At 35.8% G+C, this 57,671-nt stretch carries 52 protein-coding genes (1 of these 52 cut by a window edge); 26 read left to right on the top strand and 26 right to left on the bottom strand.

Annotated elements, in window-relative coordinates; genetic code table 11:
• From BUR19_RS07935 to BUR19_RS07920, 4 genes are all read right to left on the bottom strand, one after another.
• Nucleotides 1-1,342 carry the 5' portion of a glycosyltransferase family 39 protein gene (locus BUR19_RS07935; RefSeq protein ID WP_074234577.1) on the bottom strand. The gene continues 173 nt to the left of window position 1, outside the view, so the window shows 1,342 of its 1,515 coding nt (coding positions 1-1,342); its start codon is at nt 1,340-1,342; its stop codon lies beyond the left edge, outside the window.
• A 205-nt stretch (nt 1,343-1,547) separates the two neighbouring features.
• Nucleotides 1,548-2,660 (bottom strand): linear amide C-N hydrolase, encoded by a 1,113-nt coding sequence (locus BUR19_RS07930; protein WP_074234575.1) that lies wholly within the window; start codon nt 2,658-2,660, stop codon nt 1,548-1,550.
• 223 nt (nt 2,661-2,883) lie between these two features.
• The gene (locus tag BUR19_RS07925) at nt 2,884-3,525 is read right to left on the bottom strand and encodes a DUF2306 domain-containing protein (RefSeq protein ID WP_074234573.1); all 642 of its coding nucleotides are present in this window, start codon (nt 3,523-3,525) and stop codon (nt 2,884-2,886) included.
• A gap of 123 nt (nt 3,526-3,648) precedes the next feature.
• On the bottom strand, nt 3,649-4,812 hold the full coding sequence (locus tag BUR19_RS07920) for a helix-turn-helix domain-containing protein (RefSeq protein ID WP_245799041.1): 1,164 nt from the start codon (nt 4,810-4,812) through the stop codon (nt 3,649-3,651).
• A 355-nt stretch (nt 4,813-5,167) separates the two neighbouring features.
• Between BUR19_RS07920 and BUR19_RS07915 the strand changes: the two genes are divergently transcribed.
• Entirely contained in the window at nt 5,168-5,644 is a 477-nt protein-coding gene (locus tag BUR19_RS07915; protein ID WP_221407772.1) for a hypothetical protein, read from the top strand.
• Between the two features lie 71 nt (nt 5,645-5,715).
• On the opposite strand, the gene BUR19_RS07910 is transcribed toward BUR19_RS07915, so the two are convergent.
• The 4 genes from BUR19_RS07910 to BUR19_RS07895 all read right to left on the bottom strand — a co-directional run bounded on the left by BUR19_RS07910 (nt 5,716) and on the right by BUR19_RS07895 (nt 10,608).
• The gene (locus BUR19_RS07910) at nt 5,716-8,886 is read right to left on the bottom strand and encodes a M1 family aminopeptidase (RefSeq protein WP_074234570.1); all 3,171 of its coding nucleotides are present in this window, start codon (nt 8,884-8,886) and stop codon (nt 5,716-5,718) included.
• A 2-nt stretch (nt 8,887-8,888) separates the two neighbouring features.
• On the bottom strand, nt 8,889-9,761 hold the full coding sequence (locus tag BUR19_RS07905; RefSeq protein ID WP_074234568.1) for an ABC transporter ATP-binding protein: 873 nt from the start codon (nt 9,759-9,761) through the stop codon (nt 8,889-8,891).
• A 122-nt stretch (nt 9,762-9,883) separates the two neighbouring features.
• Nucleotides 9,884-10,090, bottom strand: coding sequence for a helix-turn-helix domain-containing protein (locus BUR19_RS07900; RefSeq protein WP_074234565.1), 207 nt, complete (start codon nt 10,088-10,090; stop codon nt 9,884-9,886).
• A gap of 2 nt (nt 10,091-10,092) precedes the next feature.
• Nucleotides 10,093-10,608, bottom strand: coding sequence for a DUF2975 domain-containing protein (locus BUR19_RS07895; protein WP_074234563.1), 516 nt, complete (start codon nt 10,606-10,608; stop codon nt 10,093-10,095).
• Nucleotides 10,609-10,944: 336 nt separating this feature from the next.
• On the opposite strand from BUR19_RS07895, the gene BUR19_RS19135 reads away from it, so the two are divergent.
• On the top strand, nt 10,945-11,127 hold the full coding sequence (locus tag BUR19_RS19135) for a dihydrofolate reductase family protein (RefSeq protein ID WP_245799040.1): 183 nt from the start codon (nt 10,945-10,947) through the stop codon (nt 11,125-11,127).
• A 46-nt stretch (nt 11,128-11,173) separates the two neighbouring features.
• Nucleotides 11,174-12,247 carry a serine hydrolase domain-containing protein gene (locus BUR19_RS07885; RefSeq protein ID WP_074234561.1) on the top strand — a complete coding sequence of 358 codons (1,074 nt, stop codon included), beginning with the start codon at nt 11,174-11,176 and terminating at the stop codon, nt 12,245-12,247.
• Nucleotides 12,248-12,331: 84 nt separating this feature from the next.
• Here BUR19_RS07885 and BUR19_RS07880 read toward each other — a convergent pair whose 3' ends face one another.
• Nucleotides 12,332-12,844 (bottom strand): AAA family ATPase, encoded by a 513-nt coding sequence (locus BUR19_RS07880; RefSeq protein WP_074234559.1) that lies wholly within the window; start codon nt 12,842-12,844, stop codon nt 12,332-12,334.
• Between the two features lie 437 nt (nt 12,845-13,281).
• On the opposite strand from BUR19_RS07880, the gene BUR19_RS07875 reads away from it, so the two are divergent.
• A complete protein-coding gene (locus BUR19_RS07875; RefSeq protein WP_074234557.1) occupies nt 13,282-13,962 on the top strand; it encodes a GNAT family N-acetyltransferase in 681 nt (226 codons plus the stop codon).
• Between the two features lie 578 nt (nt 13,963-14,540).
• On the top strand, nt 14,541-15,305 hold the full coding sequence (locus BUR19_RS07870; protein ID WP_221407771.1) for a transporter: 765 nt from the start codon (nt 14,541-14,543) through the stop codon (nt 15,303-15,305).
• Here the strand turns inward: BUR19_RS07870 and BUR19_RS18790 are convergent.
• From BUR19_RS18790 to BUR19_RS07860, 3 genes are all read right to left on the bottom strand, one after another.
• The gene (locus BUR19_RS18790) at nt 15,280-15,459 is read right to left on the bottom strand and encodes a hypothetical protein (RefSeq protein WP_139297287.1); all 180 of its coding nucleotides are present in this window, start codon (nt 15,457-15,459) and stop codon (nt 15,280-15,282) included. The genes BUR19_RS07870 and BUR19_RS18790 overlap by 26 nt on opposite strands.
• Before the next feature lie 62 nt (nt 15,460-15,521).
• Entirely contained in the window at nt 15,522-16,109 is a 588-nt protein-coding gene (locus BUR19_RS07865; protein ID WP_074234555.1) for a Crp/Fnr family transcriptional regulator, read from the bottom strand.
• A 114-nt stretch (nt 16,110-16,223) separates the two neighbouring features.
• Entirely contained in the window at nt 16,224-17,177 is a 954-nt protein-coding gene (locus tag BUR19_RS07860; RefSeq protein WP_074234553.1) for a beta-1,6-N-acetylglucosaminyltransferase, read from the bottom strand.
• 381 nt (nt 17,178-17,558) lie between these two features.
• On the opposite strand from BUR19_RS07860, the gene BUR19_RS07855 reads away from it, so the two are divergent.
• The 3 genes from BUR19_RS07855 (at nt 17,559) to BUR19_RS07845 (ending at nt 19,581) form a co-directional block, all read left to right on the top strand.
• Nucleotides 17,559-18,674 (top strand): DEAD/DEAH box helicase, encoded by a 1,116-nt coding sequence (locus BUR19_RS07855; RefSeq protein WP_083600703.1) that lies wholly within the window; start codon nt 17,559-17,561, stop codon nt 18,672-18,674.
• Between the two features lie 53 nt (nt 18,675-18,727).
• The gene (locus BUR19_RS07850) at nt 18,728-18,922 is read left to right on the top strand and encodes a cold-shock protein (protein WP_074234550.1); all 195 of its coding nucleotides are present in this window, start codon (nt 18,728-18,730) and stop codon (nt 18,920-18,922) included.
• A 203-nt stretch (nt 18,923-19,125) separates the two neighbouring features.
• Entirely contained in the window at nt 19,126-19,581 is a 456-nt protein-coding gene (locus BUR19_RS07845; RefSeq protein ID WP_074234547.1) for a MaoC family dehydratase, read from the top strand.
• Nucleotides 19,582-19,629: 48 nt separating this feature from the next.
• On the opposite strand, the gene arsB is transcribed toward BUR19_RS07845, so the two are convergent.
• The 8 genes from arsB to BUR19_RS19200 form a co-directional block, all read right to left on the bottom strand.
• A complete protein-coding gene (arsB, locus tag BUR19_RS07840; protein WP_074234545.1) occupies nt 19,630-20,658 on the bottom strand; it encodes an ACR3 family arsenite efflux transporter in 1,029 nt (342 codons plus the stop codon).
• Nucleotides 20,659-20,663: 5 nt separating this feature from the next.
• The gene (locus BUR19_RS07835) at nt 20,664-21,275 is read right to left on the bottom strand and encodes a low molecular weight phosphatase family protein (protein ID WP_074234543.1); all 612 of its coding nucleotides are present in this window, start codon (nt 21,273-21,275) and stop codon (nt 20,664-20,666) included.
• Nucleotides 21,276-21,305: 30 nt separating this feature from the next.
• On the bottom strand, nt 21,306-21,791 hold the full coding sequence (locus BUR19_RS07830; RefSeq protein WP_074234541.1) for a GNAT family N-acetyltransferase: 486 nt from the start codon (nt 21,789-21,791) through the stop codon (nt 21,306-21,308).
• Between the two features lie 13 nt (nt 21,792-21,804).
• Nucleotides 21,805-22,269 carry a DUF6428 family protein gene (locus BUR19_RS07825; protein WP_074234539.1) on the bottom strand — a complete coding sequence of 155 codons (465 nt, stop codon included), beginning with the start codon at nt 22,267-22,269 and terminating at the stop codon, nt 21,805-21,807.
• 71 nt (nt 22,270-22,340) lie between these two features.
• A complete protein-coding gene (locus BUR19_RS07820) occupies nt 22,341-22,670 on the bottom strand; it encodes an ArsR/SmtB family transcription factor (RefSeq protein WP_074234537.1) in 330 nt (109 codons plus the stop codon).
• 180 nt (nt 22,671-22,850) lie between these two features.
• Nucleotides 22,851-25,118 carry a glycosyltransferase gene (locus tag BUR19_RS07815; RefSeq protein WP_083600702.1) on the bottom strand — a complete coding sequence of 756 codons (2,268 nt, stop codon included), beginning with the start codon at nt 25,116-25,118 and terminating at the stop codon, nt 22,851-22,853.
• A 39-nt stretch (nt 25,119-25,157) separates the two neighbouring features.
• Nucleotides 25,158-26,186, bottom strand: coding sequence for a glycoside hydrolase family 130 protein (locus tag BUR19_RS07810; protein ID WP_074234535.1), 1,029 nt, complete (start codon nt 26,184-26,186; stop codon nt 25,158-25,160).
• Nucleotides 26,187-26,318 carry a hypothetical protein gene (locus BUR19_RS19200; RefSeq protein WP_262494428.1) on the bottom strand — a complete coding sequence of 44 codons (132 nt, stop codon included), beginning with the start codon at nt 26,316-26,318 and terminating at the stop codon, nt 26,187-26,189.
• A 166-nt stretch (nt 26,319-26,484) separates the two neighbouring features.
• On the opposite strand from BUR19_RS19200, the gene BUR19_RS07805 reads away from it, so the two are divergent.
• The 3 genes from BUR19_RS07805 (at nt 26,485) to BUR19_RS07795 (ending at nt 28,955) form a co-directional block, all read left to right on the top strand.
• Entirely contained in the window at nt 26,485-27,045 is a 561-nt protein-coding gene (locus BUR19_RS07805) for a helix-turn-helix domain-containing protein (protein ID WP_074234533.1), read from the top strand.
• Nucleotides 27,046-27,317: 272 nt separating this feature from the next.
• Nucleotides 27,318-27,809 (top strand): hypothetical protein, encoded by a 492-nt coding sequence (locus BUR19_RS19130; RefSeq protein ID WP_245799039.1) that lies wholly within the window; start codon nt 27,318-27,320, stop codon nt 27,807-27,809.
• A gap of 42 nt (nt 27,810-27,851) precedes the next feature.
• Nucleotides 27,852-28,955: a calcium:proton antiporter gene (locus BUR19_RS07795; RefSeq protein WP_074234531.1), complete on the top strand. Its 1,104-nt coding sequence runs from the start codon at nt 27,852-27,854 to the stop codon at nt 28,953-28,955.
• Nucleotides 28,956-29,375: 420 nt separating this feature from the next.
• Here BUR19_RS07795 and BUR19_RS07790 read toward each other — a convergent pair whose 3' ends face one another.
• Entirely contained in the window at nt 29,376-30,632 is a 1,257-nt protein-coding gene (locus BUR19_RS07790) for a DUF4960 domain-containing protein (RefSeq protein ID WP_083600700.1), read from the bottom strand.
• A 365-nt stretch (nt 30,633-30,997) separates the two neighbouring features.
• On the opposite strand from BUR19_RS07790, the gene BUR19_RS07785 reads away from it, so the two are divergent.
• The 8 genes from BUR19_RS07785 to BUR19_RS07750 all read left to right on the top strand — a co-directional run bounded on the left by BUR19_RS07785 (nt 30,998) and on the right by BUR19_RS07750 (nt 45,817).
• Nucleotides 30,998-33,763, top strand: a complete 2,766-nt coding sequence (locus BUR19_RS07785) for a substrate-binding domain-containing protein (protein WP_083600699.1) — start codon at nt 30,998-31,000, stop codon at nt 33,761-33,763.
• Nucleotides 33,764-34,143: 380 nt separating this feature from the next.
• A complete protein-coding gene (locus BUR19_RS07780; protein WP_074234527.1) occupies nt 34,144-35,454 on the top strand; it encodes a sugar porter family MFS transporter in 1,311 nt (436 codons plus the stop codon).
• A 93-nt stretch (nt 35,455-35,547) separates the two neighbouring features.
• Nucleotides 35,548-37,110 carry a glycoside hydrolase family 32 protein gene (locus BUR19_RS07775; RefSeq protein ID WP_074234525.1) on the top strand — a complete coding sequence of 521 codons (1,563 nt, stop codon included), beginning with the start codon at nt 35,548-35,550 and terminating at the stop codon, nt 37,108-37,110.
• A 15-nt stretch (nt 37,111-37,125) separates the two neighbouring features.
• The gene (locus BUR19_RS07770; protein WP_083600698.1) at nt 37,126-40,227 is read left to right on the top strand and encodes a SusC/RagA family TonB-linked outer membrane protein; all 3,102 of its coding nucleotides are present in this window, start codon (nt 37,126-37,128) and stop codon (nt 40,225-40,227) included.
• Between the two features lie 17 nt (nt 40,228-40,244).
• The gene (locus tag BUR19_RS07765; RefSeq protein ID WP_074234520.1) at nt 40,245-41,942 is read left to right on the top strand and encodes a RagB/SusD family nutrient uptake outer membrane protein; all 1,698 of its coding nucleotides are present in this window, start codon (nt 40,245-40,247) and stop codon (nt 41,940-41,942) included.
• 12 nt (nt 41,943-41,954) lie between these two features.
• A complete protein-coding gene (locus BUR19_RS07760; protein ID WP_074234518.1) occupies nt 41,955-43,349 on the top strand; it encodes a DUF4960 domain-containing protein in 1,395 nt (464 codons plus the stop codon).
• 11 nt (nt 43,350-43,360) lie between these two features.
• Nucleotides 43,361-44,902 carry a glycoside hydrolase family 32 protein gene (locus BUR19_RS07755; protein ID WP_074234516.1) on the top strand — a complete coding sequence of 514 codons (1,542 nt, stop codon included), beginning with the start codon at nt 43,361-43,363 and terminating at the stop codon, nt 44,900-44,902.
• Between the two features lie 3 nt (nt 44,903-44,905).
• A complete protein-coding gene (locus BUR19_RS07750; RefSeq protein ID WP_074234514.1) occupies nt 44,906-45,817 on the top strand; it encodes a carbohydrate kinase family protein in 912 nt (303 codons plus the stop codon).
• Between the two features lie 211 nt (nt 45,818-46,028).
• Here the strand turns inward: BUR19_RS07750 and BUR19_RS07745 are convergent, their stop codons facing one another.
• From BUR19_RS07745 to BUR19_RS07735, 3 genes are all read right to left on the bottom strand, one after another.
• The gene (locus tag BUR19_RS07745; protein ID WP_074234512.1) at nt 46,029-46,988 is read right to left on the bottom strand and encodes a nitrilase family protein; all 960 of its coding nucleotides are present in this window, start codon (nt 46,986-46,988) and stop codon (nt 46,029-46,031) included.
• Nucleotides 46,989-47,027: 39 nt separating this feature from the next.
• Nucleotides 47,028-47,873: an AraC family transcriptional regulator gene (locus BUR19_RS07740; protein WP_074234509.1), complete on the bottom strand. Its 846-nt coding sequence runs from the start codon at nt 47,871-47,873 to the stop codon at nt 47,028-47,030.
• Nucleotides 47,874-48,090: 217 nt separating this feature from the next.
• Nucleotides 48,091-49,218 (bottom strand): hypothetical protein, encoded by a 1,128-nt coding sequence (locus tag BUR19_RS07735; RefSeq protein ID WP_139297286.1) that lies wholly within the window; start codon nt 49,216-49,218, stop codon nt 48,091-48,093.
• A gap of 672 nt (nt 49,219-49,890) precedes the next feature.
• Between BUR19_RS07735 and BUR19_RS07730 the strand changes: the two genes are divergently transcribed.
• From BUR19_RS07730 to BUR19_RS07700, 7 genes are all read left to right on the top strand, one after another.
• Nucleotides 49,891-50,829, top strand: coding sequence for an SDR family oxidoreductase (locus tag BUR19_RS07730; protein ID WP_074234504.1), 939 nt, complete (start codon nt 49,891-49,893; stop codon nt 50,827-50,829).
• Nucleotides 50,830-50,876: 47 nt separating this feature from the next.
• A complete protein-coding gene (locus BUR19_RS07725) occupies nt 50,877-51,269 on the top strand; it encodes a hypothetical protein (protein WP_074234502.1) in 393 nt (130 codons plus the stop codon).
• Complete coding sequence (locus BUR19_RS07720) at nt 51,248-52,150, top strand: helix-turn-helix domain-containing protein (RefSeq protein ID WP_074234500.1); 903 nt, start codon at nt 51,248-51,250, stop codon at nt 52,148-52,150. The genes BUR19_RS07725 and BUR19_RS07720 overlap by 22 nt, the downstream gene beginning before the upstream one ends.
• Before the next feature lie 123 nt (nt 52,151-52,273).
• Nucleotides 52,274-53,032 (top strand): SDR family oxidoreductase, encoded by a 759-nt coding sequence (locus BUR19_RS07715; protein WP_074234498.1) that lies wholly within the window; start codon nt 52,274-52,276, stop codon nt 53,030-53,032.
• A 20-nt stretch (nt 53,033-53,052) separates the two neighbouring features.
• Nucleotides 53,053-53,970 (top strand): helix-turn-helix domain-containing protein, encoded by a 918-nt coding sequence (locus BUR19_RS07710; RefSeq protein WP_074234496.1) that lies wholly within the window; start codon nt 53,053-53,055, stop codon nt 53,968-53,970.
• A 120-nt stretch (nt 53,971-54,090) separates the two neighbouring features.
• Nucleotides 54,091-54,660, top strand: coding sequence for a Crp/Fnr family transcriptional regulator (locus BUR19_RS07705; protein WP_074234494.1), 570 nt, complete (start codon nt 54,091-54,093; stop codon nt 54,658-54,660).
• Between the two features lie 80 nt (nt 54,661-54,740).
• On the top strand, nt 54,741-55,604 hold the full coding sequence (locus tag BUR19_RS07700) for an SDR family oxidoreductase (protein WP_074234492.1): 864 nt from the start codon (nt 54,741-54,743) through the stop codon (nt 55,602-55,604).
• A gap of 586 nt (nt 55,605-56,190) precedes the next feature.
• On the opposite strand, the gene BUR19_RS07695 is transcribed toward BUR19_RS07700, so the two are convergent.
• Both BUR19_RS07695 and BUR19_RS07690 read right to left on the bottom strand, forming a co-directional pair.
• Complete coding sequence (locus BUR19_RS07695) at nt 56,191-57,366, bottom strand: DUF3570 domain-containing protein (RefSeq protein ID WP_074234490.1); 1,176 nt, start codon at nt 57,364-57,366, stop codon at nt 56,191-56,193.
• A gap of 33 nt (nt 57,367-57,399) precedes the next feature.
• A complete protein-coding gene (locus BUR19_RS07690) occupies nt 57,400-57,606 on the bottom strand; it encodes a DUF4266 domain-containing protein (RefSeq protein ID WP_245799038.1) in 207 nt (68 codons plus the stop codon).
• Nucleotides 57,607-57,671 lie beyond the last annotated feature (65 nt).

The following is a 57,671-nucleotide window of genomic DNA, read 5'->3' as shown; positions in this document are numbered from 1 at the left end:
ATTCCTTGATGCGGATCAGATTGGTATATTTTTCACTCAGATCAAACCAGTAAAGGTAGTCGGCATTAAACGAAACGGCCTTAATGTTCTGCTTTGAATAATAATTGATAGCACCTGCCTGTCCATAATTATCGCAAAGGACCAACGTCTTCCCATATTTTGAGACTTTGATATATTCCTGATCAGTTTTCTGAGTCAATTCCTTCCAGCCCTGCATATCAGCGAAGTCCTGTGGCAGGGAATGATCCTTCCCATCCTCCCAGCGCAATAATCCCCAACGCTTGTAATGATCAGGATGCTCTACTATATACTTTGGGTTTTTGTTTGGAAAAGCAAAATTGTACAATGGTAAAAACAGCAGTACAGGAATACTCAAGCTTGTAATCTTCAGAATCCACTTTATCCGGCTCTTCTCAAACAAAATACCAAGATATGCTGCACCAATAGCAATAAAAGTAGGGTAAAGACCAATCGCATAATAATCCTTCGCCCTAAAAATTACAAACAGAACTATCGTAAAAACATAAGCCCAGAACAAAAATCTAATCTCCTTGAAAGGTTTATAAAATAACAGGGCATAGCAACCGGGCAGCCAAACAAACAGTACTCCAACGAAGAAAAGCAGTTGTGACTTCAAAAAATTAAGGCGGCTTACGTGAACCAATTGCCTTTCTGCTAACTCACCCATATGGTCAACTACAGGGAAATTATGATTAAACTGCCAGATCAGATTAGGCAACATTATCATCAAGGCTAATAATGCAGAAAAATACAGATGTTTATTAAGGAAAATCTTCCAATGTTGGGTTATTAAAAGAGCAGGTATCAAGCCCAAGACTGAAAATACAATATTATACTTATTCAAAAAGCCTATTCCAAAAATAACCGCTGCCACATATAGCCATTTAGCCTGTTCAGATCTAAAATATCGAATCAAAACAAAGTACAGCAATGTCCACAGCAATACTTCCAGGGAAGTTGGTTGGAATAGCATGTTCAAACGTAGTAGAATGGAAAGCAATACGCCTGTTGCTGCCAATATTTTTGCAAAGAGATCCCCATTCAAAGTTTCCACTATTTTCCATACAACCACTATGGTAAGTGCGCCGAATAATGCCGGAAAGAATTTTACCCAGAACACAGAAGCTCCAAGCGTTTGAACTACCCAGGCAAGCCAGGAATTAACAGGCGGTACAGATAAAAAGCCCCAAGCCAGATGGTTGCCCTGATCAAGATGCAAATATTCATCCCTATGCAATTCATATTCAGTGTTTATTAATGAATACTGAAGAAAAAATTTAATCAGTACCAACAGTAATAGAATCAGGTGGTCTTTTTTCATACGGTTTGACATATTTCAAAAGTAAGACATTTGACAGACGGTTTTTATTACCTTCGGAACGGATTTATCTCGCTTCGTCAATATCTGAAGGAAAGCAAGGAAGTATTAGAACAGTTTTTTTAGCTATCTAAACTAACCTTTTTTTTTCTATTATTTCAATGTTTTGAACCTGAAAAGTCTTAATAGAATCCCTAGCTTAAAACGTCTACTTCTTATCAGTAGAAGGTAGGACAGTCTTGAAAAAATTTTTAATATTTTCTTTTAATTGGGAAAAGGTATTAGATGTTGCAAATTCTTTATTGTCATAGCCAATGGGAAAACCTTTCTCAACATATTCACTGTTTTTTTCAATGCTCAGCACTTCGAAGGAATTATTTACCTGTCCCACCTTCTTTGTATGAATGTCTAAAAATTTAACCGATGAATTTTTCGAAAAATCTAAATCATTCAATGCAATTGATTTGATTTCCTTCTGCAAATCCGAACGAAAGTATAGGGTCATTAACTTGGTATCGATTACAGTTTGCCATTCTCCGGGATGGATAGAATTTAAAATGTTCCACGCATAATCCACAGGTTTACCATCATATGTGTAGTTTTTCATCATAAAGTAAGCCTTACTGAAACGATCATCCCAGGAATTTATCTGGTTAAGGTCAAACCTTTCTTTTCCGCCCATAAAATCATATTTTTTAGCTTTGTCTATATCTGTGTGATATTGATTATTGCACAGTAGTGGCATTGGCATTTCCTTATTGCTTAGAACAGTGTACTTGTTATTTAAGAGGGCAATCGTTGCAGAATTACCAGCTGCATCAGTCAGAAAGAAGTGTGAACCAGCTGCATTAGGCCACCAATCAATATTAGGACCGTCATTAAGATGTTTGATTACCTCCTTAACCGATTTGTAATTGTCCAACTGATACTGAATCCACTGTGCCCAAAACATATCTGCCTGTTTAGGATTTCGGAATCTGTTGGTTTCTTGAAGATAAAGTTCAACCAGGAATAATCCTTTTTCATTAACGCCATAGCAAGGGAATTCATATCCTAAAAGATTGAATGTCACTGATCCATATTTAGATGTCCAGCTTGCTGAGGCTTGTGTGTCATTGGTCGTAAGATTCTGCCAGCTTATATTTCGTTTAACAACATCCCGTTTATTGACAACGATCATTCCAGGCATTGTTTTCCAGTTTTCATTAAAACCAACTACATTATAATTTTTTCCTGTAAGCAAAAAGGCAGAACAAGCCTGGTTCTGATGGAAAATCAGTATGGCAACTAGGATTGTCAATTTAAGAATGAGGGTTTTCATAATTTTTCAAAATCTATTAGATGAACAAAAGTATATGGTTAAACAATATCTGTCAATACTGAATTATAACCATTTTTTATTGGCTAACATAAATATTTGTCTAAGGATTGTAATTGCTACTATTTCATTTGATACATTTATCTCACTTTTCCCCTTTCAATTTCCCCTGAAGTTATAATTCAATTTAGGACAAGCTGAAGAGCCATTTTAGCAATTTAAAAAACTAATGGTCTTGTCTTGTGAACTTAATAAGAGATTCATCTGCAATTTTATTCTTTTTATTAATAAAATAGGCCACAAAAATATTCGGAATCCAACAGAGCCAGGCAACAGTAATGTATGAAAAGGAATTGTCATCGGTTATTTTTACTAAAAGTGGATACCATAACCTCAGCGTAACTGCAGCAAAAGTACAGGCATAACTATATATCATAAGCTGTTGGTGGGCTATTATATTTCTTTTTCTTATTGCCAAAAAGGCATTAAACGTGAATATAAACCAGACCAATCCTAGAGATATGAATCCCAATGCTGCGGCAGCACCTTCATTGGCATAAAATCCCAGATAGATTCCTGAAAGAGAACCTATCAATGCAGAGATAATGTAGATTTTTCCCAACATTCTATGTAGCTTCAAATGTTTATTTCGGAATTTGCTGCCGAATTGCGTCCATCCAATCAGTAATGATAGACCAGCAAAAATAATATGCAGGAAAAATGTAGCTTTCCAAACTAAATTAGCAAGAAGCTCTGGCGCTTTGGTGTGCAAGAAAGTGTTTTTATGATCTACAAAAGCATAGGTCAAAGGATAGGCGCCAATCATAAGCGCAAGAATACAAATCAGGACAAACAGTAGTTTTTTCATAAGGATTTCTAAATTTTCTGTAAAAGTCAGAATTACAGGTGATAAAAGTGTTCCAAAATGAAAGATGATACCTATTTTTGATAATTTAAATATAAAATAATTGGTATTTTGTAGGAAATAGTCTCAGGAAATAAGCTTCTGATCTTTTAAAAATTCTCGAGGTGAACAGCCCGTATATTTCTTAAAATTTCTATTGAATGAGGTTTTGGAATTAAATCCGCATTCGAATGCCAATGTCAGAATTGTAAATTTTTGATTTTCTGGTAATACAACGATTCTTTTAAATTCTTCGATACGGTAGCGGTTGATGTAATCGTAGAAGTTTTTATTTTCGACAGAGTTGATGGTTTGAGACAATACATTGGGATGGACATCGAGTAGTTTTGCAATATGATTCAGATTAAGTTCCGGATCTTTATACAGCTTCTGGTCATTCATCAGAGAAACTAATTTTTTATAAACGCGTTGTATCGTTTCGTCACCGGCAAAATTTTTCTGGTATTTTGGATACTCAATCTCATTGTCAGTATTTAAATTTTCTTCGTCCTTCTTGTCGAGTAGAGCCGGATTTAAAATACCAACTTTACTGATTCCAAAATAAGCGGCCAATACTACAAATAATACAACGAGGGAAAAAATAAGGATCTCACTTTTTATCATAACAGCTATCCAGATCGTCGATATACCAATGATGAGGTAAAATCCCCAGTTCAGGTTGATTTTTTCAGTATTTGAGTAGATATTTGATATCTGTCTCTGATATTTTTTTATCATTAATGTACTTAAAATCACATAAAAAATACCTGAAAAAGCAATTATTAAGCTTATAATGGTGCGCAATACTTTATAGGAACCTCCATTATGTTGGTAGATCTCAATCTTATCGTGGGATGACATCAGAAAAAAGTCAAGCAAGGAAAAGTAAACAATCACCACAGGCGCCAGATGAAGCAACCATATTTTTCTTTTGGGATAATTTCCTGTAAGACAACTGAGATACAAATATAACATTGGACCGTGAACCAATGGCAAAGGTATTTCCAATCCAAGAAGATAAGGAAATCTAATGTACGAGTTCGAAAATATAAATAAAAAACAGATCAGATGGATCCCGATTAATAGAAACCATACCGAAAGAAGATAATCTGCCAATCCTTTCTGAGACTTCCCCAATATTAGAAAACAGGCAAAAAAAGCAATTAAAATTCCAGCTAAATAAAATAGTTGGGAAGAAAAAGATTCTACATCGAAACCCATTAAATTTAAAATGAACTGAAATATATTCATTTTAAATTTAATTAGAAAATGAAAACATAGTTTCCCTATTTTATATCACTCTCTCAATAGTGTTTTTAGGATATAATTTCAAATTAGGGACTGATATATTTGAATGGAAACCTTATTTCTTTTATTTTAGAGGGATCAAAGATTTAAAATCCTCTTCCATATGACTAAAAAGCTGTTATTTATTTTGGTGTTAAGCTTAATGTTTAGTTTACAGTCCAAAGCGCAAAACAAAGCAATAACTCCATATGATGTACTACCGTTTCAGGTAACTGCCAAGAAAACGGTCTATAAAGGTAAAGACGCTTTAGCCTTAGAAATTCCTGGTCAAGCTATTGGAGACAACACATTGGCGATTTTGAAGGACATAGATTTTCATAACGGTATTATTGAAGCTACAATTTCTGGGCAGCCGCTTGCTAATGCGGGAGAAACGGCTCGTGGGTTTGTTGGAATTGCATTCAGGGCAGCTTTGGATGCTTCTAAAATGGAAGTTTTTTATTTGCGACCGACCAATGGAAGGGCAGATGATCAGATTCGCAGAAACCACTCCAGCCAATATATTTCCATTCCAGGATTCCCTTGGGAAAAATTAAGAAAAGAGACGCCGGAAAAGTATGAATCATACGTCGATATATTGCCTGCAGAATGGATCAAAATAAAAATTGTAGTAAAGGATGATACTGCAACGTTGTATGTTAATGGTGCTTCTCAGCCTACCTTGATCGTCAACGACCTGAAACAGGGTAAAGATGTTCGTGGAAGTATTGGATTATGGATAGGTCCCGGAACTTTAGGACACTTTACAGATGTTAAAGTGACCAAGGAAGACTGATCTATATGTCTCGAAAAAATCCCCGCACTGATAAAAGTACGGGGATTTTTTCATTTATTAAAGTTTTAAAATTATTCAGAACTGAATAAATTATAGACTTTCTTCCTGACTTCATCATTAGGACTTACCTTATAAAACTCTTTAAGCAAATCCAAAGTAGTCGGTTTTTTAGGATATTGATTGTGTAAGAGAAAACTTTTAAGCGCTTGGTTTACCTTATCTTCACCAATCAGTTCGCTCAATTTCACCATAATGACAGCACCTTTTGAATACGAAATATGCGTATTTTCACCGCTCACTTTGTAAAGCGGCTGATTTTCAGATAAGCCTTTTTCATTATCAAAAATCTGTTGATGAACTTTTATTCTTTCCAACATTTTTTCTTTTCCGTACATCTTTTTGTAAATCATCATTTCGGTGTACATTGCTAAGGTTTCAGTCAGCATCACAGCGCCTTCTCTGTCATCGGGATCGATCTGGCTGTTTCCCCACCAGAGATGCGAAAGTTCGTGCCCTGCAAGTTCATTGATGACATCCTGGTTTTGATCAGCTTTAATATTGGCGTGGAAAAGCATATCTTCTGTCATAAAAATAGATGATGGATAAGCGGTAGCCGCAAAACCCTTCGTGAAAGAAGAAACTTCAGCAAAGCTGATGGTTTTGAACGGATATTTTCCAAAATTCTGTGTACAATAATCCAACGTAATTTTTGCATTTTTAAGTAAATGATCTACATTTTCCGAATGTTTTTTATTATAAAAAATATTGATCGTTATTCCTTTATAAATCAAGCTTTTCATCTGATATTTTGCGGAGGAAACAGCAAATCGAAATGGAATCCCAGTCGATTTATATTGAAAATAATTTCTGTTATCTTTATTATAATGTTGAATCAGATCTCCGGTTCCTACAGCGGTCTGGTCTTTTTCTGTTGAAACGGTCATATTCAGATTAATGAAATCTTTTTTGAATACTTCTGGAGCTTCTAATTTTTTTAATTCCGATTGCTTTTCGAGTTTAAATTCGGCCCGTTTTTCTTCATCTTCAATTTCATTATCAGCTTTATATCCGAAAGTTGGAAAATATCGGCTGATTCTCATAAAAGAACCATTTTCTATGATTGAATTGAAAGAATCGTGACCATTAACTGCCGACCATTGATAGGAAATTTTAAAATCCAAAGTGGCTTTTTCTCCGGGCTTTAAAGATTGTTTTAAGTCAATTTCAGTTACTTTCTGATCAATTTTTTTTGATTCAGAATCTGTTTTGAAATTGGCTGATTCTATTTGGAGATCAGAATCGAAATTAATCAAAATCTTGTCAATAGGTTGATCGGTTTGATTTAACAACCTATATGTTCCATTGATCTGATAAGAATTTTCAGATGGATAAAGCTGTATTTCGGTAGTCACATCAGTAATGGTCGGTTGTGCAAGATCTTTATAATGTTTGAATTTCTTTTCGTATTGAGCCGATTGTGCCATCTTTTCATCTTCATTTTGAGGAATATAACCTTTCATAAAAAGATTTCCGGCAAAAACTCCAACAGATAATATAAAAACTGTGAGAATGAGTTGTTTTACATTCCATTTTTTTGTTTTGAAGCTTTTATTAATCAGCCAAAAACAAGCAATTAAACTTAGTCCGAACAGCAATCGTTCTGCAAAAGCTGACGCATAAGGTCCGTATCCGTTAAAATCGCTGTAAACGCCTTTGTAATCTGAAAATATTCTCAATAACGGATTGGATATGATTTTTTTCGAGACAGGTCCTGCGAATGTAAAACCCACAAGCACAGAAATTCCCAGCGCTACAAATCGATTTTTAATATTGTCATTGATCAGCAAAATAAAAGTTGAAAAAAGAATTAATGGAAAAGTGTTAAAAAGAACGGTTCCCAGATACGCATTCCAATCGATGTGAAAATAGCTGTAAATGAACTGAAATATCAATCCTTCAAAAATCAAAATAGCCGTAAGAAAGAAAAATAAGACACTGATGGAAAGAAAATGTCCGCTGAGTTTGTTTTTAGAAAAATAAGTGCTTTTCTCAATCAGTGAAAACCCCGATGAATGGCTTCTCCAGTACAAATCATTAATAAAATAAATGGCGATCAGCATTCCAAATAGATGGAAATTTTCCGAAATGGTAGTCGACATCAATCCTGAACTCGCATATTTTTGAGGAAGACGGATTCCCTTTTCTATTTCAGCGTACATTTCCATTCCAACAAAAAATAAGAGTAATATTGAAATGGCTACAATGGTGATGCTTTTAATAAGGTAAATGAGATCGATTTTTGCAAATGATAAGACGGATTTTATATCAGAAATAAATCCAAAAGAAGTTCTCGCGGTTGTAAATGGTTTTAAATTTTTAGTAAAAGAAATACTTGCGACCTTGTTTTTGCTTTTATTTTTGTTTTGGGAAGGTGGAGAGAATGAAAACAGCCTGTAAGTCAATACCAAAAGTAACATTGAAATAATCACAAAAACGATTCTGTTGATCAATAAAAATCCGGTAAATGGTACAATCAATTCATTCTTTTGTTGAGCCGATAACGTTCTTGCTTCAAAAAAATAAGATGAAATCCCGAAAGGGTCTATCAATGCTGATAATTGCTGTGTTTGTAATGATTGCGGTAAACTTCCTGCCATAAACGGTGAATTGGAAAAAACGAGGATCACCATATAAAGAACGTAAAGAAACAGTCCGCCGACAACAACCAGTAGTTTTTTCTTGGTGGTAAATGAAATGAAAAATAAAAAGCTGCAGACTACGATACAATTGATTCCGCCGAAAATCAGAAGAGGGTAGAAGTAATGCCAGAACTGAAAATGTTGCTGAATTTCACTTCCCGTTCTTAGATTTTGTCCGATTATAAATCCAATCATTAAAAATATAAAACTGAAGAAAGTCTGCAGAAAAAAAGTAAGAAATTTCCCCTGCAGATATGTTCGTTTTGAAAATGGATACGAGAAAATGAGAATATCAAATTTCGAATCCCAATCTTTAAAAAGCACCTGAATGGCAAAAATTATGGCAAAAAAGATGATAACCAGACTTAATAATCCTGTCATAAAACCAATTGTGTACGGAGAATTTAAATAAATTCCTTCTCCAACGGTAAGATTGAACTGATTTCCACAGAAAATGCCGATTAACAGGAGAATTAAGGCAACGAAATATTCAGGCCAACGCTTGATTGTACGTTTGGCCTCAAATAAAAATAAAACATTCATAACTATGGTTTTTGAGTAAGCGTATGGAAATAAACGTGTTCCAACGATGGATGGACTGCCGTAAAATCTGAAAGCGGTTGTTCCGAAAACGCAGTGATATACAATTCTCTTTCAATCAATTGTTGACTGATGATCTTATAATTTGATTGATAATTTTCCAACTGTTCTTTTTCAATTGGTTTTGACCAGATCTTATTTTCCAGCTCGGAGATCAGTTCGGTTGGATTTCCCTTTGTGAGAAGGTTTCCTTTGTTGATAATGGCTACTTCTGAACACAGATTCCGGACATCCTCAACCAAATGTGTGGAAAGAATCACGATCACATCATTGCTGATTTCGTTAAGTAATGAGTTGAAACGGTTTCGTTCCTCGGGATCCAGACCAGCGGTGGGTTCGTCAACTATAATGATCTTAGGATTTCCCAGCAAAGCTTGTGCAACCCCGAAACGCTGTCGCATTCCGCCGGAAAAGGTATGGACTTCCTTATTTTTAAAATCAGAAAGATTGACTTTTTCTAACAGATTTAAAATCTGGTTTTTTCGTTCGGAACTGTTTGCAATTCCTTTCAATATGGCGATATGTTGTAACAAATCATAAGCTGATACTTTGGGATAAACGCCAAAATCCTGAGGAAGAAATCCGAGATTTTGTTTGATATGATCAGGATTTTCAGAAACATCGATTTCCTTAAAAATGATTGTACCCGAAGTTGGTTTCTGCAATCCAACGATGGTTTTCATTAGTGATGATTTTCCGGCTCCGTTGGGTCCCAATAAGCCGAACATTCCATTTTCTATATTCAAAGAAAAATCTTTAATAGCTTGAAAACCATTTTTGTAGGTGAGGTTTAGGTTGTTAATTGTTAAAGTATTCATAGGCTTGATTTTAGGTCATAGAATTCCTGGCAACGTTTCCATTGCTTTTAATTGTGCGTAAAAATGTTGGTGGTAAAGCTTCAATTGACAAAAAGGTCACGAAAGCTTTTTGATTTATCTAATTATTCTTCTTTATACTCCAGGATATCTCCTGGCTGACATTCCAAAGCTTTACAGATGGCTTCCAGCGTATCGAAACGCACACCTTTAGCTTTTCCCGTTTTTAAAACAGAGAGGTTGACATTGCTAATTCCTATTTTCTCTGCCAATTCTTTACTCTGCATTTTTCTCTTGGCAAGCATAACGTCTAAGTTGATGATAATCGGCATTTTTATATAAATAGATCTTGTTCGTTTTGTAAATGTAAACCCTGTTTAAAAATATTGGCAAGGAAATAACAGAAAATTCCCAACATAAAATGGATAAAAACCAATCCCCAAATAATACTTTCCACTTCTACAAAAAAGCTTGCTGTAATAACGATGGGTAAAGGAAAGAAAATATTGTAGATGTAAAATCTTTTGAGGTGTACTATATTTCCTTCGGTAAATAATTTTGACTGAAAAAACACTTTAAACACTTTCGCTGACAGCCAGAAAAAGATTCCGTAAGTCAAAAGAACCAGCAAAAAAGACAGGATAATATAGGGATAGTTGTTTTCGATATTCAGAAAAGGCTCTTTTGTAAATGGATAATTAATATGCAGATATAGATCTTCTTTATAAGGCGTTACGGCAAAACCAGTCAACAGGCAAAACACCGAATATACGAATGTGATAAGATAGCCTGCAGATAATACAATACATAGGTAATACAGGATCTTTGAAATATTTTTACTTTGATTCATAGGATAATCAATTAATTTGTTAATGCAAATATATAATTAATTATCGTAAAACATTAATTAATTAAAAATTTATAAGTTATGCATTGGAATGATTGATCTACTATCGTATTGGAAAACTGGTTCAGATCGCCCTGTGACTTATTGGTAACCAGAAAAATTCATGCTTTTTGGTTGGAATAAAGCTCAGTGCATGAGGCAACGAGATGTTTACGTTATCACAAGAACCGAAAAGCCAAAAGTTGGCAGAACCACATTCTATACAGGAAACATAACAGAATTAGTTAAAAGTTTAAAATCCGAGAAAGGAAAAATATTTATTGTGACGGTGGTGCGGAAGTGATCAATGAACTTTTAAAACATAATTTGATAGACGAGTTTATAATTTCGGTTATCCCGGTTTTGTTAGGAAATGGGACAAGACTATTTAAAGAGGGAAGATCTGAACAAGAGCTTGAGTTTGTTGAAGTCAAAACATTTGAAACAGGGTTGACCCAACTGCATTACCGGCAGAAAAAATAAACAACTAATCACCGAAGATTATTATATTAGCTTTAAAATCAACGACGTGAAAAATATTCTTATCGGTGTATTCATCCTAACCTTTACTTTAAGCTATTCTCAAATAAAAAAAGTGGAAGAGGTTATTGATTCTTCTGTAAAGAAAGATAATTTTAACGGCGCTGTATTACTGGCTCAGAACGGAAAAACCGAATTGCTTTCATACGAAGGTCTTGCTGACAGACATTATAATATTAATTTTTCCGATGATACCAGATTTCATATTTTTTCTCTTACAAAAACTTTTACGGCTGTTCTCATTATGCAGTTGTATGAAGCAGGAAAAATAGATTTAGATGCTACAATTTCAACTTATTATCCTGAATATAAAAGAGAAGCGGCACAAAAAGCAACTATCAAAAATTTGTTAACCTACAGTAGTGGTAGAGAAAATAAAGACATTAGTACAACAGAATTTATTCATCAGGCATACGACAACACGATCTGGGATCTGGATGATTTTATAAACACTTATTTATCTGAAAAATTGATTGATAAACCCGGAACAAAGTTTAACTACAACAATGGTGACTATATTTTGTTAGGAAAAATTATTGAAAAAATTTATAAAAAATCTTTTGAAGAAGTTTTGAAAGAACAAATTTTGATCCCGTTAAAAATGCAAAATACGGGGATGCTTCATCATAATGATATTGTTAAAAACATTGATGATGGCTATTCTGCGGACGAAGCTGATCCTTTTCTACTTCACACTCCTACAAATACTTATATTGATAATTTTTATTCTGCCGGAGCTATGTATTCTACACCGAAAGATATGCTGATTTTTGATCAGGCTATTTTTAATAATATTCTATTAAAAAAACCAACTTTAGATTTAATGTTAACTCCATTCAGAAATCTTGAAGATACTGCTTTGGGGTTTTGGGTTTATTCTAAAAGCTTTGGGAAAATGAGTACTTTATTTGTAGAGCGACAGGGTGAAGGATATGGACACAGTGCCAATTGGGTACATTTGCCTGAAAAAAAACTCACGCTTATTATTCTATCCAATACAAAAGATATCAAATACCTCAATAAAATGAGAGAAAGATTAATCTCAGCATATTATGGGCAGTAAGAAATTTAAAAAGGTTATATTTTTAAGACAATGTTATATACTTCTTTGAGTTGTATTTTATTCCTTACAAAATTAACTTTGATGTTAAGATGAAATTTTAGCAAATACCTGATCTCTACGATTCGATAATGTACCACTTACTTTAATTACTTTGATTCCAAAATCATCAATCCAATCATACAGTAAATTATTGACTTGTTCCCTAAGTTTGGGTAGATTTGTCTGATAATACGGTATCAGATCTGGCTCTTCGATAGAAACAAATACAAAAAGATCAATTTCATCAACTATTTCTTGAGCTTTCTGAAAAAGATTTTGAATATTTCTGGCTGGATCAATAATATGAAGATAGGCAAGAATATCAATCACACATCGGTCAAATATAACATCGTCACCACTCTGAGAAATCAGATTTACGGAATAATTAAACTGTTCAACAAAATCTTCTGCGTTAGGTGTATCTGAAAATTCATATCCTGAAAATTCCAGTTGATAGTAAGGTTCTATTTCAAGAGTGTATCCGGGAAGATGCTCTAAAAGTTCTTCTGCTAAAGTGGTTTTACCAACATTATGAGCACCGAATATCGCAATTCTCATATTTCTATTTATTATGTGATTAAAAACTGAAAAAGAATGTGTTCAAGCAACAAATAAATTCAAATTCAGCTTTGTTTTTATCTTATAAAATTACAAATAATTGTGTACATTCAACTCGTAAGCTTCAATTCAATCTCTCAGGCATCAAAATTTTAGTATATTTACGATGATAGATCATCCGCGTCCTTTTTATCGAAGAGGAGCATAGAGGGAATTCCTATGATGAGCACCTGATCAATCAGGCTAAAAGCGATACCCGAAAAAGCGGATTCAAATATCTGAATCTCTGTACAGATCACATCGGAATTTACAAAAATATGGCTTCAAGTACATCGGGCAAGATTATTATCCGTGGGAATAGGAATTCAGGATTTATCAGATAGAGGTATCGATTAGACGCAATAAATTTTTTAACAAGAAGAACTATTATTTTTAATATGCAAATTTTTAAACTGGACAATCCAGCTTGGCACTCTTTAAATGAAGCTCATAAAGACTTTGGAATCGATTATAATGGAATAAAGTTTTATAACCCTGATTATTGTTCTTTCGGCGGTGCTTTGAATAATGAAAATGCCGAGTCGGGAATCGCAACATACGCATCTATTACAAATCAATTTTTTGTAATAGGGGATCGACCTCCAATCAATCACAAAGTCCGTCTAGAAGGTGAATTGGTGTGTGATCAGATGATTCTTAATCAAAGGATTAACGTTGATATTAAGGAAAAAATAATTGAACTTCATACAGAAGCGCAAAGAGATCAGCTGTTTAAGCTTGTTAACCTTGTTCAACCGGGCTATTTTAAAGAAAAAACCGCTTATTTAGGAAATTATTATGGTATCTATAAAAATGATCAACTGGTTGCAGCGACCGGCGAAAGAATGAAAATGGATGGATACACTGAGTTAAGTGCAATTGTGACCCATCCTGACCATACAGGCAAAGGATATGCAAAGCAGTTAATCGCCTATGCCAGCAAGCAAATATTCAACGAGTCAAAAATTCCCTATCTGCATGTCGCTGACAATAATGCTAATGCCATCAGACTTTATGAGAAATTGGGATTTTTGTTGAGAAGAAAAATGAGTTTTTGGAAATTGAGTTCCAATGAATAGTAATATTATTAATGATTATGCTTACATTAAATAGCATCTTTAGCAAAAATTATATTCTTTTATTAACTAATTAGGCTGATCATAATTGATTAATACCAAAATCCTTTTAGCAAATGGCTAAAAGGATTTTAGTATTTATGTTCTTTAATTTAACAAAGCCAATATAAATACTGATTCAAATTATTTTGGCCTCCTAATCAATCTCGGAATGCTTTTTTATAAAAATTTATAGCTGATATTTAAGTTCTCAGCAAAAGCAGAACAGATCAAAACGATGATTCAAATAATGTTATTACTGTAGATGAATGTATAGGAAATTCCTGACCAGTAGTCTATAGCAGAGAGGTTTATTTTAAGAGCACATTAATTAATAAGGAGGCGCGTGAATTGTTCTTAAATTAAGTGTTACTAATAGAAAAAATAAAATAGAGGATGAAATAAGCCAATTTTCGGCACAACTTTTAATCTCCTACTATTTAAGATTGATTAATAAAAATATCGATATGAATAGGAATTATATACTAATTATAGGGATTATAGGGCTTCTTTTTCCGTTAAAAGGATCAGGACAGCAAATAGTGCAAAAAAAATATTCATTATTTAATCCGGTTCCAAAAGAACAGATGCGAGAAATGGAGACCGACCGTCCTGATGTAACTGAATCGCCATATACTGTGGATGCAGGGCATTTTCAGCTGGAAACCGATTTAGTCAGAACAATCAGTGAAAAAAGTGAATCCATAAAAACAAAAACCTTACTCATTAATCAGATGAACCTTAAAGTGGGACTGACAGGTTCTACTGCAGTCCAAATTGGATTTCAAACATATGGCTGGCAACGTGAGACCGAATTAGATTCGGGTAATAAAACAGTAAATGACGGTCACGGCGATCTCACATTCAGAATTAAACAAAATTTAATTGGAAACGACAAAGGCAACTTTGTAATGGCTTTGTTACCTTATGTGAAGATTCCAACGTCAAAATATGAAGAGAGTCGATTTGAAGGCGGTTTGATCGTTCCGATGCAGTACAAATTTTCCGGAGAATGGAATTTAGGATTTCAGGTGGAATTGGATAGACTTAAAGATCAGGATGATAACGCAATGCATACTGAGTTTCTGCAGACCTTAACTGTTAGTCATCCGATTACTAAGGGCTTGGATGGTATCGCCGAAACTTATTATACCTATGATTTTAAGGCACATCAATTCTCAAATTACATCAATGCGGCCATTCAGATCGATGCAGCTAAAGATTTTAAGTTGGATGCCGGATTGAATATCGGATTACAGCATACAGCAGCGAAACATTTTTTTATTGGCGCGTCATACAGGCTTTAGAATTTATCATTTTGATATTATTCTGAAATTCCTGCAAAACTAAAAGACTTTCCTGATGAACGTGTCTTTCCAGGCTTTTGGGATCCGGAATGTCCCAAAGGCCGCTGCAGCATCCGACTTTAGTTCCGCCGAACCAGAATAAGAAACTGACCAAAGTTGATCAGCTGATACGAATAACAGCTTAATTTTTCAGAAATAATCTCGATAGATTTCAGTTTAATAAAAAATTTTACCTTTTCTAATCACAAGAAGACCTTCATTTTCCAATTGTTTGATTGTTCTTATAACAGTTTCAACCCTTAAACCGGTAAGTGATGCAATTTGCTGTCTTGTAAGCAATACCTCATCCGGATCGGTTGAATCATTTGATATTTTTAAATACCGAAGTAAATTAATAGTTTTATCAGAAGGACTTTCTAAAGCAAATCCCCTCATCATGTAGGTATAATGCAAGCTTTCGGCAATACTTTCATAGAGAACTCGTAGAATAGCTGGATTATCCTTCAGCATTATATCAAAATCCGATTTTTGCAAGATTAAAATCCGACAATCCTCCATTGCAATAGCACTTACCGAATATTGATGTTTTAAGAATAGGAACAATTCTCCCAAGCAATCTCCCTTATTAGATATATTGTGAATAAACTCACGACCTTGCTTTTTCTGACTAACAATTTTTACGCTTCCGGTTAGGAGCTGAAAGTAGGAGAGTGCTTCTGTATTTTCCTGAAATACAAACTGATTCTTGGCATAATTTACAATTTTAGCACCAGAACTCATCAAAAGGTCTTCGTTTATCAGCATATGTCATCTTCTAATCATTCAGGTCAAGCACCCTGCTTTCTAGTTGGTAAAGCTAAGAACAAAATTTTCTCTGGCTTTATGAATGGGAGTACAGGGCATATAGATTTAAAAATATTAAGACCATTTATCATCTTGCTCATTTCTTTTGATCTCTCTATTTATCTCGTCCACATATGGTAATGGAAGCAGATATGTTTCATCAATATATTTTAAAATAGTTTGATTGGTGTCATTATCAATCTTTCTGATAAAAAGCTGATTGGTCTTTTTTAATGATTCAATAAAAGAAGTATGGTAAGAATTTTTATTAAAGAATATTCTTTCAATCGATGCTCTTTTATCATCATTTACCACAATATCTTTAAAAACAGTATTCATAAGAACCGTCTGAAAAAATGATTCTGCCGGTAAAAGTGTATGCAGGTAATAATCTTCAAAGTCCATCACCCGTTTATTATTGGTCAAAAAAGAACAGGTTTCTCTTGTGAAAATAAACCATTTGCCTCCGATGTACGGTGTTACCCCTTCCATAAATGTTCTTCTATAAATTAATGACGATATTTTATGGCTTAGTTCAGTAAAATGATTCTGTATTCTCTTAAGCGTATCAGGTCTGTAAAATTTTTGGTCGTAGTAGAAAAGGTAGTTCCTGCCATTATTTATTTTAAGAAACTGTCGGATAATATTCTGCGATTTTAATGGGTAATCTTCGCCACTTAAGTTGATGAAATAATCCCATTCTGCGGTTACATTGAGTAAATATTCCATAGCATTGAGCTCTGCCTGAATGATACTGAATCCTCCTGCCACAATATTCATACTCTCAAGAATATAGACATTGGGAAAATGGATGAGATATTGTTGAATTTGCTCAGTAAATTCTTCTTTGGCTTTTCTGTCTATATGAATCAGATAAAATTGATCACGGGTGTAGATTTTCTCAAACATTGCTTTAAAAACATCAGGTTTATGATGGATCATGATAAAATAAGCAATTCGGATCTGAGAAGACGGTGGACTGTTTGACTTTTTTGTAAGGGGCTGGATTTGGGATGCTATAGTTTGCATAGGCTGGAATTTTAAAATTATCCGCACTTTGCAAACAATTAGATTATGTGCGTAAGCTACGAATATATTTTTGATAATCAGTTAATTATATTGTATTGTTATTGGGTTGTTTTAGCATACATTTGCAAAGTATCAATAAAAAAGGTTCCTGCCTCTGCTACTCTGCAATAATTTAAATCCATTTTTATCATTCAGTTTTGCTTTTTCAGATTCCCGATTGTCAACTGATTTCTTTAAGGAAGGCTTTTATTTTTAGCTTTCAATGTGGAAAAAAGTTTAGAGTAATGAAAAGTATATGGAATTAATATTAATTCTAACCATTACAAATAATACATTAAAAATGCACCTGCCGGAAAAAAAGATCGGAAACTGCAAAAATTTATGATAAGTTTCAAGAATCTGCAATTAATTAATCCCATAATCCGAGCTATTACAGAATCGGGGTATTCCCAACCGACTGAGGTACAAAATGCTGTAATTCCAAGTGTTTTAAAAAGAAAAGATGTTCTGGCTTCTGCACCCAAAGGAAGTGGAAAAAAATTAGCTTTTACGGTGCCGATATTACAATTGTTGGGAAGAAACCCTACTGAGCACACTAATATCAGGGTACTGATCATTGTTCCTACAGATGAAATAGGAGCTCAGACAGAAGAAAAGATCAAGCAGTGCAGTAAATATCTTTCTCTTTCAACATTTAGGATTAATGATGGAGAGTCAACTGAAAGTCAACTTTCTGCCTTCAGAAAGAGAATGGACATATTGATCGCAACTCCTGAAGGGCTTTTAGAAATTGCAAAAAAAAGACCTGTCAATTTTTCCAAGTTAGAAATTCAGGTTTTATATGATGCAGATAAAATGATTGAGAAAACATCGATAAACAGAATAAAAAATATCCAGAAACTAATTCCTAACCATTTACAAGCCTTAATCTTTTGTACAGAAACTTCAGATTATCTCAAAAAATATGTCTCTCCTTTTCTTAGAAACCCGGTAGAGATTGTAATAGACGCGAGGTCGGCATCAATAAAAAATATCTCGCAGTGTGTATATTTTATTGAAAAAAGAGATAAGTCAGGGTTTTTGATTGATCTTCTCAGAAAAAGCAACATAAAAGGATTTATGGTTTTTACGCGCAGCAAATACATAGCCGATGAGCTGGTACATCAGCTGGAAAATGCCGGTGTCAATATTGGATGGATTCATGGGAACAGATCAAATGCTGTGAGGAATAATGTAGTGGATGATTTCAAAAGCGGAAAAATTCAGGCTTTGGTCACTACAGATATTGCAGCAAAGGGAATCGACTTGGATAAAATATTTCATATCATCAACTTTGATCTTCCTGCTATTCCTCAAACGTATATACAAAGGATTGAGAGGATACGAAGGTTAGGAAGTGACGGTTCCTTAATATCATTCTGTACGGCAGATGAGCACATGGATTTAAAAAATATCCAGAGTCTGATAGGTTTTACGATGCCTGTCGGTACATTTTAAAAATAAAGCTGTAAAGTTTACAGATTATACATACAATTTTAATAATAATTACAATGCAACAAGGCACAGTAAAGTTTTTCAATGAAGCAAAAGGCTTCGGATTTATTTCTCCTGCAGATGGGAGTAAGGACGTATTTGTACATTCTTCAGGGTTGGTTTCAGGATCAATCCGTGAAAATGATAAAGTGAATTTTAATATTCAACAAGGCGACAGAGGTTTAAATGCTGTCAATGTGAAATTAGCATAAGGTGAAACGACTTCTTGCTTAAAAAGTTAAAACATTTTTTTCTCACATCTTTAGTAGATTAGACTGTTTTTAGCATATGCTTGAATGAAATTTGGATATAACTACATCCGTTTCTTCATGTTCATCCAACCTCTTGCATTTTGCGAGAGGTTTTTAAATGATTTAATGGTACAATACTTTTAATCTATTATTTTTTATATAAAATGATTATTATCAACAATTTTGACGAATATAAATTGCTGGAGGGAATTATGGTCGGAGCATCATCTTGGCATAGGATCGATCAGAACCAAATTAACCTTTTTGCAGATGCCACTTTGGATCATCAGTGGATTCATACCGATGAGAAGAAAGCAGCAGAAGAAAGTCCCTATCATTCTACCATTGCTCACGGCTATTTAACACTTTCGCTGATTCCTTATCTCTGGAAGCAGATTGCTGAGGTAAGAAACATCAGTATGGAAATCAATTACGGAATAGAAAATTTTAGATTTGGTCAGCCGGTAAAAGCGAATGATGAAGTAAGTCTTGAGGCAACTATTAAAACGGTAAATAATCTTAAAGGAACCGTAAAAGTAGTGGTGGGCGCTAAACTGATTATTAAAAATCAGATAAAACCAGCTTATACGGGAGATGTGGTTTTTCTATATCATTTTTAGAAGGAAGGTAAATGTAAGTAGACCATAAGTTTTAAAAAATATGATATATTAATAATACTTTTTCTTCAGCCACAAACTGGCTTTTACCAATAAGATAAGCACAGGAACTTCCACCAATGGACCGATAACACCTACGAAAGCTTGCGGAGAATCGACTCCGAAAACGGCTATTGCTACAGCTATCGCCAATTCAAAGTTGTTGCCTGTAGCTGTAAATGCGATTGAGGCATTTTTATCATAGGGGATATTTAGAGATTTATTGATAAAGAAGCTGACAAAAAACATCAGTACAAAATAAATGACCAACGGTAGGGCAACCTTTACCACATCCATTGGCAGCTCCAATATTTTGTCTCCTTTCAGGCTAAACATTATTACTATAGTAAATAATAAAGCATACAAGGTAACTGGCGATATTATTGGGACAAATTTTCTGTTATACCATTCTATACCTTTTGACTTGATAAGAAAATAGCGACTTATGAATCCTGCCAAAAATGGGATACCTAAATAAATCAATACACTTTCTGTAACATCTTTCATTGATACGGTTACATTGAAGTTGGCTAAACCTAATTTGCTCGGCAATACATTGATAAATAACCAAACTAAAAAGCTATAGGAAACAACTTGAAAGATGCTGTTCAACGCAACCAGCATAGCAGTATATTCTCTGTTTGCTTTTGCCAAATCACTCCAGACAATAACCATCGCAATACATCTCGCCAAGCCTATCAGTATCAATCCTGTCATATAATCGGGTTCATTTCTTAGAAATAAAACGGCTAACCCGAACATCAGCACTGTGCCAACAAACCAATTGAGAAATAGCGAAAGACCTATTACTTTTTTATCTTTGAATGCTTGAGGTAATAGTGAATAATCAACTTTTGCTAAAGGAGGATACATCATCAAAATCAAACCTATTGCCAGTGGAATATTGGTCGTTCCTACTGACATCGCATTTGTGATTTGTGAAATTACAGGAAAGAAATATCCTAAGCTTATACCTGTTGCCATTGCAAGAAATATCCATAAGGTAAGATAGCGGTCAAGAAATTTTAGTTTTGGCTGCATAAAAACTATTTTTTAATCTTAGAGAAAACGTAGAACATTTCAGAAGCTATCTGCAAACTTCTTTCTGCATAAACTTGTGACTGCTGTGGTGTGTTATCAGAAATTTTAGGGTCTTCAAATGCGATAGGTATTCTTTTCTCTGCTCCAGCAATAAAAGGACAGCCTCCGTCTGCTTGAGAACAGGTCATAATCGCAGCAAAACCGGATGTTGGATTGAACGCGCTATCATATCTTTTTGAAAATCCAATTACAGGTAACGAATCGTCATCGTACTTGATAGAATATACAGAGTTATTTCCATCTGCAATTTTGAAGATATTAAAGCCTTGATTAATGAGTGTCTCAGCCACTTTTGGAAATAAGGCAGTTTCTTCCGTACCTCCCGAATAAGAATATACATTTGGAATATTAAAATAGGCAGCTCCAGCTTGCGCCCAGATTTGTGATAGATGGCTTCTACGCGAGTTATGGGTACAAATGAAATTGAGATTAATATCTTTTCCTTCATCCGTTTTTTGCTGTACAAAATCAATTAATGACTGCAATGTGATTTTTCTCTCCTCACTAATGCTTTGATATTGCAATTGCTCTATAGTATTTATTAATTCTGAATACATAGTCTTTATTTAAGTTTTATTCTTATTAATCTATTCCGATATTTTGCTTCTACGTTCCATAAGGAAATTATCTTTCCAAATCCCATTTTTCTTACCGATCTTTTCTCTGTAACCAACTAATCGGAATCCGCATTTCTCGTGTAGCTTGATACTGCTTTCATTTTCGGCGAATATACCGGACTGTAATGTCCATATCCCGTTTTCTTCGCTCTGTTGGATTAATTCTGTCAACAGAGTTTTTCCTATTCCTTTTCCTCGCTCGTCTTGCGCAATATAAATACTTACCTCTGCAACACCAGCATAAACGCATCTGCTGGAAACAGACGTCAAAGCGGTCCATCCAAGCATTTTATTGTTATCAAAAATGCTGATTCTACAAAAATCGAGATGTACTTTATCCCATTCTTCCCATTGTGGAGAATCATTCTGAAAAGTGGCTATATTGGTTGCCAATCCCTGTTTGTAGATTTCTATGACTTCCGAAAAGTTGTCTTTGGTTATGGGTTTGATTTCCATAATGCAGTCTTTTTTAGCAACAACCTGACTTGGGAGTGCAGCAAGTATTATTCGAATCAGATGATTCCACAGTTTGATTTCCTTCAGGAATTCCACAAGCCTCATTTGCCAGACAAGCAGTTTGTTTATTTTTCAGAACAAAATTATTCCCGTTAAAATCTAAATCATACTTACCGATAGTTTCGCTTTGATATTCAACTTCTATCTCTGAATCTTCGATTCCCAGTTTATTTTCGCATAGTGAGATGATGTCCAAAAGTTTAGTTGGCTTCAATCTATGTTCAAAGTCGTTGGCATTCCACAATTGGAAATTGACAACCTTTTCTCTTCTTGTATTACCACCACAGTCTATGAAATGTTTTGTAATAACTCCTATTTCTGTAACGTGAAAATGCTCAGGAACAAATTTCCCGTTCTCTAGCTGAAATTCTACATTGTTCAGTGTAGGTAAGATTTCTTTGATTTTTGATAGCTTCATAATATTTAATATTTAGATTGTTTTAATTTTATATTGCAATATGACGATGATATAGATTGCAAAAAAAGCTGTTAACAGCATTTCCCAACTTTTGCATCCTGTTCAAAAAACTGATTAAGCAATCCCTGAACCTCTTTCCATTTTTTATCTTCAATACAATAGCAAACAGATTTTCCCTCAATAGTTCCCTGAATAATCCCGATACTTTTCAATTCTTTCAAATGTTGCGAGATGGTTGCTTGCGCTAGTCCTAACTCGTCTACCAAATCATTACAGATACAAGCTTTCTGATTAATGATGTGTTGCAGGATTGCAATTCTGGCAGGATGCGCCAAAACTTTGAAAAGAGAAGCCAGGTTATTTTGCTCGTCTGTGAATATTTCTGTTTTAGTAAGTCCCATAATTAATATTTTAATATTGCAATATTACGATATTGTTTTGAATTTGAAAATTTTTATGTGTATCTTTTCTTGTTTATTGATGTTATCCATTGAGGCTTCAAATAGATTAATGCCACTTATAAATGGTCAATTTTTTAATCAAATTTTTCTGTCAACCAAAAATTAATATCCCAATAATAATTAATTAGTAAAACAAAGCCTTGCCATCAGATAACTGACGGTTGATTCTGCACCCTGATTGAGATTTACATTTTTTTCCTCAATCCCATCATAGCAACCTCCTGTTGCAGGGTTATAAACGATCTGATTCAAATGATTTTTTCCCAAAAACCAGTTGAATGAGTTGTTCATCATTTGTAAATATTTTTCGTCATCAAAAACTTTGTAAAATGCAGATAATGCCAAAACAGTATAAGCAACATCAATAGGCTGTTCTCCACCAATTGGAGTATCATTTTCAGTGTTTTCTTTTTGTAACCAGCCTTTATTGGAAATCACTTTTATATTATCATCAATCATAATTTTAGATAGTAAAAACTCGAAAGATTCTTCCGCAATTTGTTTGTAAAGCTCATCTTTGGTTGAGATCCAAGCACAAAGTAAAGCTTCTGGTAATACGCTGTTTCCGTAGGTCAGATAATTCTCAAACCAATGCCAATCGTCTTTTGCTTCGTGTTGATACATCTTCACTAGACGATTCGCTAATTGTTTTAACAATGGAAGGTTTTTTTCTGAGTTTTGATAATGTAATCCTTTAATAATAAAAGCCATTGCTCTTGTAGAATGGATTTTTTCTGCCCAAATAAGATTTTTTTGAATGATTTTCTCTGCAGTTTCAGAAAACTCCTGTGGTAAAATTTGTTTTAATGAAATTAAATAACCTAAAGCCCAGATTGCTCTTCCGTTGGAATCATCCAGATTAGTTTCGTAGTTCTGCTGTGTAAACTGTTTGTGCTCGTCAACGTAATTCACGAAACTTCCGTCATTATGCTGGCAAAATTTAATAAAGTTTAAATAAATTGAAATCAATTGCAGATCTGCTTTGTCTCTACTGCCTGCAAAATGCCTGCAAATAGCAATCATCGCCCGCGCGTTGTCATCCAGAGTGTAACCTGAATTGATATCCGGTTTACTGATTTTAGAAAACTGAATCATCCCTAAATCGGTTGTCATATTTTGAATGTGCCCAAGATTGATTTCCGGTAGAGTATAATTGAGTTCTGTTCTATTATTTCTGAATTTCTGAAATAATAAAGCGTGTAAGATAGATGAATTTTCCCAAGCTGTCGGAGCCATTTTTTCCAATGATTTCAAACGTAGCTCCTCCCGTTTGCTTTCATTTTCTAATAATGTGTTTACAGCAAGAGACAACTGCTCTGGAGCTTCAAAATCAACAATAATTCCCGTATCTTCCTTTAAAACTTCCATAGCGTGTGGAATTGGAGTAGAGACAATGGCGCATCCGCTGCTGATTGCATAGGAAAATGTGCCGCTCACTGCTTGATTTCTGTCTTTTGACGTGAAAAGATAAACATCGGTAAGCTGAAGATATTCTAGTAATTCCGGGAGTGGAAGATAATCATTGATAAAGCGGATGTTGTTTTCCAGATGAAGTTTACAAGTGAGATCTTCTAAAAAATCACGATATTTTTCGCCTTCTTGCCTTACTATGGCAGGATGTGTTTTGCCAAGAATTAAAAAAATTACATCAGGATTTTTAGCAATGATTTCCGGCAAGGCTTTCAGTGTGGTTTCAATATTTTTTCCCGAACCTAATAATCCGAAAGTTGAAAGAACCTTTTTGTTTTTAAGATTATACTTTTCTTTCAACGCAATTTTGTCTGTGAAAGGCAGAAGGTGTGTTCCGTGGGGTATTATCGTAATTTTATCGAAAGGAATTTCATAATCATTCGAAAGAATGTCTGCAGAAATACTTGTCATTACAATAATAGATTTTGCAAAACCGGCAATTTCTTTCACCTTTTCCTTTAGTTCTTCATCAGGTTTTGGCAAAACAGTGTGAAAAGTGATAATAACATCTTTTTTTAAGTTCTTGAGAAAAAGAAACAAACCATTTCGGGTTTCATTAAAAAAGCCGAATTCGTGCTGAAGCATCACCAACTCAACTGTATCGTTTTTATTGATCTTTGCAGCCAATTCCAAATAAGAAACGGCATCTGAGATATTTAATTTATACTCGGTATATTCATTATACTCATAGTTTTCCTCTTCTGTTTCTATCGGGCAAATCATCGCATTGAAAGATTCTCCGAATTTCGAATGAAGAGATTTTATAAGATCCTGTGTATAAGTGGCAATTCCGCATACTTTTGGAGGAAAAGTACTTACAAAGACAATGTTGGTTTTATTATAGGTTTTGTGTTTTTTATCATTATAAGATTGTCTAATTGCTTTATCCTCCACGTCTGAATTAATATTTTTATTCATTTTTAATTTCTTCTTTAACCATATTCTGCCAAATCATCTTTATACAGCGTACATCATTAACTCTTTCAATAGTTTTGAAATATTGAGTGATGCAACAGCTATTCTTTCGTCTGCAGCTCCATAATAGATATACAGTCTGTCATTTTCTACAATGGTTCCTGTCGGGAAACAGACATTGTTGACTTCACCCTTCAGTTCCCATTCTTCTTCGGGTTTGAAAAGCGGATAGGGAAGTCGGGAAATTTCTTTTTCCGGGTTTTCAAGATCCAATAAAGCTGCACAGGCGTTGTAAACATAACCGCTAACGGTATCATAAACACCGTGATAGATCATCAGCCAGCCATATTCTGTTTCTATTGGCGGACAACCACCTCCGATATAACTTGATTCATGATCGTATTTCGGTGATAGGAGAATATGGTCTTTAAAATGTGAAAAGTAATCCTGCCAGAAATCAGAATTCAGATCTTCGATGTTTTTTACGCTGACGATCTGAATTTCAGGTCTTATTCTGTGAAGGAAATAAAATTTATCGTTTATTTTTCTTGGGAAGAAAATCAGATTTTTATCCCATAAAAAGATAGGTTCACTGTCAGTATGACTAATTTTAAATTCGTTGTATCTTCTATATTTATCAGGTATTAAACCCTCTGATTCTGATAGAAGCTTAAACTCTTCATAAGAAATTTTAGGAACAATAATTCCTTCATTTTTCCAGGATTTGAGATCTTTTGAAGTGGTTAATGTTCCTAAAGCATTGATGCCGTCATAACTGGTATAGGTGAGATAAAATAAATCATCTATTTTTACAATTCGATTATCTTCTACACCGTGTTTTTCATACTCAGATTCAGGAATAATGATTGGCGAATCTGACCGTTTTTCTACCGTAAGCGGATCTGACAATACACAATGCCCGACAGTTGAAAAATTACCTTTGGCAACAGCGCGGTAAAATAAATGTATTTTGCCATTTTCCTTAATAACAGCAGGATTCAGAACTCCTTCGTTTTCAAAATTTAAGTCGGTTTTTCTGAGTATAATTCCTTCTTTTTTTATTTCTACCATTTAGGTTGTTGCGTTGCGACTTTCATTTTCTTTATCTTTCCTTTTGTTTTGTTTGTCTTCCCGCTTCTCTTTTAGTGATTTTGCCGCAGGTGTTTTATCTGTTTTTTTCTTAGTATCCTTTTCTTTTGCCATTTTAAAATATTTTTATTCTATGTAAAGGTCATCTATTAAAAAAAGAAAGGTTTGTAATAGTCTTTCAATTTGTTACATAAATCATAGTTATTAAAATTTAAAGGACTAACTTTGAAAGAGTGGCTGTCAACATATGGATTGACAAACTCGAAATACGGTAAGGATTATGAAGTTATATATAAAATATATGGTAAGCCTGCGCTGCAAAATGGTGGTTCATCAGGAGCTTGAAAAACTGAATATCAGAAATGCCGTAGTAGATCTAGGACTTGTAGAAATATTGGATGATATTACGGATGAGCAGCGACAGCTGTTAAAAGAAAATCTCCTTAAAACCGGACTTGAGTTATTGGATAATAAAAAAAGCATTCTGATCGAAAAAATAAAAAATGCAGTCACAGAAATGATCCATTATTCCGAATCTCTTCCTAAAGAAAATTTCTCAGATTATATCAGTGAAAAGCTTGGCTACGATTACACTTACCTTGCCAATACATTTTCTGAAGTAAAAGGTATGACTTTGCAGCACTTTATCATTATCAATAAAGTGGAAAGGGTAAAAGAGCTCCTTTTGTATGATGAACTCAATCTTACTGAAATCTCTTATAAACTCAATTACAGCAGTGTTGCGCATCTTTCCAACCAGTTTAAAAAAATAACAGGACTTTCTCCTTCTTTCTACAAACAGCTGAAGCAAAAACGGCTGAAAAATTTAGAAGACTTATAAAAAGTGTGATATATGTAAATCTATTTCAGAAATGTGTAGCATTTTTGTCTGATTAAAGTATCATCTTTGAGTATAAATAAGCTATGGAAACAAAACCGTGAAAAAAGTTATTCTAATCCTTAATAACAATCAGTTTTCATTAAGAATCTTATCAAAATTCAAGAAATAGTACATATGTTTTAAAGGTTTTGGTAGAAAAAGGGGCAGGAGCTTTTAAGTCCCTGTCTTTTTTTATTTGAACATAATTGGATGTGTCATTTAATATACTCAATATGAAATCAATTGATACTTTACAAGACCTTACCAAAAAGATTTTTGAGGTAACAGCTAAAATCCAGACTTTATATCCGGAATTATATTTTCTTTTAAATGAAACGCCCTTATTTATGACTCAAAATGAAAAGTATATTACTTCTAAAGACCTAAAGCAATATCTTTCATCTATAAGAATTCAGCTTATTACTTTTCAAAAAGAAATGAAAAAAAATAAAAAAATGAAAACAATTATATTATATAAATTTAAAAACTCTGTCACGCAGAAAATGCCTCTCCTGAAAGAAAAAAGTTTGCTTAGTTCACTTAATGATCTGATGGCAATTGATCTTCTGGATACAGAAATAATAACAGAATATACAATGGATGTTCCTGAAGATTTTAATTTTGAATACCGCAGCAATGAAGAATTGTTGGATTTATGCAAGACTTCTAAAAATTTTATTGATCATCATTTTGTAACTACGTTGAACGATTATGATGTTATCTGATTTTATCAATCAAGGCTTTCAAACATCAGGTAATTAAAATATATGAAAAAAAAGATCTATCTTTTAGGCTGGACGATAATTATTCCCATATTGGCTTGGGTAGCTTATTTGCTTCATTATTCGCTAACAGGACATTTATATTCTTTAATCCTCACATTCTTTCTTATAGGAGCCGTTTTAGCAGCGGTTTATCATTCGGAAATCATTGCTTATCGGGTAGGTGAGCCTTATGGAACTTTACTTTTGGCTTTTGCGATAACCGTGATAGAAGTTTCTCTTATTATTTCGATAATGCTGAGTGCAAAAGGTTTGGAAACAATCAGCCTTGCGAGAGATACGGTATTTGCCGCTGTGATGATTATTCTTACAGGGATTATTGGTATTTGTATTGTCGTTGGATCAATCCGTTATAAACAGCAGGTTTTTACACTGCAGGGTGTGAGTACTGCAATGATTACACTTGTTGTGATTGTAGTATTTATACTTATTCTTCCAAATTACACGACAAGTCACAGTGAAGGAGAATATACTTCATTGCAGTTAATCTTTATTTCTGTTATCTGTCTGCTATTATATATAGGTTTTACAATGGTTCAGACCATCAGACACCGTGCTTTTTTCATTGCGCCCATTCCTAAAAATAATGATGAAGAGAATGAAGAGAATGAGATCCTTCCTGAAAAACCCACTCGAAAGATGATGTTTTACAGCATTATATTTTTGATTTTATGTCTGGGAATTGTCGTTCTCTTAGCTAAATATCTTTCAAAAGATGTTGATAATCTTGTATTCAAAGTCGGAGCTCCAAAATCTATCGTTGGAATTATTATAGCCGGAATTGTTTTATTACCGGAAGGAGTTGCCGCAATCCGTGCTGCATATAATAATCGCCTACAAACGAGCCTTAATCTGGCTTTTGGATCTGCATTGGCAAGTATTGGTCTCAGTATTCCGGCTGTAGCTGTGGCTTCAGTAATTGGTGATTTCAGGATGACACTAGGTATAGATTTAAAATCGATGCTTTTGTTAGGATTATCTTTATTTATCATCACAATTTCTCTAGCAACAGGACGTACCAATATTATGCAGGGATTAGTTTTGATTTCAATTTTTCTCCTTTATCTTTTTACGACACTTGTTCCTTAAAAATTTAGATGACTATATTTTAATATACGAAATCGAAAAATATTATTTGTTTTATAACATTGGATTTTATTTTTAGAGATGTAGTTGATAATTACATTTTAAACTAAAAAAAATCTCTAAGTAAATAAAAATGACACCAACTGTCTTCGGTTAGCGCCATTTTATTTATGACCTCTACGCACGTCTATACAAACACTTTTTAGATGATTTGGTTTGATTAAGTTAAATTAAAAATGAATTACAAAGCCCATTTTTTTACGAGTAATTTTTTATAATCAATATTTGTCGCAAATTAACTTCAAAGATTATTAGCAATTTTTATTGGAAAAGTACCCATTTATTTGGCTGCACTTGTCACATATCCATATCCAAAAAAATCTATGAGTTCGAAATTAAATTCAAATGAGTTTGTAGAAATAATTAGTTCTTAATAAACTTCAAAGTTTGAGAGGATTTTCCAACGTGTATTCTAATAGAATATATTCCAACTGCGAGCTTTTGAACATCAATATTCTTAACTTTTGAGGTCAGGATTTTTCGTCCGTTCATATCATAGATTTCGCTATAAATATTTTCTTCTGAATTGATAGTAAGAATATTTAAAACTGGGTTTGGATAGATACTGATGTTGATTTTCTCACTAAAATTCTGCGAAGAAAGCATAGATTCTCCACCTGCCAGATAAAGTAAAGTATTCTCCGTTATTTTTTTAACATTTTGATTGTTGCCTCCTGGCACATACCAGTCATAGACACCTGAACCATACCAGATAACTGTCCCATCACCAGTATTTCTAGGATTGAATCTGGCGGCCTGTATTTCTGTTCCGTCGCAGTTTTCCAAAAGGATTTCTGCATTCAGTGTGTTTTGAAAAATTTGTCCTCTTTGCCCAATTGTTGAGCTAGCACCGCCTGCATCGTCATAGATTCTGCCCCAATTCAGGTTATATTGCAGTGCGCGGTTTTTCTTTTCCGTTCCTGCGCCTAAAAATTCTATGCTTTGAGATGTGTTTGTACAGCTTACGGAATTTGTACTTATTCCTGTCAGAAGAATCGGAGTAGAACTGCCTGACCAATTGGTTCCCCAAGCAGCGGATGAATTTGCGGGATTTGCTGTGGTATCGCCAAATGATTGGTTCGGTCTGTATTCCCACGGATTGTTGAGTCCATCAAAAAGTCCAAAAACTTCCAGGCCTTTGCCTGCAAAATTTCCTAACAGAAGTTTTTTTCCTGACTTGTAAAATTGCTTTATCTTCCACATAAAATCATCTTCAAGTTGTCCACATTGTCCATTCCATTGGAATCCTGCTTCTCTCAAAAGACAATGTTTATCACCATTTCCTTCTGTAGTTCCTCTAGGCCATTCGTTAAGTCTTTCTGTGTAAGTTGCGCCGTCACTCTGGATCCAGATTACATCATAACCGCTGATGTCTGCACCTTCTGCAACATCTTGAAAAGAAAAATAATTTCCTGTAATATTAGCCGAATGTGATGGAACAAAAGTTTCCATAAACCAAACCGCTGCCGCTCGGTCATCGTCATACGTCAAACCATCGCTGGCAGTTGGGATATTGCTGTTATAAACGTCGGATTGGCCAATAAAAGCTATTTTTTTTGTCTGCGCATTGATATTAGCAAACATTAATCCTGCAAACAAGCTTAGATAAAGTTTTCTCATAATTTTTTTAGTTAAGGTTGATATTATTTTCTTGATGATTTTAATCGTTCCAGATTATTTTTAAAGGAATTCTCATCCGTCTTGTTTCAAATGTATTGGCAAAGTGGAGTTGAATATTTCACTTATTGTTCAAAATGATTTGATTTTGTTTTGAGAAATGAAATTCAATATGGAAAGCTTTATTCATCAATGTTTATCGAATGATCATCAGCTGAAAGTTCTGCAGAGTTTTATATGGATGTTACAAGACTTATAAAATTGTAACATCAGTACTTTGTCATTCAAAAGATCTGATATTCAATCGACAAAAAATAGCATAACCAAAAATTGTGGGTGTGAAAGAACTTTATTAATATTGTGTTAATATGTCCAAGAAAAAAAAATTCAACGCGTTTGGTTTTGCCAAAATTTGTCTGGGATTCTTTATTTTGTTTATGACTTTATCGGCTTGTAAAGATGCGGCCGAAAGATCAGACAAAATCGATATAGGCTTTTCCCAAGGTTTAGGAAATCATCCGTGGCGACAGTCGATGAATCATGCAATGGAGATTCAGGCATCTTTGCATTCGGAGGTACAATTGAGCATCAGCAAAGCAGAAGGTTCTGTTAAGAAACAGATTCAGGACATTAAAAAAATGATCGACAGAAGAGTAGACGTAATCATAATTTCTCCCATTGAGCCTAATTCGTTGATTCCTATTGTAGAACGAGCATTTGAAAACAAAATTCCTGTGATTTTGGTTGACAGGAAAATCAATTCCACAAAATATACAACATACATCGGTGCAGATAATATTGAAATTGGAAAAGAAGCAGCACAATACATTCTTTCTGATTCCAAAATTCTGAAAAAAATCATCGAAATAAAAGGCGATGATAATTCTTCTCCAACAGTTGAAAGGAGTTTTGGTTTTGAGCATATCATTAAAAATGACCCAAATACCGAGTTGATCAAAACATTCAAAGGACTTCCAGCGGAGGCTTTCAGGAAAACGCTGAATTCTTTGGGAAATCAAAGTCTGTATGTTTTTGCTTTTAATGATGAGCTTGCTTCACAGGCCTGGAAGGTTGCAAGGAATGAAGGCGTGGAAAATCAAATCAAGTTCATCGGTGTTGATGGTTTAAATACCAAAGACGGCGGAATCCAGATGGTTTTGGATGGGAAACTGAACGCAACCTTACTATATCCTACAGGTGGTGCAGAAGCGATTGAAACCGCAATCAATATATACAATGGACAAACGCCGCCAAAGCGTATTAAACTCAGCACAACCATTATTGACAGATTGAATGCCGAGATTATGCGTAACCAATTCGATAAAATTATCGAGCAGCAAGGTGTGATAGAAAATCAGGTCAGTGCCGTGAAAAAGCAGACCGAATTATATTCTTCCCAAAAGGAACTGTTCAGGTGGTCGGTCGTTTTGCTGATTTTAATGTTCTGTCTCGTAGCATATGCCATTTACCTGATTTATGCCATTAAAATCAAAAATAAACAACTGACTCTCACAAATGAAAGAATAACAATCCAGAGAAATCAGATCGAGATGATTGCCGATGAACTCAAGCAGAGTAATGAAGCAAGAGTTAATTTTTTTACAGGTTTGTCACACGAGTTCAAAACACCGATAACGCTGATTCTAAGTTCTTTGGAATCACTGAAAGATACTTTTAAAAGCAAAGGGACGAAACCGTCGTATGAGATTGAGCTCATCAATAAAAATTCTAACCGGTTACTTCGTTTGGTTGATAATCTTTTGGATTTCAGAAAAGTAGAAAATAAGACCTTCAATCTTCGGGTATCCAAAACCAATATCTACGATTTCACTTACGGGATTTTCAGGGATTTTGAGAATGAGGCGAAAAAACGGAATATCAGGTTTGATATTCATTCTGCCAACAAAAATCTGGAACTTTATATCGACCGTAATCTGATGGACAAGGTTTATTTTAATCTGTTGTCAAACGCTTTCAAATTTACACCAGACAACGGAAAAATCGAAATTACAATTCAGGAAAAAGGCAATCAGGCAGTCATTAGTTTTAAAGATAACGGCATCGGAATTCCTGAAAAAGAAATTGGTAACGTTTTCGAAGCTTATTTCAAAGGCTCCAACAATCGGAAAAACAGCTCAGGAATCGGTCTCCACCTCACTCGTCAATTTGTGGAACTTCATCTTGGTAAAATCGAGGTCAACTCTTTTCAGGGTACAGAATTTATCATAAGTCTTTACAAAGGTAACAAGCATTTCAATGAAGACCAGATGGTCAAAGAACCGAGCGTCATAGATGCTGATACTTTGGCAAAAGATGCAGTTTTTACAGAAATAGAAAATGAAATTTATTCATCCAATCCGGACAATCGATCTGAAAGGTATTCTTTACTTTTGGTGGAGGACAATTCGGATTTGTCATTTTTTCTAAGCAATAAATTAAAATCTGAATTCGACGTAATGGTTTCCGACGGTACAGATGCAATTGATAAAGCATTGGGCGAAATTCCGGATATTATCGTTTGTGATGTGAACCTTCCCGACAAGAATGGTTTTGAAATCTGCGAGATTCTGAAAAATGATCTCAGAACGTCCCATATTCCTGTCATTTTACTCACAGCTTTGGATAATAAGGAATCTTATCTTCAGGGATTAAAATCCGGTGTAGATCTGTATCTTACTAAGCCGTTTAGCTACCCGATTCTTATTCAGTCTTTGCGTGGATTGCTTTACAACCGTGAAAAATTACGCTATTATTATACTAATAATATCGGCAGGATTGTGGACAGCAAATCGTTCGGAAGTATAGAACAGACGTTTGTGAATAAGCTGAACCATATCATCCAAAGCAATATTGACAATGCTGAGTTTTCCGTAGAAAATCTAGCCGACCTCTTGAATATCTCACGAATCCAGCTTTACAGAAAGATAAAAGCGATGTTTGATGTGAATGTAAGTGATTATATCAGCAACATCCGTCTGGAGCAAGCCAAATCGATGCTTCAAAATCCCGAACTCACGATTTCCGAAATCGCCTACAAAACAGGATTCTCTTCCCCGAATTATTTCTCCACTGTTTTTAAAAACAAGTTTGGTGTTTCGCCCAATGTATTCAGGAAGAGTGCGGGTGAAGAGTAGTCTTAATTTTAAATACCTGAATGGTTTAAGCTTTGCTCGTTCGAATAAAATACTATTTGTACGATCCTAATATTTGTCTAAAAAAAAGAGTTTAAATTTCTTTAATCTGACGATAATTCTTAGTTAATCTCCTCAAACCAATAATCTTTCACACTGCATAAAAAGCTCAGAAACTACGTAACAATTTTGTAGATTGATGTTACATTTTTGAATCAATAATCTAAATTTATTGAAACAATTAAATTTTAAACAACTGATTATCAGCTAATTATTAAATGTTAACAAATAGTTAACCTTGACGAAATATTTTGTTACATAATTAGACCTTCGGATTACTATCTCAGGATATATTAGCCACAAACAAATTAATAATTCTTTATATGAATAAAATTTTGATGTGGTCTGTTACCGCAGCATTGGCAGGATTTCTCTTCGGGTTTGATGTGGTTGTGATTTCCGGTGCCGATAAAAAACTACAGTTACTCTGGCATAGTTCAGATGCTTTTCACGGAGCAGTAGTAATGGGAATGGCATTATGGGGAACGGTTATTGGTGCTATCTTCGGCGGAATCCCGACCAATAAGTTTGGACGCAAAAAGACACTTCTGGCAATCGGTATTTTGTATGCCTTGTCAGCAATAGGGACGGCTTTTTCTAATGATCCATATGTGTTTGCATTCTTCAGATTTATGGGCGGTCTGGGTGTCGGTGCATCTACCATTGCTGCACCGGCCTATATTTCTGAAATTGCTCCTGCAAAAGACCGTGGCAGACTGGTTTCTTTATATCAGTTCAATATCGTTTTAGGAATTTTAGTAGCGTTTTTATCCAATTATCTACTCAGCGGAATCGGTGATGACGATTGGCGCTGGATGCTCGGGGTACAGTCGATTCCGGCAACAATATATACTTTGTGTGTTTTCATAATTCCGGAAAGTCCAAGATGGCTTGTTTCTAAAGGTAGAATGGACGAGGCCAAAAAAGTAATGGAAATCGTGAGTCCCGATCAGGATTCCGAAATAATTATCACTCAAATGGAAGACGATCACGCGGATGCGCCAAAAGAAAACATCTTTATGAAAAAATACCGTTTCCCTTTGATTTTGGCTTTCCTTGTTGCTTTTTTCAATCAAATGTCGGGTATTAATGCGTTTTTGTATTACGCCCCAAGAATATTTGGAGAGGCAGGTCTTGGCGAGAAAACATCGCTTCTTAGTAGCATCGGCATCGGGATTGTGAATATGGTTTTTACCTTAGTAGGTGTAAACCTAATTGATAAAGTTGGAAGAAGAACTCTGATGTTAATTGGCTCCATAGGATATATTATTTCGTTGGGACTGGTTTCAATGGCTTTCTATTTCCATTGGACTGGTTTGGCGATTCCTATATTTTTGTTCCTGTTCATCGCCTCACACGCCATTGGTCAGGGAACAGTAATTTGGGTCTTCATTTCCGAGATTTTTCCGAATCATCTCCGAGCATCCGGACAGTCTTTTGGAAGTTCTACGCACTGGGTTTTGGCGGCAATAATTCCGTCGCTTATTCCAACATTATTCTCAACGATAGGAGCCGGAACTGTATTTCTGATATTCACGGTCGCAATGGTATTCCAACTGTTATTTGTGATTTTAATGATGCCGGAAACCAAAGGAGTCTCACTGGAAAAATTAGGCAAAACACTTACTAAATAGATTTGCAACATCAATATAATAATGAGAAAGAACACCTAATATAATTGAATAATGTGTTTTAAATATTTCAAAAATTCCATTTAAATAATCGTAATGAAGAAAATCATATCAACTTTAATCATCGCTGTAACGTTTTATTCCGGGCTCAAAGCACAGTCGGATTCGAAAACGTCTGAAGAACTTCTGTACAGACCCAATTACCATTTCACTCCTCAAAAAGGCTGGATGAATGATCCGAATGGGATGTTTTATCTGAACGGAACCTATCACTTATTTTACCAGTATACACCGTTTCAAAACACCCCGGATTTCAGTAAGATGCATTGGGGACACGCTATAAGTAAAGATCTTATACAATGGCAAGAATTGTCTCCTGCAATTGCCTATGATGAAAAAGGCGCCATATTCTCAGGTAGCGCGGTTGTGGATAAGGATAATACATCAGGTTTTGGTGATGGCAAGAATATTCCTTTGGTAGCAATTTTTACGTACCACGATATGAAAAAAGAACAGGCCGGAGAAATCGACGCACAGTCTCAGGCTATAGCTTATTCTTTAGATAATGGTAAAACGTGGACGAAATATAGCAATAATCCTGTACTGAAAAACCCTGGAATTAAGGATTTTCGTGATCCTAAAGTTTTTTGGGATGAAAAAAGAAGTCAATGGGTAATGGGAGTTGCGGCAAAAGACAGACAGCATTTCTATGGCTCAAAAAACCTAAAGGACTGGACCTTCCTTTCTGAGTTTGGAAAAAATGTTGGAGGACATGGTGGTGTTTGGGAGTGCCCTGACCTTTTCCCAATAAAAGTAGAAGGAACCAGTGAAGAAAAATGGGTACTAATCGTTAACATCAATCCAGGTGGCCCAAACGGCGGGTCAGCTGCCCAGTATTTCGTTGGCGACTTTGATGGAAAAACTTTTACAATGGATAGTCTTTTTACAAAACAGCTAGAAAAAGAGAAAGTGGCATGGCTGGATTGGGGTCGCGATAATTATGCTAGTGTCTCTTTTAATAATGTTCCGGATAATAAAAGAGTAATTATCGGATGGATGTCGAATTGGGATTATTCGCCGGATGTTCCAACGGAAAAATGGAGAGGAAGTTCCACTATTCCTCGTGAAGTGTCATTGAAAAGGTCAAAAGATGGTTACACTCTGATAAATGTTCCAGTTTCCCAGCTAAAAAATTGCGAAGCAAAAACAGTCAGGAAAGAAATCAGCCTTGTTTATGATAAAAAACTCATCAGCAAAGGAGAAATAGATCTTTCTAAAGCTGTTATTGATGTTGATTTCAAAAAAATGACCAAAGGGATTTACGCTTTTGCTTTGAAAAATTCATTAGGAGAACAAGTGATTTTCGGAATTGATAATAATAAGCAGGAACTTTTTATTGACCGTACCAAATCCGGGAAAACCGATTTTAAGAACAATTTTGCAGACAGGATTTCAAAAGCACCATTAGCAAAAAACTACCAAAACGCAACGTTCAAAATTGTATTGGATAAAACTTCTATCGAAATTTTCTTCAATAGCGGCGAAAAAGTTCTGACCGAAATCTTCTTCCCTAATGAAAATTTCTCAGAACTGACTTTATCGACAGACACAAAGGGAAGTATTTTGAGTCTCAATGCACATCAGCTTAACATCAAATAAAAAAACTATATCATAATGAAGAAATATAAAATTGCAGTTGTCTTTTGTCTTCTTCCGTTTTCCTATATTTTTGCACAGGAAATTGTCAAGGGAAAGGTAATTTCGCCAGCTCAAAAACCACTGATCGGCGTTACCATAACCGTTTCAGAAACTGGCGCAAGTACAACAACAGATAGTAGCGGAATATTCCAGATCAATGATTTGAAAAAAGGAAACACGCTGGTTTTTACTTATCCCGATTATTCCACTCAGGAAGTTGTTGTGGATGAGAAAACTATTCTCAATATTGTTCTTGCTGCTGATAAGGTAAAGAACATTGACGAGGTTGTAGTCACTGGATATACCAAGCAGAAAAAGGCGGATATCACTGGTGCTGTTTCTATCGTTGATATGAAAGATTTGAACAAGCAGGGCGAACCCAATCCAATCAAATCATTACAGGGAAGAGTCGCAGGTGTGAATATTTCTACTGATGGCTCGCCTTCCGGTGGAAATACCAAAGTCCTCATCCGCGGTGTCGGAACTTTGAACAATACAGATCCACTTTATGTGATAGACGGCGTTCCCACAAAAGCAGGAATGCACGAACTGAATCCCGGTGACATTGAATCAATGCAGGTATTGAAAGATGCCTCATCAGCAAGTATATACGGTTCAAGAGCTGCAAACGGCGTCATTATCATTACCACAAAAAAAGGTAAGAAAGGTAAAATGAGAATCGACCTGAATTACTACACCGCCTTTTCCCAATATGCCAAAAAAACAGAAGTTCTGAATGCAAAACAGTTTGGAGAGGTGCTTTGGCAGGCAAATATAAATGACGGACTGAATCCTAACACAAACAATCTTAGCTATAATTTTGATTGGGGCGTTCAGAATGGTGTTCCGACGTTATACAACAGTTTTGTTCCCGAATATCTTGATGTTGCAAAAACCATCAAATCTGACAATACCAATTGGTACGATGAGGTTTCTCAGACAGGTGTTGCTAATTCATTGGATGTTTCGGCTTCCAGTGCTTCGGACAAAGGTTCTTACTACTTTTCGATGGGATATTATGATAATGACGGCATCGTGAAGTTGACCAATTTCAAAAGATTGTCTGCCCGTGTGAATACTTCGTACAATTTCTTCGATGGTAAATTGAAAATCGGGGAAAACTTCACCTATAACAAAACCAATGAACTGATGGATCCGGGCGTTTTGGATCCTGCTTTGAGAGCGTTGCCGATTATTCCTGTTCATACTGTTGACGGAATCGGATGGGGCGGCCCGGTAGGCGGGATGAATGACCGTCAGAATCCAGTTCGTCTTTTAGACTATAACAAAGACAACGGCTACAGATACCAAAGGTTTTTCGGAAATGTGTATGTAGAATTGCAACCTGCGAAAAACCTAACACTGAAATCCAGTTTCGGAGTCGATTTTTCTAATTATTATAAAAGAATGCTGCAAAGAAGCTATGTTTCAGGATATCTTCAGAACAAAACCAACGCGGTGAATATTGATCAGTCCGATACTGAAAAATGGACATGGACCAATACCGCTCAATATACCGCCAAAGCAGGAAATCACCACTTTGATTTGCTGGGCGGGATGGAAATGTATAAAGATACCTACAATAATACCTGGCTGAGAAAAGAAGGATTCCTGATAGAAACACCAGATTATATGTATCCTGATGCAGGAACGGGAGATGCCTTCAACGGGGGAAGTTCTACTTACTACAGTTTGTTATCGTACTTCGGCAAGTTTTCTTATGATTATGATAATCGATATTTATTTTCTGCAACAGTACGTTATGATGGCTCATCCAGATTCGGAAAAAATAACCGTTTTGGGACATTTCCGGCATTTTCGGCGGGTTGGAGAATCAACAAAGAAGATTTTGCAGAAAAGGTGATTCCGTTTTTCTCAGATTTGCGGCTGAGAGCAGGTTGGGGACAGACAGGAAATCAGGAAATCAGCAACTCGGCGGTTTATTCGCTTTACATTGCTAATTATGCAGGTGGTAATCCGACCTGGGCCACTTCCTACGGAACGGCTTACGATATTTCAGGTGTTGGTAGCGGCTTGTTGCCTTCGGGATTTATTGCCACTCAAACAAAAAATGATGATCTTAGATGGGAAACCACTACGCAGACGAATCTCGGTTTAGATTTCGGATTTTTTAATCAGAAACTGACGGGAAGTGTTGATGTTTATAAAAAAGATACCAAAGATATTCTGGTTTTACCTCCTTATCTGGGCGTGATTGGAGAAGGGGGTGACCGCTGGATCAACGGTGCATCTATGGAAAACAAAGGAATTGAAGTTGCTTTAGGTTATCAGGACAAGACTGCCGGTGGATTTGGCTACGAGATTTCAGGGAACTTCTCGATGAACCGCAATCAAATCACCGAGTTGCCACAATCGGTTATCAATAATTATGGCGGAAATGGGACTACAGATAATATTCTTGGAAGACCGATCAACTCAATGTATGGTTATGTTGCCGATGGACTTTTCAGAACGCAGTCCGAAGTTGATAATTCTGCAACTCAATCAGGAAAAGGTCTAGGAAGAATACGTTATGCTGATTTGAATGGTGATGGTACCATAGATGACAAAGACAGAACTTGGATAGGAAACCCGAATCCGGGATTTATGTACGGAATCAATCTTAATTTCTCTTTCAAAAACTTCGATTTATCAACCTTCTGGCAAGGAATAGGCGATGTGGATGTCATCAATTCCAAAAAGTACCAGACTGATTTCTGGAGCGTAGATGATGTGGGTTCCAACAAAGGAACAAGGCTTCTTAATGCGTGGTCGCCACAAAATCCAAACTCTGATATTCCGGCGCTTACAACGGTTGACAGCAATGCGGAATCCAGATTTTCCTCATATTATGTAGAGAATGGAAGCTATATGAAATTAAGAGTTTTACAGCTGGGTTACAGTATTCCGAAAGATATTTTGGAGCAATATAAAATTACCAATTTCAGGATTTATATCAGCGCACAGAATCTTCTGACCATCAAATCCAAAAGCTTTACAGGCATCGACCCGGAAACACCGGCTTTCGGTTATCCGCTTCCGTTGACCATCAATTTTGGAGTTAACCTATCCCTTTAAATTTTAAAATTAAAACAATGAAAAAATATATACTTCTAACAATAGCCTCCGCATTTTTGCTTGGAACAGCTTCCTGCAACGATTTTCTAGACAATCAGCCAAGAGGCGTGCTTTCCGAAGCAGATGTGGTGACACCTCAGAATGTCGACGGATTTGTGGTGGCAGCTTATGCAGCAATGGGGAATGACCATTATGACACACCTTTCAGCCTTTGGCCTTATGGAAATGTGCGCTCAGATGATGCCTACAAAGGCGGTAGCGGAACTAATGATATTCAGACCTTTCACTTTTTTGAAATCTCCAATAACATCCGTTCAGATTTTGGCGAATTGGATCGTCTTTGGTCCCTGAATTATGTCGGAATAGGAAGATGCAACAAAGCAATTGCCGCATTAAACCAGCTTTCCGATGCTCAATATCCAAACAAGCAGAAGCGGCTTGCTGAAATGAAGTTTGTAAGAGGTCATTTTTATTTTTTACTGAAAACCCTCTTCAAATATGTTCCTTACGTGGATGAGAACACACCGATTGAGGATTATCCTAAAATCTCCAACCGTGCAAAAACCGACCAACAATTATGGGATGCTATCGCTTCCAATTTTGAAGATGCCGCCGCCAATTTGCCTGCAACACAATCCGAAGTCGGAAGACCAAAGAAAAGCGCAGCTTATGCTTATTTGGCAAAAGTAAGATTGTATCAGGCGTATGAGCAGGACGATAATTATACGGTGACTCAAATCAATCCGATAACGCTTCAGAAATCTATTGATGCGGCCAATCAGGTGATTGGAAATTATACATTGGAATCAGATTTTGGGTACAATTTCCTTCCGGGAACGCACGAGAACGGTCCGGAATCCGTTTTTTCCATTCAATATTCCGACAACGACGGAACACTTTTCGGGAGACTGAATTACGGCGATGTGCTGTCTTTGCCACAAGGTTTGGGCTGTTGTGATTTTCACAAGCCAAGCCAGAATCTGGTGAATGCTTTCAAGACAACACCTCAGGGATTACCTATGTTCGATACCTATAACGATACGGATCTGAATTACAATCAGCTCAACAATTATAAAGTAGACCCAAGACTTTATCATACGGTTGCTTTGCCGGGATTGCCTTGGAAATATGAGGAAAACAAGATCTATCAGGAAAGCTGGAACCGAAGCCCTGGAACTTACGGTTATTATGCTTCTTTAAAAGAAAATGTACCGGTTGGCTGTGGCTGTACCGTCAATGTAGATCCGTTCTACGGCAATTCCAAAAACAGGATCATCATCCGTTATTCCGATATTTTGCTGATGAAAGCCGAAGCATTAATTGAACTCGGACAAATCAACGAAGCATTGCCATTGATCAATCAGGTGAGACAACGTGCTGCAAATAGTACAGTGTTGACAGGAAGTTATACTACAAATAATCTTATTAGCCAATATCAGCCGGGAGTGAACTGTACTTGGAATCAGGATTTTGCAAGAAAAGCCCTACGATGGGAGCGCAGAATGGAATTTGCAATGGAAGGAAGCCGTTTTTTCGATCTGGTGAGATGGGGAACTGTAGCAGGTACGATGAACACCTATTACTCCGTAGAAAAAATGAAAAGGTCTTACTATTCTCAGGCAGGATTTGACCACGGAATCGAAGAATACTGCCCGATTCCATTAGCTCAGATCAATTTCAGCCAGGGGTTGTACAAACAGAATAACGGTTACTAAAACGAAAGATTTATGAAAACAATATTTAATAAATTTCAGACATTCATTATTTTGCTTGTTTCTGCAGTATTGGTCTGGTCTTGCAACAACAATATGGAAGATGGGCTGGCAACGGATGTTTCGGTGAATATATCTTCCTTTACAGTAAACGGCGTTTCGGGAGACATCGATAATAAAAACGATAAAATCACGGTAACACTTCCTTATGGAACGAATGTGAAAGCTTTATCTCCAATAATAGAAATTCCGCAAGGTTCTATAATTTCCCCGGTTTCGGGAACTGTGATTGATTTTTCACAGCCTATTAAATTCAGAGTGAAGAACGGTAATATTTATAAGGATTATCAGGTAACGGTTCAGGCACAGGTCCCGATTATCAGTTTTAAAATCAACGGATTATCGGCAACGATCAACCATTCCAGCAAAACGATTTTACTCACAATGCCGGAAGGAACGAATCTTACAGCATTGAATCCTATAATAGAAGTAGCAAACGGTGTAAGCATCAGTCCTGCGTCAGGAACGACAATTAATTTCAGCAGCCCTGTACAGTTTACCGTTTCCAATGCAAATCTGACTGAAATCTATACCGCAAAAGTAACCATTCCGGTTTCAGGACCAACAGTGGCTTTCCTCGGAACGGCAGCAACCAGAACAGGCCTTACCAATCCTGATGAAATCGCAGCTTCCGACTGGCTGTTCGGTAAATTCTCGGGAGCGGTCTATGTATCAATGGCGGATGTGGCGAGTGGGACCGCAGACTTAACTGGAATCGATATTATTTGGTGGCATTTTGATTCTGCTGCTGCACTTCCCGGGGAAGCGCTCAATGCAAATGTGACATCAAAAATTAAAAACTATTTAAGTGCAGGAGGCAATATTCTACTGACAGGATTTGCTTCACAATATGTGGATGCTTTGGGTATTGTTCCCGCTGGAAAAGGTCCGAACAACGTTTTCGGAGATTTCTTACCGAATGGATTTATAGATTCAGGGAGTGATTGGGGAATCTCCTTCAAAGGTCACGAAAATCATCCCGCTTTTGAAGGGCTTCAGACTTACGAACCTGGAAAGGCCAATCTTCTTCAGAAAGGAACATTCAGGCTAAATCATACAGCCTGGTGGTTTTTGCCGGAATGGGGAGGTTACGTGAACGGTGCAGGCTGGAGAAACCAGACCGGTGGTAATAACCTTGCAAGTGAAGGTTGGGATAATACGCTGGATGGTCGTGTTGCTATCGCTGAATTTCCAAACGGAACTGCCAATAAAAAGTGTATCACCATCTCAATGGGTGCTTACGACTGGTACAACGAAACCTCGAATGGAACCCCAAGCCAGCCGAACGGATTTTTGGATAACATCAAAAAAATCACGGAGAACAGCCTTAATTATCTTGTAACGAATTAATATCAGAATCAATGACAATCAGAAAAATATATTTAGCATCTGTGATGGCTCTGGCAACATTTTCCTGCCAGAATAATGATTCGGTGGCAGATGTGAATCCGGAGGATATTTTCAAACAGACAAATATCTTTCCGCAGCCGCCCAATCAGTGGATGGGAAGTACTAATCCTTATTATACAGCCGGTTATGTCGGCGATGTAATGCCGTATTACGAAAACGGAAAATTTTATCTTTTCTTTCTGCACGATGCTAAAACCAAACCTGCAGGCGAAGGATTTCACGATATTCATAGCTTTGAGACGACCAATTTCAAGGATTTTACTTATCAAGGGAGGCAAATTCCCTACGGGACAGCTTCTGAACCTGATTTTGGTGTAGGAACAGGAAGTCTGGTGAAAGTCGGGAATACGTATTATTACTATTACACAGGGCATAATGAGATTGCTTCGTTTTTATCGGGTAATCCGAGGGAAAGTGTGCTTCTGGCAACGAGTACCGATATGAAAAACTGGACGAAAGTGAAGGATTTTAAAATCACTGCTCCGGCTGGTTATTATGATTATGAATTCCGCGATCCGCATGTTTTCTTCAATGCTGAGGATGGAAAATACTGGATGCTGGTTTCTGCACAGACTTCGGCTAAAAAAGCGGTTGTGCTGAAATTTACAACAACCAATCCTGCAAGCGGAAACTGGTCGGTGGAAAATCCTATTTATACGACAACTTCTTCAGAAAATTATATTATGCTGGAATGTCCGGACCTTTTCAAAATGGGCAATTACTGGTATCTTGTTTTCTCCGAAAATTGGAGCAGCAACAGCGGAACGCATTACAGAATAGCCACTTCGCCAAACGGACCTTGGGCAACACCTGCGAATGACCGATTGGACGGCTCTTATCTCTATGCAGCGAAAACAGTTTCTGACAATACCGACCGTTATCTGGTGGGCTGGACTGCCCGAAAAGTCCCTGAAAGCAATACGGGCGGAAAAGACTGGGCAGGAAATCTCGTAGCACATAAACTGGTTCAGAATACGGATGGAACTTTGGGGGTAAAACCTATTTCTACCTTGCAATCTGTCTTTGGGCAAAATGCTCCACTATCCGTAGATAAGATTACAGGTAATGCTTCTCAGAACGGGAATAGCTTTAATCTTCCTGCGAATTCCCAAGTAATGTTCGGGAAACTTCAGAAAGCCAACCAGATCAGCTTTACCCTGAATGCTGCGGCAAACGGAAAATCAGGATTGATCCTGGCGCAGGATAATGATGGAAAAAGTGGTTTTAAAATTTCATTTGAACCTTCTTCCAACAGAATGGCGAGTTATGTAATGAACGGCGGAAGCGAGAATTTTGTTGACTCCTATCCGTTGTCCGGGATTTCAGGAACTGCTTATAATGTAACAGCCTTTATCAGCAATGATGTTTGTGTGATATATGTGAATGATAAGTTGGCGTTCAGCAACCGTGTGTACAATGTTGTTAACAAAAAATGGAGTATTTTTGGTACTTCGGACAGTTCATTCAATAATATTAATGTGAAAAATCCTTAATTAATGTTTCTTAATAAAAAAATAAATGTGGTCAGTTTCGGAGAGGTGCTCTTCGATGTGTTTGGAGAAGAAAAGAAAATCGGCGGTGCTCCGCTTAATCTGGCACTCAGAACGGCATCTTTCGGATTTCCGGTGGCGATGATAAGTGCCGTTGGCAATGATCAGGACGGAAAGGTAATTTGTGACTACGCCAGGGAAAATCTGCTTGATACCAGCGGAATCATTACAACCCAGGGTTATGATACAGGTATTGTCCAGGTAACATTGAATGAGCGTGGTTCCGCAACTTATGAAATTAAATTTCCATCTGCCTGGGATTTTATTGAAACCAATGAAAATACTCAAAATATCGTGAAAAATGCCGATGTCTTTTTTTACGGAAGTTTGATTTGCAGGAATGATGTTTCAAGAAGTACGCTGTACACTTTGCTGGATTCTAACACGACAATGTTCAAAGTTTTTGATGTGAATTTAAGGAAACCCTTCTACAATATTCAACTTTTGGAAGAACTTATGAAAAAAGCAGACTTTATCAAATTTAATGATGAGGAAATATTGGAAATTGCTTCCGGGATAGGTTTTGAATCCACGGATTTGGAGTCAAATATCAAATTTATATCAGAAAAAACAAATACTAAGGCAATCTGTGTCACTTTAGGAAAACACGGTTCATTATTGTTATGGAATGGTAAGATGTATCAACACGGTGGTTACCCTGTAAAAGTGGCTGATACTGTTGGAGCCGGTGATTCTTTTCTGGCGAGTCTCATTTCCAAATTGTTATCAGACAACGACCCAGATGAAGCTCTTAATTTTGCAAGTGCTGTCGGTGCTTTGGTAGCCAGCTATTCGGGAGCTAACCCTAATCTTGAGAATGAAGAAATTGAAAGTTTCATGAAAGAGAGGGCTTTATGAAATTTTAATTTAAAATTAGAATCACAGCCAAATGGCGCCAACTGTCTTTAGTTGGCGCCATTTGGCTGTTTGTGAACATGACAGAACTATATTCAAACCATTTATTAGCAGATATAGATAATATTTTGAAGGTGTTAAATAATGTATGATTGAGATGGTCAATATAACTGGAATTATAGATGTGGTATAAAATCCATATTAGTGGTAGTTTTTATTCTTTTTCGTCCGAGTTCAACCAAATTACTTTTTGTTCCGGATCGTGATCTTTCCCTAAAATGTCTCGGTACAAATCTGGTCTTCTGGCTTTTATATAACGATTCCCACCTGCATTAACAAGTTTTTCGGGAGTAATGGTTGCTGTCACATAGCTGTCGTCAAATGAACGACATTCTGCAAGAATATCGCCATATGGATCGATGATCATTGAACATCCATTTTTCAATTGATCATCGTCCATTCCGATTGGATTTGAGAATACCGCATATATCCCATTGTCATACGCTCTTGCCGGCAACCATTTCATTAGCCAGGCTCTACCTTTCATACCGTCAAATTCCAAACGTAATGAAGTTGGGTCAGCTTCGCGGTTTTCCCATAACTTGGGATCGACAAAGCCGGCTCCTGGTCGGGTAGAGGGTGTACACATCGTTACGTGTGGCATAAAAATGATATCTGCACCCAATAGCGTTGTCGCTCTTACATTTTCAATGATGTTATTGTCGTAGCAGATCAAAATGCCACATTTCCAGCCTTTGATCTCAAAAATTGTATAGCCTTTCCCTGGAGTTAAATTTGGATTTATGAAAGGATGTATTTTACGATGTTTTGCAATTAACCCATTTTTATCTACACAGATGTATGGCTTGTATAAATTTTCATTTTCATCCTTTTCAAACAGTCCGGCTAAAATTACGATGTTATATTTGGAGGCAATCTCTATTAGTTTTTGTGTGCTATCACCATTGGGAATGAATTCGGCCAGATCTAGCATTTGTGCTTTGTTAAGATGCCTTGCAAAGGTGTAACCGGTGATAGAACATTCATGAAAGGCAATGACATCGGAACCTTCTTCGGATGCTTTCTTGGCAAGTTTTTCAATGACTGATAAATTGTAGGCTTTGTCATCATTTTTAGCTTCAAATTGGGCGGTTGAGATTTTAATGTTGTCCACTTTTTTAATATTTAGGACAAAAGTAGCTTATGAGTTTTTCTATAAATTGTACAAATCCGACATCGGAATCTCATTAGATTTTATTTCCAAAAAATTTATTGCTAATCTATTGGTGTTATTTAAATATTGAGTTGGAGTTATGCCTGTATATTTTTTAAATTCTTTGATTAAATGTGATTGGTCTGCATACCCGGCTTCATAACACAGATCGGTAATATTGCTTTGTCTTGACTTGTACTTGAGTAGGTTCAAAAAGAAATGCAACTTTACAATGTTTCCAAACTTTTTTGGATTTAAACCAATGCACTCATTAAAAATTCTTTCGATGTGCCTTTCTGAATAACCAGTATATTTTACCAGATGATTTACAGTAACTGCACCTTTGTTTTTCATAATATAATTTAATGTTGGATGAATAAGGTTTTGGTTTGAAAGATTTTTTTTAGCAGCCTGTTTAATAAAAAAAGCATTTAGGATTTGTATTTTTGTTTCTAAATAGGATGGTTCAGATAATTTTTCATAAAGCAATGAATCCTTGCTCCCAAATATATCTTCTGTCGCAATAATGCCTTCTCGTATTTCATTCGCAGATATTCCCAATAAATGATTGAAACCATAAGGTTGAAAAACTATAATAATTATTGATGTTTTTTCTGCCAAATACAAATCTCTAAACATACTAATCTGTCCATACAAAAACGAATTTGGATAATTTAAAGTACTAGTGCTATGGGTGCTTGAAATAAGATTGCCTCTAAAAGTCAGAACCATACCAGTGTTACCATCTGAGAACAAGCGCAGTTTTTTTGATGCAGTCCCTTCACTCTCTAAAAAAAGATAGTGTTTGATGTAAGGTAATAGTTCTTTTGTTGGTGCTATCTGCATTATAGTTTTAGTATAAATTTACAACTATTTTTGAGATAAAATTTATATACTCCTTCCGCTTCATTTTTAGATTGATCAGACATTAAATTTTGCTATTCTCTTCTGGTTAACTTTCCTAAACTGTAATTTTTATGGTCTTTTCTTAAAGATTAAGAGTATAAGAATAGTATCCTAAATAAGGTAACAGCTTCATTTGAATAATATTATCTTCTTTAGACTAGTTTAAATATTTTTCAATGTAAAAATTCAGCATTGATTTTTTATAAGAATTCAAGCCCGAATTAATTATTTCAATCTGATTCTGACACGCATTATGTTTCGAAAGTTTCCGATATTCTCTTGCCACTTCAAGTCGTATTCTATCTTTGAGTGTGAGATTTCCGAAGGGGTCAAAATAGGAATCTATGCGGGTTTCATCTTTTACGCCATTCCAAGACCAATTCTCGTTATCTATTTTACCTAGCAAAACTTGATATAGATTTAAAGCTTTCTTTGAGGGAATTTTTTCAAAAACTACAGCTCTTCGTATTTTGAAAAACTCCAGCTCAATTGACTCATCGTTTCCAAACTTTGCCAAAGCGTAGTCTACAAGCTTCTCGTTGGTTTTTTCGATCTGACTTTGCATCCCAAGAAGGTTGAATGACAGGATAGAGTAACCGTCCTGTTTCCTGAATTCTTCATCAATTTCCTGCTGATTTGTATTACCGAATGTAGAAGGTTGAATGATTTGATAGCCCTGTTCCATTAAGTTGTTCTCAATATCGTTTTTGTGAAATGCGCCTATAACAACTAATATAGTGTCAGTAGAAGAATAGTTTTCAAGAACCTTTTGAATTCTTCGAGACTGTAGAAATGTACGGTAGAGGAACATGCGTCTGGGTAGATCGAATGCTGTCTTTTCCGGCTGTGAAGAGTACCATGAAGCAATACGTTTCACATAATCCTCCTTTTCTGCGAAATAGAGATCATCTTCAAAATCCCTTTTTTCGGTAAAGGTTGTAAACCCTAGAAATCCTTCTTTTTGCCTCACAAATCGTGGTACACTGAGGTCTTTTATACCAAAGCCTAATTCTGAATCGGTTTCAGAAGGAGTCCAGTCAACAGGGTAAAGAGGGATATTATTTTCTTTAGCATAAGGAACAACTGCAAATTGCTGTTCGTAAGTAAATTCATAAAAATCATTTCGTGAAAACTCTTCAGGAGAGCGTTCTATGCAAATAGCCGATGGTTTAACCTTATTGATAAATGCTCTGATTGCTGCAGGCTGATGGTTATAATTGATTAATTGTGTAGAGTGTCCAACGCCTAGAATAACCACCTTTGGTTTCTGTCCTAACACTGCCAATGTGGATGCAATGAGATTAATTAATATTAGCAAATTTCTAATCATTTTTAAAACTAAATTTATAGTGATAGGTCAAATTTACAAAAGTAATATCATTTACCAAATTTATCCTTAAAGAATTCGTAGATTACTTTTTCTCTAAAACTGCTCTTAGGAGTTGTGTAGTTTGTAATCGTCTGCATCTGCTTTATTGACATTGTTAATATAGGACGGCATAGCTGAAGGAACATATCTTGATGCAGTTTTTCCGAATATTTGTTTCAAGGTGGCAAATACATACCAATAATCTATTTTATATTCATGTACAGCATCTTCATAAATGTGCAACTATTTCTAAGACAAATTTATATACTCCTTCCGCTGCATTTTTTGATTGATTAGACATTAATTTTGTTATTCCCTTATGATTAAATTTCCTAAAGCGGCAATTTGAGATTCGACTTATTCATTGCCATCTTTGCTTGGCTCTTAAAATTGAATTCATCGAATCTTCGATTTATAAACTTTATTTTTTCTGATCTTTTCTTAAAGATAAAGAATAGAAAAATCGTGTCTTAAATTAAGATAACAACTCCAGTTGGCGGGTTGGTTTTTTGACTACATCAACAGTCGTTTTGGATAAATCCAACGTTTAAAGTTGTGCCAACTTTGCATTAATAAACAACGTTAATAATGAAAAAAGAAACTAAAAATTGGACAGCTTCAAATATTCCTCAAAGAAAAGATGGTTTAGCCGTAATCACAGGTAGTACAGAAGGTATTGGTTACGAAGATGCACTGGCATTATCTTCTGCGGGCTGGAACGTGATTGTAATGGGACGAAACGCTGAAAAAGGAGCTGATGCAATTTCTAAAATCCAACAAATTAATCCCAAGGCAAAAGTGAGTTTTGAAAAAATAGACCTTGCCAACTTATCTTCAATCAAATCCTTTGCTTCGAGAATGATTGAAAGAGGCGAAGCCATTGACTTATTGATAAACAATGCGGGCGTAATGACACCACCAAATAGGCTGGAAACTGCCGATGGTTTTGAGTTACAATTCGGTACCAATCATATTGGTCATTTTGCATTGACAGCCCAATTGCTTCTTTTGCTGCGTAAAGCGCAAGATGCTCGTGTGGTCACGGTTTCAAGCATAGCCAATCGTGATGGGCAAATTAATTTTGATGATCTTCAATCAACAACTTCGTACGTTCCAGGGAAAGCATACAGCCAGGCAAAAATTGCGAATTTAATGTTTGCCTTAGAACTTCAGCGACAAAGTGAAAAGCACGGTTGGGGCATTACAAGTATTGCTGCTCATCCGGGTGTTTCCCGAACCAATCTATTGATAAATGGTGCTGGCAAATGGAGTACTCCGGGAATTATGCGAAGATTTTTCCCGTTTTTATTTCAGCCACAATCACAAGGAGCATTACCCACTTTATTTGCAGCCACTTCGCCGGAAGCTCAAGGCGGATTGTATTATGGACCTAACAAAATGAGTGAAACCCGTGGTTTTCCATCTATCGCAAAAATCCCTGAACAAGCAAATGATAAAGAAGTTGCTCAAAGATTATGGGATGTATCGCAGAAGTTAGCTAAGGTTGAGTTTAGTATTTCGATATAATTTAAAAGAATTCAATAAATTAGTAAAGTAAGTTTAAAAAGAAAACGATGGTAAAAAGTATAATTTCTTTGGTATTGTTGGCAGTGTCGGTTTTTCTGGCATTTAAACACGGTTGGGACACATTTAATTACAAAAAAAATCCCGAAGCAATGAAAATGATGAGCGAATTAGGCATTACAGAAACAATGATACCCATTTTCGGTGGGGTTACATTATTGGTTGGTGTATTGTTGCTTATCCCCAAAACATTTTTCTTGGGCAATGTGCTCAATGCTATTTCTATATTAATCATTATGACGTTGGCAATGAGGATTGGAAATTTCAAAATGGTATTGATGGAAATTCCGTTTTTAATGATGCCTTTGGTGTTAATTTGGTGGAAATATCCGTTTTTAAAAAAATTAATCAAATCCGCCTTATGGAAAAACCAATCCGAATAAAAACCATTTCTGAGTTACACAAATTAATGGGTTTGCCTAAACCGCATCATCCATTGATTGAACTCATTGATCTATCCAAACAAAAAAAGGATACAGGAATTTTTGCTGTACTATTTGATTTGTATGTGATTACTTTAAAAAGAGGTTGTGACAAATTGTTTTACGGACAGCAACAATATGATTTTGATGAGGGCGTAATGGCATTTTTATCGCCCGGACAAATTTTACGCGGAGAAAGTGATCATATTCCGGAAAATATAGACGGCTGGATGTTGTTTATCCATCCCGATTTTTTATGGAATACTTCTTTGGCTAAAAAAATAAAACAATACGATTTTTTTGGTTACACCATCAACGAAGCCCTGTTTTTATCGGATAAGGAAGAAACAATGATAAATGGTATTGTTGAAAACATCAAAAACGAATATCAAACAAACATCGACCAGTTTAGTCAGGACATCATCATTTCACATTTAGAAACTTTGTTGAATTATTCGGAACGGTTTTACCAACGACAATTCATTACCCGTAAAAAAACGAACCATCAAATCCTCGACCGGTTGGAAGTATTACTTTCAGATTATTTCAACAGTGATGATTTGGTTTCAAAGGGATTGCCAACCGTTCAATACATTTCGGATCACTTAAATGTGTCGCCAACCTATCTGCGAAGTTTACTTAAAACATTGACAGGCTTGAATACGCAACAGCACATTCACGAAAAACTGATTGAAAAAGCAAAGGAAAAATTGTCAACAACTGATTTAACGGTAAGTGAAATTGCTTATGAATTAGGTTTTGAGCATATGCAATCGTTCAGCAAATTGTTTAAAGAAAAGACCAGTCAAAGCCCGTTGGCGTTCAGGGCTGGTTTTAATTAGAAAACGGCATCCATTTTAAACTATAAACATCCCACGATTTTGTTATAAGAAACCTCAATTGGGTTACAAACAACATTTTAGATAGAATGACCTTTGTTTTTCAAACATTTAAAATTAAAAGAAATGAAAAAGGCATTAATTACAGGAGCGAACAAAGGCATTGGTTTAGAGGTCGCAAAACAATTGTTACAAAAAGGGTATTATGTTTATCTGGGTAGCAGAGATTTAAAAAATGGTAAAGAAGCCGTCGAAAAATTAAAAAATGAAGGGCTCGAAAATGTTGAATTGTTAGAAATAGATGTTACGAATCAGGATTCAGTAAACAATGCCCGCATTGAATTGGGCAAGAAAACACAGGTACTGGATGTACTGATCAATAATGCCGGTATCAATGGAATAGAATTTAACGATGGCAAACCTGTAATGCATACTGCAACAGAAACGGACGTAGATGTTTACAAGAAAGTTTATGAGGTAAATGTATATGGCGTGGTAAGAGTTACACAGGCTTTTTTAGATTTATTGCGAAATTCATCAGCACCCAGAATTGTCAATGTAAGTTCAAGCCAGGGCTCGCTCACTTTACACAGCGATCCAAATTTTATTCATTACAACTTTAAAGGCTCGGTATATCAATCTTCAAAATCAGCCTTAAATATGTACACCATTGTTTTAGCGTATGAGCTGAAGAACTTGCCCTTTAAGGTAAATGCAGTTAGCCCGGGTTCTACAAAGACAGATTTTAACCATAATTTGGGGCAAGGTTCTGTTGTAGATGCCGGTAACAGAATTGTAAAATATGCCATCATTGGCGAAGACGGACCGACAGGTAAATTTTTCTCTGAAGATATGAATACGGATACCGGCGAAATTCCGTGGTAGAAAATCACTAAATTTATGAGATGAAAAAGGACAAAAATATTCCTTACCATTACAATTCACTTACAGAATTGCATCGGATGCTTGGGTTACCTAAACCCTTGCACCCGTTGATTAGTTTTTTCGACAATACCAATAAAAAGATAGATTACAGCAACATCGCAGACCTGCGAACTTCAGCATTTTATAAGATCTCTTATAAATCAAATCTTACAGGACAGTTAAAATACGGGCAACATTATTATGACTTTGATGAAGGCGGATTGTTTTTTGTATCGCCCAATCAGGTTACTGCAAATAGCGACAACAACGGCGACCAATCTGGTTATACTTTACTGATTCATCCCGACTTTTTATTGACTTATCCTTTAGCAAATAAGATAAAGCAATATGGCTTTTTCTCTTATTCTGCGGATGAAGCCTTGCATCTTTCAGATAAAGAAAAAGACACCATTATTTCTATTTTCAAAAATATTGATGAAGAATTGCAAAGCAGAATCGATGATTTTAGTCAAGATGTAATGATCTCACAAATAGAAACTTTGCTCAATTACAGCAATCGATTTTACAAGAGACAATTCATCACTCGAAAACAAGTAAATAACGACCTGTTACAAAAAATGGAGAAAATTTTGGAAGAACTGTTTAAAGATGAAAATCTATCCATCAAAGGTATTCCGACAGTTCAGTATCTTTCCGAAAGCCTCCGTCTTTCGCCAAGCTATTTGAGTGATATGTTACGTTCTTTAACAGGGCAAAATGCACAGCAACATATTCAAAACAAGATTATTGAAAAAGCAAAAGAAAAATTATCTACTTCTGATTTATCGATTTCAGAAATAGCTTATGAATTAGGGTTTGAATATTCTCAATCTTTCAGTCGCTTATTTAAAGCCAAAACCAGTCAAAGCCCGCTTGAGTTTAGGTCTAGTTTCAATTAGAAAACATCATTTAATCTTTGCTAACTAAAAACCTTCCAGGATGTTGTTATAAACCCAGCCTACATCACTTTTTACCAAATGGTAATTCTTTAATTAAAATCGCTTCCTAACTTTACAACAATGGAAAAATTAATTGAATATATACTGCATTTTGGCAATTTGAACCAACAGCAAATCGACTTTATCAAAAGCAAGGCAACGGAATTGGAACTGAAAAAAGATGATTATTTTTCCGAAGCAGGAAAAATTCCCAAATACATTGGTTTTGTTTTGGAAGGCGTTTTTCGTTTTTGCTATTACAATAATAAGGGCGAAGAAATCACTTATTATTTTATTAGCGAAAACAGTTTTGTTTCAGACCAGCAAAAATTTGATGCACAGGCAGCAGCAACTGATTACATCCAAGCTGTGACCGATTGTAAAATGCTTGTGTTTTCTAAAAAAGATTGGGACGAAATTTTAAATACAATTCTGGATTGGGATAAGATTGCTGCTAAAATAACACACAAATGTTTAACGGAAGCGATGGACAGAAGAAGTCCGTTAGTCTCAGAAGACGGAACTACCCGTTACCTGTCATTCCTCGAAAAATATCCAATGCTGATCAATCGTGTTCCGCTTTCACTGGTCGCTTCGTACTTGGGCGTTACCCAACAATCGTTGAGTAGAATCAGAAAAAACATCCGCTAAAAATCTCTTTTTACCAAATGGTAAATGATTTCATTTTTGAAGTTCGGAAATTTGTATCATTAATTTAAAAACAAAATATAATGAGCAAAAAAATAGTATTAATTACAGGAACAAATAGCGGATTTGGATGGCTTACCGCAAAAAGCGTTGCAGCCTTGGGACACCAGGTTTACGCAACAATGAGAGATACAAATGGTAAAAATTCAGATAAAGCAAAAGCTCTTTCAGAGATAGAAAACATCACGGTTCTGGATGTTGCACTTACGGACGAAAATAGTGTGCAGAACGCCATAGATACCATTATCGCAAAAGAAGGAACAATAGATGTTTTGGTAAACAATGCGGGTTTTAGCAGAAACGGTGTGGCCGAAAGTTTTACCACCGCCGATGTGCAGGAAATATTTGATATCAATGTCATCGCACCTTGGCGATTGATGAAATTGGTGTTGCCATTTATGCGTAAACAATCCGAAGGTCTCATCATCAATATCACCAGCGGATTTGGTACAGTTTCATTTCCTTTTGCCACAATGTACAGTGCTTCAAAATTTGGTTTGGAAGGCATCAGTGAAGGTTTGCATTACGAAGTAAGACCTTTGGGTATTGACGTTGCCATCCTGCAGCCGGGTGCTTTCCCGACAGAGATGTCACAAAAATTCAACCCTGGTTCCGATGCTTCGGTTAACGATGCTTATCAAGCGATAGCAGATTATCCTAATAAAATGGGGGCTGCTATTGGTAAGGCATTCGAAACCTTAAATCCTAATCCGCAAGATGTTGCAGACGCTGTGGTAAATTTAATCAGCTTACCCAAAGGTCAGCGCCCGATAAGAACCAATGTTGACCCTTTCACAGGGCAATACCTCCAAGCTGCAAATGATGCCGTTCAAGTGCAATATGAGAAAGCGTTAACCGCCTTTGGAATGGGAGATTTGTTGAAGTAAAATATTGTATCTAATATATAATGTGATTTGATTCCCTGTATTGTAATACCCATACAAGCTACATAGTTGTACAAAAAGCAGAAAAACCTTTGGAATCTCAAAGGTTTTTCTGCTTTTTGTATTTTAATGAAATTTATTTCCGCTGAACATTCCTGTCTACTGGCTGGTTTGTGCCCATTTTAATCCTTTCATGCCAATGAGCGATTTAAGCTTTGCTTTTGATGAGTTGAAAAAGATTCTAAAAAAATGGTTAGAAAAGAGAAAGAAACCAATCATTTATATAAACAAAACTAATGAAACAATATAAGACTGTCCCAATTTTAGGCATACTGTTGCTCTTATTTGCATCCTATATTTATGCTCAGCACATCGAAAATGTCCAAACCCTTACATCAGAATTTACACTGATCACACCAAAACCTATGAATAAAGTCGGAATAATGAGTTTTTGGTAGCTTGGATGATATACTTTATCAACGGTAATTCTCTACCTCTTTTTTTGCAGTTCGGCTGAATAAGATTTAACCTGTCCAAAACAAATATTTGAACAGGTTAAAATAATGATTGTTATTATTTTTATGGATGGTTATTTAAACCTTAAATTTAAGGAAATAATATCCGACTTCATTCCTATCGATTTGGTATAATGTCCGTATCTTATTTCCAGCATATTGAGCCTTTCTACACCAAATAATCCATTCTTAGGATTGATACGGATTCCTGCACCGTAAAAGTTGCTGTTGAATTTCGAAAGGTCATAATTGCTCGTATAAAAATCATCAAAAGCCGTATGCTGCTGATAAGGTGAAAAATATTTCGCACCCGTTTGAGAATAATATCTGTAAAATGGACTTACCGATACAAAAGGTGAGATTTTCACAGGCGCTTCTAAGCTGATCGTATTAGATCTTAATCCCCAATCATCAGTATAGTAACGATAATAGGCTCTTACGATTACCTTATCTCCAAAGAAATAATTGGCTCTCAATCCTAGAGGAAGTTTGAATCGCTTATCCGGCAAAGCTTCCTGATGTACAGACCCATCTGTAAAATAAACCCTGTGGAATGGCAAACTCAAATAACCCGTCTGCTGAACGGCATCTGTCATTAATTCCAATTGAAAATTCTTATTGATGATCTGAGAATAGGATAAAGAAAGCGCATAGGTGTTTCTACCACTGGTTCCAGTATTTTCGCCACCTGCAGTTCTCAATTCTATTGGAGCAATCAATTTTACCTGATCCAGAAAGGCTTGAAATTTGGCAGTGAATTCCCCCATCTTGTTGGGCGTTTTCTGGGAGAATCCTATATTCGCTCCAATCGATTGATAATCAAACTCCCCGGAATATGAAACACCAGCCATAATTGTGCTGCCTTTGGTTTCATTCTCACGGCTCCATCCTAAGGAAGGATAAATTCGTGTGTCTGCATGAGAAGCGGAAGAATTAGCCTTGAGGTCTATCATATCCGATGATGCAGACGTGTAATGGTCTATACCAACATCCAAAGTATATTTGTTCTTTCTTAATTTTTTGTCATAATTTACCAAGACCACATCTATGGAATTAGAAATATCGGTGAGTTTTTCTGATCCTATACCGCCTGTTACTGCAGAATTATTTCCGTCCTGTTTATAATAACTCGATACTAGATTAATCTCATCCAAACTTAGTTTTCTCGATGATTCTGTATTGGTATTTTCCTGTGCTTTAGCATTGAAGAATCCAAACAGAGCAATGATGCTTATAATTACTTTTTTCATTTTAATTCATTTTAAGATTTAGTAATTATTATTCTAATTGCATCCGCAGCCACCGCCAACTTTACCTGCATTAGCGCCTGAAGAGCCTTCGCGATAAGACTGGAAACTGAGTTCTGTTTTTTCAATCGTTCGGTTGCCCAGAACCATTTCGGCATCGTTGAGTTTGCTTTTTTCATATTCTTTTACCGTTGAGCAGGAATGTAGTGATGAAAGTGTAAAAAAGACAGATATGCCCATCATTATTTTTAATATATTATTTTTCATTGGGATTTTTTAACTTGTTTTATGTCAAAGATTATCCAGGA

Source organism: Epilithonimonas zeae (assembly GCF_900141765.1).
GTDB classification, from domain to species: domain Bacteria; phylum Bacteroidota; class Bacteroidia; order Flavobacteriales; family Weeksellaceae; genus Epilithonimonas; species Epilithonimonas zeae.
This window is presented reverse-complemented; position numbering and strand designations above follow the sequence as displayed.

Coding starts and splice junctions, on each gene's coding strand:
- BUR19_RS07930 (WP_074234575.1), bottom strand. CDS start 2,660: ATGAAAACCCTCATTCTTAAATTGACAATCCTAGTTGCCATACTGATT.
- BUR19_RS07925 (WP_074234573.1), bottom strand. CDS start 3,525: ATGAAAAAACTACTGTTTGTCCTGATTTGTATTCTTGCGCTTATGATT.
- BUR19_RS07920 (WP_245799041.1), bottom strand. CDS start 4,812: ATGAATATATTTCAGTTCATTTTAAATTTAATGGGTTTCGATGTAGAA.
- BUR19_RS07910 (WP_074234570.1), bottom strand. CDS start 8,886: ATGAATGTTTTATTTTTATTTGAGGCCAAACGTACAATCAAGCGTTGG.
- BUR19_RS07905 (WP_074234568.1), bottom strand. CDS start 9,761: ATGAATACTTTAACAATTAACAACCTAAACCTCACCTACAAAAATGGT.
- BUR19_RS07900 (WP_074234565.1), bottom strand. CDS start 10,090: ATGCCGATTATCATCAACTTAGACGTTATGCTTGCCAAGAGAAAAATG.
- BUR19_RS07895 (WP_074234563.1), bottom strand. CDS start 10,608: ATGAATCAAAGTAAAAATATTTCAAAGATCCTGTATTACCTATGTATT.
- BUR19_RS07880 (WP_074234559.1), bottom strand. CDS start 12,844: ATGAGAATTGCGATATTCGGTGCTCATAATGTTGGTAAAACCACTTTA.
- BUR19_RS07875 (WP_074234557.1), top strand. CDS start 13,282: ATGCAAATTTTTAAACTGGACAATCCAGCTTGGCACTCTTTAAATGAA.
- BUR19_RS07865 (WP_074234555.1), bottom strand. CDS start 16,109: ATGCTGATAAACGAAGACCTTTTGATGAGTTCTGGTGCTAAAATTGTA.
- BUR19_RS07860 (WP_074234553.1), bottom strand. CDS start 17,177: ATGCAAACTATAGCATCCCAAATCCAGCCCCTTACAAAAAAGTCAAAC.
- BUR19_RS07855 (WP_083600703.1), top strand. CDS start 17,559: ATGATAAGTTTCAAGAATCTGCAATTAATTAATCCCATAATCCGAGCT.
- BUR19_RS07850 (WP_074234550.1), top strand. CDS start 18,728: ATGCAACAAGGCACAGTAAAGTTTTTCAATGAAGCAAAAGGCTTCGGA.
- BUR19_RS07845 (WP_074234547.1), top strand. CDS start 19,126: ATGATTATTATCAACAATTTTGACGAATATAAATTGCTGGAGGGAATT.
- arsB (WP_074234545.1), bottom strand. CDS start 20,658: ATGCAGCCAAAACTAAAATTTCTTGACCGCTATCTTACCTTATGGATA.
- BUR19_RS07835 (WP_074234543.1), bottom strand. CDS start 21,275: ATGTATTCAGAATTAATAAATACTATAGAGCAATTGCAATATCAAAGC.
- BUR19_RS07830 (WP_074234541.1), bottom strand. CDS start 21,791: ATGGAAATCAAACCCATAACCAAAGACAACTTTTCGGAAGTCATAGAA.
- BUR19_RS07825 (WP_074234539.1), bottom strand. CDS start 22,269: ATGAAGCTATCAAAAATCAAAGAAATCTTACCTACACTGAACAATGTA.
- BUR19_RS07820 (WP_074234537.1), bottom strand. CDS start 22,670: ATGGGACTTACTAAAACAGAAATATTCACAGACGAGCAAAATAACCTG.
- BUR19_RS07815 (WP_083600702.1), bottom strand. CDS start 25,118: ATGAATAAAAATATTAATTCAGACGTGGAGGATAAAGCAATTAGACAA.
- BUR19_RS07810 (WP_074234535.1), bottom strand. CDS start 26,186: ATGGTAGAAATAAAAAAAGAAGGAATTATACTCAGAAAAACCGACTTA.
- BUR19_RS19200 (WP_262494428.1), bottom strand. CDS start 26,318: ATGGCAAAAGAAAAGGATACTAAGAAAAAAACAGATAAAACACCTGCG.
- BUR19_RS07805 (WP_074234533.1), top strand. CDS start 26,485: ATGAAGTTATATATAAAATATATGGTAAGCCTGCGCTGCAAAATGGTG.
- BUR19_RS19130 (WP_245799039.1), top strand. CDS start 27,318: ATGAAATCAATTGATACTTTACAAGACCTTACCAAAAAGATTTTTGAG.
- BUR19_RS07795 (WP_074234531.1), top strand. CDS start 27,852: ATGAAAAAAAAGATCTATCTTTTAGGCTGGACGATAATTATTCCCATA.
- BUR19_RS07790 (WP_083600700.1), bottom strand. CDS start 30,632: ATGAGAAAACTTTATCTAAGCTTGTTTGCAGGATTAATGTTTGCTAAT.
- BUR19_RS07785 (WP_083600699.1), top strand. CDS start 30,998: ATGTCCAAGAAAAAAAAATTCAACGCGTTTGGTTTTGCCAAAATTTGT.
- BUR19_RS07780 (WP_074234527.1), top strand. CDS start 34,144: ATGAATAAAATTTTGATGTGGTCTGTTACCGCAGCATTGGCAGGATTT.
- BUR19_RS07775 (WP_074234525.1), top strand. CDS start 35,548: ATGAAGAAAATCATATCAACTTTAATCATCGCTGTAACGTTTTATTCC.
- BUR19_RS07770 (WP_083600698.1), top strand. CDS start 37,126: ATGAAGAAATATAAAATTGCAGTTGTCTTTTGTCTTCTTCCGTTTTCC.
- BUR19_RS07765 (WP_074234520.1), top strand. CDS start 40,245: ATGAAAAAATATATACTTCTAACAATAGCCTCCGCATTTTTGCTTGGA.
- BUR19_RS07760 (WP_074234518.1), top strand. CDS start 41,955: ATGAAAACAATATTTAATAAATTTCAGACATTCATTATTTTGCTTGTT.
- BUR19_RS07755 (WP_074234516.1), top strand. CDS start 43,361: ATGACAATCAGAAAAATATATTTAGCATCTGTGATGGCTCTGGCAACA.
- BUR19_RS07750 (WP_074234514.1), top strand. CDS start 44,906: ATGTTTCTTAATAAAAAAATAAATGTGGTCAGTTTCGGAGAGGTGCTC.
- BUR19_RS07740 (WP_074234509.1), bottom strand. CDS start 47,873: ATGCAGATAGCACCAACAAAAGAACTATTACCTTACATCAAACACTAT.
- BUR19_RS07730 (WP_074234504.1), top strand. CDS start 49,891: ATGAAAAAAGAAACTAAAAATTGGACAGCTTCAAATATTCCTCAAAGA.
- BUR19_RS07725 (WP_074234502.1), top strand. CDS start 50,877: ATGGTAAAAAGTATAATTTCTTTGGTATTGTTGGCAGTGTCGGTTTTT.
- BUR19_RS07720 (WP_074234500.1), top strand. CDS start 51,248: ATGGAAAAACCAATCCGAATAAAAACCATTTCTGAGTTACACAAATTA.
- BUR19_RS07715 (WP_074234498.1), top strand. CDS start 52,274: ATGAAAAAGGCATTAATTACAGGAGCGAACAAAGGCATTGGTTTAGAG.
- BUR19_RS07710 (WP_074234496.1), top strand. CDS start 53,053: ATGAAAAAGGACAAAAATATTCCTTACCATTACAATTCACTTACAGAA.
- BUR19_RS07705 (WP_074234494.1), top strand. CDS start 54,091: ATGGAAAAATTAATTGAATATATACTGCATTTTGGCAATTTGAACCAA.
- BUR19_RS07700 (WP_074234492.1), top strand. CDS start 54,741: ATGAGCAAAAAAATAGTATTAATTACAGGAACAAATAGCGGATTTGGA.
- BUR19_RS07695 (WP_074234490.1), bottom strand. CDS start 57,366: ATGAAAAAAGTAATTATAAGCATCATTGCTCTGTTTGGATTCTTCAAT.
- BUR19_RS07690 (WP_245799038.1), bottom strand. CDS start 57,606: ATGATGGGCATATCTGTCTTTTTTACACTTTCATCACTACATTCCTGC.